We start from the raw sequence: 48,818 nt of genomic DNA on the forward strand, positions 1-48,818 counted from the left end.
GGAAACACAACGTTCTTAATAGGTACAGAGGATGATTTAGTGTCTAATGCACTTGATTTAATTCGTGATAATTGTCGTTCTCGTGAGCAAATGGTAGCTCCTGTATCTCCGATGGGAGGAAATGCCGATTCATATATTCCTTATCCAGTTGAAGTTGAAGTTGGTGGCGCAACGGTATTCGTGCTTCCGATCGAACAGTTCCATCATTTCTAACAGATTTATTTTGAAATAATTTTAGCCATACACGAAAATCCCGTGTCTTCCGGATATCCGGAGCACGGTTTTTTTTGAAAGAAGGGGTGAGCACCGAGATGAATGCAAACCTAAAGGATGTTAGAAAGTTACAACCTGTTGTTATGAAGCAACTACAAACGGTTTTTCAAAAAAACCGAGTTGCTCACGCATATCTATTTGAAGGAGCAAAAGGCACTGGAAAAGTTGCAGTGATGAGATCTTTCGTTAAATTACTATTATGTGAAAAACCGATTCAAAATGTTTCATGTGAAACATGTCGTGGATGTAGGAGATTTGAGTCTGGGAATCATCCGAACTTTATTCAAATTGAACCAGACGGTCAAGATATTAAAAAAGATCAAATGTTACAACTGATTTTTGAGATGAATAAAACGGCCCTAGAAGCGGGTCGTAAAATATATGTACTACATCGGGCAGATAGATTAAATGCTTCTGCTGCAAATACTTTATTGAAGTTTTTAGAAGAACCCGAAGGATTGGTCACTGCTATATTATTAACGGAAAAAGCACACGCGATTTTACCAACTATTCGATCGCGTAGTCAAATTATTTCTTTTCCATCAATTCCTTATGATGAACGAGTAAAAATACTGCTAGATGAAGGTCTTACAGCATCTATGGCTGCAACCGTTTCGATGATAACTAATGACTTGGAAGAGTCATTACGCTTGGCAAAAGATGAGCAATTTGCACAGGTTCGAAAAACAGTGTTAAAATTAATAGAGGCAGTCGAAACTAATGTCCATGAAGCAATGCTATCGGTACATGAGGATTGGTTACCGCTATTAAAAGAAAAAGAAGAAACAGAACAAGCATTGGATTTACTTTTATTCGCATACCGCGATTTAGTGGCAGTTAAGGCTAATAGTAATGCAACATATACGTATCCGGATTTCTTGCCCTTTTATCAACAACGCGCTCTTCATATTTCTTTTGAGCACTTGTCAAATAAAATCGAGGCAATATTAAAATCGAAGCAACAATTGCATCGTAATATGAATCGGACGCTGTTAATGGAGCAGTTAATGCTGAATTTGCAGGGGGGATATTCGTTTGTATAATGTGGTAGGTGTCCGCTTTAAAAAAGCGGGTAAAATATATTATTTTGATCCAACTGATTTTCCTTTGGAAAAAGATCAGTATGTTATTGTAGAGACAGCACGAGGAATAGAGTATGGCAAGGTTGTAGTAGCTATTAAACAAGTTGAGGAACACGATGTAGTTTTACCACTCAAGCAAGTCGTACGTCCCGCTGATGAACGTGATCGTCATCAAGTGAAAGAAAATCAACTAGAATCGCAGCATGCATTTGAGCTTGGAACAGAAAAAATTGTTGAACATACCTTAGAAATGAAGCTGGTGGATGTGGAATATACGTTTGACCGAAATAAAATCATCTTTTATTTTACAGCTGAAGGGCGAGTAGATTTCCGCGATTTAGTAAAAGATTTAGCTTCTGTCTTTAGAACACGAATTGAGCTTCGTCAGATTGGTGTAAGAGATGAAGCGAAAATGCTTGGCGGAATTGGACCTTGTGGACGTATGTTGTGTTGTTCTACATTTTTAGGCGATTTTGAACCAGTTTCAATTAAAATGGCGAAAGACCAAAATTTGTCTCTAAATCCTTCGAAAATCTCAGGTTTATGTGGACGATTAATGTGCTGTCTTAAATACGAAAATGATGAGTATGAAACAGCAAAAGAGTTAATGCCTGATATGGGTGCACGTATATTAACACCTGAAGGTAAAGGTAAAGTAGTAGGAATAAATTTGTTAGAACGCGTCATGCAAGTGGAGTTAGCTGAACAACAACGTGTGCTTGATTATACATTAGAAGAAATTCAACAATTTGCAGAAACCCAAGTGTAATGGACTGAACAATGAGGTGATTTATGTGAAAGATCGTAATTTTTTGGATACAGTTATGGAATTTGAACAGCAACTAGAATCATTGCAAGGACAGTTCCATGCACTTAAAGAATTCGTAGCTTTTATGATGGAGGAACATCAGTCTTTGCAACAAGAGAATTTTCTTCTTCGTCAACGGTTAGATGAAATTCATGCAGCCGAAGAAGAAGTTTTAAAACAGTCCGAACTGAATGCGAAAAAATTAAGCCGTCTTGATATTGGTGAGGGTTATGATAATTTAGCGCGACTATATCAAGAAGGTTTCCATGTTTGTCATGTACATTTTGGAAGCTCACGCAAAGCTGAAGATTGCTTATTTTGCCTTGCCTTTTTAAATAAACAAAACGGGTGATGAAAGACTGATTCCACTGTACGTAAGTGGATGTCAGTCTTTTATTGTGATGATAGAAAGATAAATTTGGATATCAGTATAGGGAAAGTCATCAGCTTACACCATTATGGGTGCAAGCTGTGTTTTTCTAATGTCGGAGGGTATAACAAATGGACTTACACTTACAAGACGATGAGCGATTGGATTACTTGCTTGCAGAAGAGCTTCGTATCATTCAAAGTCCTTCGGTTTTTTCTTTTTCTCTCGATGCAGTATTGCTTGCTAAGTTTACATACGTTCCTATAAAACAAGGGGCTATCGTGGATTTATGTACAGGAAATGGGGTCATCCCGTTATTTTTAAGTGCCAGAACTCAGGCGAAAATAATTGGTGTCGAATTACAACAACGGTTAGCTGATATGGCTATACGAAGTGTGGATTACAATAAATTACACGAACAAATTACTATTCTCGAGGGTGACGTTAGGACAATTCCAAAACAACTCGGGTTTGAAAAATATGATGTGGTGACGTGCAATCCTCCTTATTTTCCTGCGCATGAGGCAAGTAATAAAAACTTAAAAGAACATTTAGCTATCGCTAGGCATGAACTCCATTTAACTTTAGATGAAGCAGTACAGTCAGCGAGTCAGTTGCTGAAGCAAGGTGGAAAAGCGGCATTTGTGCATCGTCCGGGACGGTTGTTAGATATCGTAACGGCGATGAGAGCAAATCGACTGGAGCCAAAACGCATTCGCTTCGTGTACCCAAAGGAAGGGAAAGAAGCGAATACGTTGTTAATAGAAGGAATTAAAGATGGGAAACCTGATTTAAAGATTCTTCCTCCATTATATGTATATGATGAACACGGGGAATACACAGAAGAAGTGCGAGAGATGTTATATGGAAAGAACTAATGATCATACATTTTATGTTTTGGAATGTGTAGATGGTTCTTATTATGCTGGCTACACTAATGATTTGGACAAGCGAGTGAGTGTTCATAATAGTGGCAAAGGGGCGAAGTATACAAGAGCTAAACGCCCGGTTTTTTGTATTTATCAAGAAGTTCATGAAACGAAACAACTTGCGATGAAAGCAGAATATGCATTTAAACAGTTAACAAAGATTAAAAAAACAGAGTATATAGCAAATGGACTGAGAGGTGAACAATGATGAAGACCCAAAAAAGTTTTTCAGGACAATCAACAACCGGGATTTTGTATCTAGTCGCCACGCCAATTGGTAATTTAGAGGATATGACAATCCGTGCAATTCGCATGATGAAAGAAGCCGATTACATAGCCGCAGAAGACACGCGAAATACGAAAAAGCTGTGTAACTACTTTGAAATTGATACACCGCTCATTAGTTACCATGAACATAATCTAGAGTACGGCGGCGATAAACTTCTTGAGCTACTTCGGGCAGGAAAGAACATTGCTCTTGTTAGTGATGCCGGTTTGCCTTGTATTTCAGATCCAGGAGCGGATATTGTAGCTAAAGCTGTAGCAGAAAATTTATCTGTAGTACCAGTTCCCGGTGCAAATGCTGCATTGAGTGCATTGATTTCATCAGGTCTATCAACGTTGTCATTTACTTTTCACGGCTTCTTGCCGAGACAAAAGAAGGACCGAAAAGCTGCGCTCGAAGCCATTCAATATCATAAAGAAACCATGATTTTTTACGAAGCACCTCATCGTCTAAAGGATACATTACGTGATGCACAACAAATACTGGGATCCTCTAGACAAGTAGTGTTAGCACGAGAAGTGACGAAAAAGTTTGAGGAATTTGTCAGATGTACATTGGATGAAGCAGTTATTTGGGTGGAAAATGAAGAAATTCGAGGCGAATTTGTCTTAGTATTTGCAGGATCTACTGAAGAAAACCCAATAGATAGTGAAAAATGGTGGATGAATTTATCTATTACTGATCATGTTAATCAAGTAATTGAAAAACAATCACTGACGTCAAAAGAGGCTATAAAAGTGGTAGCTGTTGAACGCGATTTACCAAAGAGAGATGTTTATCAAGAATATCATATTCAAGAATAAAAAAATCCGGAGTGACAAATAGTCGCTCCGGATTTTGAAGTTATTTATTTTGGTTTGATTGAATTTCTTTTACTAACAAATCTGCGCCTTCTGGGCTTAGGATTAATTTTCCGCCTACTAAACGGAAGTTGTCATCTGATACTTCACCAGTAACAGCACAAGTCATGTTTGGTAAGTATTTTTTCAAGATGATTTTATCTTCATCAACATAGATTTCTAATGCATCTTTTTCTGCAATTCCTAAAGTACGACGAAGCTCTATTGGAATAACAACGCGACCTAATTCATCAACTTTACGTACAATACCTGTAGATTTCATAAAAACACTCCTCTCGAATTATAAAGCTAATTCGTCAAATTTCGACATTTATTGCTTGTCTGTTATTTATCATACCAAGTACTGCCATATACGTCAATAATTATTCTTTCCAATTCAAAGTAATATTTGTTAAAAATATGATATTTAATAGATATTTTTGAACGTTTTTGATTATAAATTCAAATTATGTCTAATGAATGGCAAAAATTGAAAATAAATGGGTATAAATTAACAAGAACTTCATTCGACATTTTTCGTCAATCTTCTATCGTTGAAACAAAAGAAGGACTCGGATAGAATAGAATTACTACTTTACAGGAACGAAAGGGCGAATCTACGTGAACAACGAAAATAACACATTTTATATTACGACTCCTATTTATTACCCAAGTGGAAAATTCCATATTGGAACAGCTTATACAACTGTAGCTTCAGATGCTATGGCCCGTTACAAGCGCTTACGTGGATTTGATGTTCATTTCTTAACGGGAATGGATGAGCATGGTCAAAAGATTCAAGAAAAAGCTCAAGAAGCGGGAAAAGATCCGCAGTCTTATGTGGATGAAATTGCTGAAGCTTCCAAAAAAGTTTGGGAATTAATGGACATTTCATATGATGATTTTATTCAAACTACTGAACAACGTCATAAAGAAGGTGTTGAAAAGATTTTCCAACTGTTTTTAGATAATGGTGATATTTATAAAGGAGAATACGAAGGGTGGTATTGTACACCTTGTGAATCATATTTCACAGAGAACCAATTAGAAGATGGGAACTGTCCAGACTGTGGACGTCCAGTAAATAAAGTTAAGGAAGAATCGTATTTCTTCAATATGAAAAAGTATGCGGACCGATTGGTGAAATATTATGATGAACACTTAGAATTCATAGAACCTGAATCTAGAAAAAATGAAATGATTAATAACTTCATCAAACCTGGGTTAGAAGATTTGTCTGTTTCTCGTACCTCATTTGATTGGGGAATTCGAGTACCAGGGGACGCAAAACACGTTATTTACGTGTGGGTAGATGCATTATCGAATTACATTACAGCACTTGGATATAAATCTGATGACGAATCGTTATTTAATAAGTATTGGCCAGCAGATGTACATGTAGTAGGTAAAGACATTGTGCGCTTCCATACGATTTACTGGCCTATTTTCTTAATGGCCTTGAACTTGCCATTACCGAAGAAAGTGTTTGCACACGGCTTTATTATGATGAAAGACGGTAAAATGTCGAAGTCTAAAGGTAATGTTGTCACACCTGAACTTCTTGTAGATCGTTATGGTCTAGATGCTACACGTTATTTCTTACTACGTGAGCTGCCATTTGGAGCAGATGGAGTCTTTTCACCAGAAGCATTTGTGGAACGCACGAATTTTGACTTAGCAAATGATTTAGGAAATTTATTAAATCGTACTGTTTCAATGATGAATAAGTATTTTGATGGTGTTATTCCAACAGAACATAATGAACCAACTGAATTTGATGCGGTATTACACGCTCATGCAAAAGAAGTTAAAGATAAGTATGAAACAAATATGGAAAAAATGCAGTTTAGTATCGTGTTAAGTGATTTGTGGTCTCTCGTTTCACGCACTAATAAATATATTGACGAAACACAACCTTGGGTTCTAGCAAAAGAACAATCTGACAAGCCAAAGCTCGGTTCAGTTATGTGGAACTTGGCTGAAAGTCTTCGTCAAATTGCCGTTTACTTACAACCGTTTATGACAAATTCGCCGAAACAAATTGCAGAACAACTTGGTTTATCTGCAGATGCATTGACGTGGGAGTCGTTAGAAAATACTTCAAGTATTGCTACTGGAACGAAAGTAATTGAAAAAGGAATTCCGATTTTCCCAAGACTAGAAGTGGAATCTGAAATCAGTTACATTCAAGAACAAATGCGTGGATCCGTAAAAAAAGAAGAGCCCGAAATAGTAAAAGAAAAAACAACTGAAGTGCCAGAAATTACGATTGATCAATTTTTAAATGTAGATTTACGTGTAGCAACCGTTACAGCTTGCGAAGCTATGCCAAAAGCAGATAAATTGTTGAAACTTCAAGTAGATCTAGGATATGAGCAACGTCAAGTAGTCTCTGGTATTGCTAAAAGTTACAAACCTGACGAACTGGTAGGTCAAAAAGTCATTGTAGTGGCTAACCTAAAACCTGTAAAACTTCGAGGAGAATTATCTCAAGGGATGATTCTTGCTGGAGAAAAAGATGGGTACTTAACTCTTGCAACAGTTGATGAAAAGCTTGAAAATGGAGCAAAAGTAAAATAAGTATTTTATAATAAGCCTGTTTAGCCTACGCTAAGCAGGCTTATTTAATAAAGAATTAAACGTTTTTCTTTAGATCGCTTGTATGAAATGGAGTAAAGTTATTTGAAATAACTTGATTATTCTAGGGGAATAAACTGACTAATGTATAAAAAACATGGCTTTGTCATCAAAATGTTACAATGCTGTGATGTCATTACACTGATTAAAATCTAAAATAGAGATTACGTGAGGCGGATTATTATGTATATAGATACACATGTTCACTTAAATGCAGATCAATATGATGAAGATTTAGAAGAAGTAATAAATAGAGCTCTAGAAGCAAAAGTAAAGCATATGGTAGTAGTCGGATTTGATCGTAAAACGATAAAAAGGGCCATTTCATTAGCTGAACAATATGATTTTATTTATGCGGTTGTAGGATGGCATCCTGTTGATGCTATTGATTGCACAGATGAAGATTTACTTTGGATTGAAGAGTTAGCTGCGCATCCGAAGGTTGTAGCAATTGGTGAAACTGGACTGGATTATCACTGGGATAAATCTCCTCGTGATGTGCAACAAGATTTATTTAGAAAACAAATTCGTTTAGCACAAAAAGTTGATCTACCCATTGTCATTCACAATCGAGATGCAACAGAAGATGTCGTGCGAATCTTGCAAGAGGAGCATGCCGAAAAAACCGGTGGTGTCATGCATTGTTATGGAGGTAGTGTTGAAACCGCAAAACTTTGCATAGACTTAAACTTCATGATTTCACTCGGAGGTCCCGTGACATTTAAAAATGCCAAAAAGCCTAAAGAAGTGGCCACTGAAATTCCATTAGAATACTTAATGATCGAAACAGATGCACCATATTTAGCACCACATCCCTTAAGAGGGAAACGCAATGAGCCAGCTTTAGTAGTATTAGTAGCGGAAGAAATTGCTCGATTGAAGAATATTTCTATTGAACAAGTAGCAAAAGTAACTACTGAAAATGCTTTAAAATTTTACAAAATCCCAGTATGAATTATGGATAACAATCCAATACTTGGAAAGGAATCGTCTGTCGACCAGAATATTTAGACTAATTCCGAATGGTTGACAGCATTTTTGAAATCTATATAATCACACGAATGATAAGGAGGCGTTTTTTATGTCAAATAATTTCATGAAAAACCTGTTTACCCAATCATTGAGGACGAAACAAACAGGAATTGCTGTCATTGCAGTTATCTTGTTCATTTCAGTTATATCAGCCGTTCTTTTCGTTGGAACGAAAAATACTGTCGCATTGACGGTTAATGGTAAAAAACAAGAAATTCATACCCATGCAGATACAGTCGGAGATTTATTAATTGAACAAAACGTTCAAGTTTCCGATGCTGATTTAGTATTACCCTCAGTGAACACGTCGATAAAAAATGGTATTTCAGTCGAGTGGGAACAGGCGAAAAAAATTACGATTACAGTTGATGGGAAGCAACAAACCATCGACACGACATCTGATCAAGTAAGTGAAGTTTTAAAAGAAGCAAAAATAAAAGTTTCTGAGCACGATAAGTTATCACCTGAGCTTAATGCAAAGGTCGGATCTGATTCTAACATTGCAATCGAAAAAGCGTTCCAAGTAACGCTGATAGATGGTATTAATGAAAAGAAAATTTGGTCCACTTCGACTACGGTCGCTGACTTTTTAAAACAACAAGAGATCAAAATGAATAAATTTGATCGTGTAGAACACAAAATGGAAGATGTAGTGAATCCAAATGATGTTATACAAGTCGTTCGCGTAGAAAAAGTCACCGATGTAGTGGAAGCAAAAACAAATTTCGCTGTGGAAACACGTAAAGATAAAGGTTTACTAAAAGGTAAAGAAAAAGTTGTACAAGAAGGCAAAAAAGGTTTGACTAAAAGTATCTTTGAAATTACTTCTGAGAACGGTAAAGCTATTTCCCGTGTTTTGAAGAACGAAAAAGTAGTGAGTTCTCCTACTAAGAAAGTCATTGCGGTGGGAACGAAAGTGGTTACAGCTAGTGTTTCACGTGGTACAACAAAGTCTAAATCGTCAACAGATGCTCCATCAGGTGGAAAAGAGTTTTATGTATCTGCTACTGCATATACGGCGAACTGTAATGGATGTTCAGGTATTACTGCCACGGGTATTAATCTGAAAGCAAATCCATCATTAAAAGTAATTGCGGTAGATCCGAGTGTAATCCCCTTAGGTTCTAAGGTTTGGGTAGAAGGCTACGGATACGCGATTGCAGGTGATACAGGTGGAGCTATTAAAGGAAAGAAAATCGACTTGTTTATGGCATCGACTGATAAAGCTTATGGGTTCGGACGCAAACAGGTTAAAATTAAAATCTTGAACTAATATAAATTAAGCTTTCCCTTATGTTTAGGGAAGGCTTTTTGTCTACATAAGAAAATAGTTAAGCTGCGACACAGGATGTTATAACTTCTTCGCTTGGGCCCACACGAAGTGGGTCATGAAGACCTTGCTCCTGCGGTTACTCGTCGCAAAGGAGACCTTGCTTCCACCGTAGGAGTCGAGCTAGATTGGGCTTCTCCGCTTTTCGTGTCAAGCTTCACAGCCCAGCCCGCGGGCGCCAGCATGGGGTCAGAAAGGCGAATGTCGCCTTTCATCCTTCCAGCGCCGGTGTCGGGCTTTCATGGCCTGTTACGCATTTCTGTGTATACATAAAGACATGGCGCAAGTAGAATAGTTAAAGACCCATTGGAAAAGAGGCATGAATCGTGTTTATTGAAGAAGTTATTGTGGTGGAAGGAAAAGATGATACGACAGCTATTAAACGTGCTGTTCGAGCAGATACTATAGAAACAAATGGATCTGCGATATCAGCAGAAACTATCCGTCGTATCCAACATGCTCAGAACAAAAGAGGCGTTATCGTATTTACGGATCCTGACTACCCTGGACGACGGATTCGTGCCATTATTGAGGAACAAGTACAAGGTGTGAAGCACGCATTTTTATCAAAAGAAAAAACCATTGCTAAAAACGGCAAAGGTTTAGGTATTGAGCATGCTGCGGATGAAGATATAAGACAAGCCTTACAAAATGTCTATACACCTAGAAATACACTGAATCAGACTGAAGAAATACCACTTCACATATTGATGAAATCACAATTGATTGGTCATCCTGACGCTAAAATCCGTCGTAATCGACTCGGTGAATTATTACAAATTGGCTATACTAATGGCAAGCAACTTCAAAAAAGATTATCAATGTTCCAAATTGGAATTGAGCAATTTGAAAAAGCCTTAGCACAACTGGACCAGGAGGACTTACATGAGTAAAGATATTGCAACTCCCAAACGCACACAAGAAATTTTAAAAAAATACGGATTTTCATTTAAAAAGAGTTTAGGTCAAAATTTTTTAATTGATCCGAATGTTCTTCATAACATCGTAAGCCATGCAGATTTGACTAACGAATCGGCAGCTATTGAGATTGGGCCAGGTATTGGTGCATTAACGGAGCATTTAGCTCGAAAAGCAGGTCATGTGGTTGCTTTTGAAATAGATCAACGTCTTCTACCTGTTTTAGAAGATACACTTTCTCCATATGACAACGTAGAAATCATCCATTCAGACATATTAAAGGTCAATGTATCAGAGATGATGAAAGAGAAATTGGCTGATTACAAGGATGTTATGGTGGTTGCTAACTTACCTTATTATGTAACTACTCCTATTTTGATTAAATTATTAATGGAGAAACTTCCAATCCGCGGAATGATTGTCATGATGCAGAAAGAAGTTGCAGATCGTATCACGGCAAAACCAAGTACGAAAGCTTATGGTTCATTGTCCATTGCCATTCAATATTATATGAAGGCAGAAATTGCCATGACGGTCCCTAAGTCAGTGTTTATTCCTCAACCAAACGTTGATTCTGCAGTAATCAAATTAACTCGTTATGAGACGGCTCCTGTTTCCGTTTTGGATGAAGATTTTCTATTCTTCGTTTCTCGTTCTTCTTTTGCTCAACGCAGAAAGACAATCATAAATAATTTGCAATCACAACTGCCGCATGGAAAAGAGAAGAAAGAATTAATTTTAGCTGCCCTTGCTGAAGCAAATATCGATCCAACTCGTCGAGGCGAAACTTTATCGATTCAAGAGTTTGGGAATTTATCGAATTTATTGCTTCCGAATTTCAAAGAAACAGCTGATTTGTAACGAATTTATTACATTAAATTATAAAAAAGACAAATTAGTTTTAAAAAATTGATTGACAAGTGGTTTGCTTCATTGTTAAAATGTTTATTTCGGTTGACAAATATTTTCGTATATGGTATGCTTATATTTAAGTGAGGTGTAAGCGAAATGCCAAAAACTTTAGCAGATATTAAAAAGTCTTTAGATTGTCATTTGGGTAAACGTTTGCAATTGAAAGCAAACGGTGGTCGCAAGAAAACGATTGAACGAGCTGGCGTTTTACGTGAAACGTATCATGCAGTGTTCGTAGTGGATCTTGATCAGGACGAGAACGCTTTTGAGCGTGTGTCTTACAGCTACACAGACATTTTAACTGAAGCAGTAGAAATTACAATTGTTGACGGAATGCAAGAACTTGTAGTCGTCAAATAATCTTACGTATTAGTGAACTTATTCTATTTTATTAAAACACTCAAGGATTTTATTATCCTTGAGTGTTTTTTTGTTTTTAGTACATACTACTTTTGTCAGCCTTCATGAGGAGGAAAAACATGGCACGTAATCGTGTAATGTCAAATCATCTTAAAGAGGAAATTGCGAAAGAGCTTGGATTTTACGAAGTCGTTGAGCGTGACGGTTGGGGAGGCATAACATCTCGTGATGCAGGTAATATGGTAAAACGAGCGGTTGAAATGGCACAAACCGGGTTAATGAACGGGCAAAATCACTACAAGAAGTAGTAACGATCTTCTCTGCGACATGCAATCGCAAGTGAAAATTCATATGGAGCTGACAAGGCGGAGAAATCCGCCTTTTATTGCGTTCATTTCTTCTCCCTTTTCATCATCCTAAGCTGTGGTAAAATAGGGAACAGCAATAAAGAGATAAAGGAGGCATTTTTATGCTTTATGTGAAAGCGCCCGCAAAAATCAATCTGACACTGGATGTCCTACACAAAAGACCGGATGGATATCATGAAGTGGAAATGATCATGACTACGGTGGATTTAGCAGATCGCATTGGATTAGAACCACGTTCAGATGGTCTCATACGCATCATTTCAGCGGATCGCTACGTACCAGACGACCACCGTAACTTAGCCTATCAGGCGGCAAAGTTATTAAGAGATACATATGGCATAAAAGAAGGCGTAACGATTGTATTAGAGAAAAAAATTCCTGTCGCTGCTGGATTAGCTGGTGGAAGTAGTGATGCTGCTGCGACCTTAAAAGGATTAAATTATTTATGGGATTTAAAGTTAACGGCAGACCAATTAGCTGAACATGGCGCTAAAATTGGTTCGGATGTGTCGTTTTGTGTTTACGGGGGAACAGCTCTGGCAACAGGAAGAGGAGAACTTATTCAAGAACTACCTGCTCCACCAAACTGTTGGATAATTTTAGCTAAACCCTCAATTGGTGTGTCAACGGCGGATGTTTATGGTGGTTTAAAAATAAACGAAGTCGTTCATCCGAATACCAAAGATATGATTCGTGCTATTCATGAAAAAAATTATGAATTAATGTGTGAAGCGATGGGCAATGCTTTAGAATCAGTAACTTTAAAGTTACATCCTGAAGTTTCGATGATTAAGGAACAAATGATGAAATTTGGAGCAGATGCTGTGTTAATGAGCGGAAGTGGTCCAACTGTATTTGGGATTGTACAACATGAATCGAGAGTAAACCGAATTTATAATGGCTTACGTGGTTTTTGTGACGAAGTTTATGCGGTAAGATTGTTGGGAGAACGGGATTCACTTGCCTAAAACCGTATATTTGTTTAAACTTACGTATAAATCATTCGTGTTTAGGAGTGTGACCGATGAAATGGAAACGCAGTGAGCGTCTCGTTGATATGACCCATTATTTATTAGACCATCCCCAGCAGTTAATACCCTTAACTTTGTTTGCGGATATGTACCAGTCTGCTAAATCCTCAATAAGTGAAGACCTAACCATTGTGAAAGAAACATTTGAAGAAAAAGGTATTGGTTTATTAATGACTGTTCCTGGAGCTGCAGGCGGTGTTAAGTATATGCCTAAAATGCGAGATGAAGCCGTTCGTGAATTGATTCAAGATTTGATGGAAGAGCTTGGTCACTCAGACCGTTTGCTACCTGGTGGATATTTATATATGACAGATTTACTGGGTAACCCTGAAATGATGAATCGTGTAGGAAAAGTGTTTGCTTCTGCGTTTGCGAAAGAACCGATTGATGTCATCATGACAGTGGCGACAAAAGGTATTTCGATTGCACATGCCATCGCGCGTCACCTCAATGTACCGGTAGTTGTGGTAAGACGTGATAGCAAAGTAACTGAAGGATCAACTGTCAGCATTAATTACGTGTCAGGCTCTTCACGTCGAATTCAAACGATGGTGTTGTCAAAACGCAGTATGAAGAGTGGCCAACGCGTACTTATTACGGATGACTTTATGAAAGTCGGAGGTACGATGAATGGCATGAAAAATTTACTTGAGGAATTTAATTGTCAATTAGCAGGCGTTGCGGTATTAGTTGAAACAGAACACGCGGACGAACAGTTAATTGAAAATTATCTGTCACTTGTTAAATTACATGAAGTAAATGAAAAAGAGCGCACTATTGCTTTAACAGAAGGTAATTATTTTTTGAAAGGTGGAAAAGGTCAATGAAATCAGTATCGACAACGAACGCCCCAGCGGCGATAGGACCTTATGTTCAAGGTATGATTGTAAATGGCATGTTTTATAGTTCGGGTCAAATTCCATTAACAGCCGATGGGAATATGGTGGAAGGTTCAATTATAGAACAAACACATCAAGTATTTGCGAACTTGAAAGCTGTATTAGAAGAAGCAGGATCTTCGCTTCAACAAGTTGTGAAGACAACAGTATTTATTAAAGATATGAACGACTTTGCTCTTTTCAATGAAATTTATGGTCAACATTTTGGCGATCATAAACCAGCGCGTTCGACTGTAGAAGTTGCACGACTACCAAAAGATGTGCAAGTTGAAATAGAAGTCATTGCAGTAATTTCATAAATTCAGATGAAACCATAGAGCATATCTCTATGGTTTTTTTATATGTATTTTTAATTTTTAAAATATTCTATTAAAAAAGAAGGAAAATTATGATAAATGTAGAATATAGTTGTCAGAGTCTGTAAATCATCTATGAAGAAAGGTGGGATAAGGAATGGAAGTAACTGATGTTAGATTACGTCGAGTACAAACTGATGGCCGCATGCGTGCCATTGCTTCCATCACACTAGACAGCGAGTTCGTCGTACATGATATTCGTGTCATTGACGGCAACGCAGGGCTATTTGTGGCAATGCCAAGTAAACGAACGCCAGATGGAGAATTTCGAGATATCGCTCATCCGATTAATACTGGAACTCGAACGAAAATTCAAGAAGCGGTATTACACGCATACCATGAGTCTCGCGAAGAAGACGTTATTGCATATGAAGAAGCTGGTGCTTAATAGAGCAATAGAACAAATGAAGAGACTTGTCATGTCCATGATAGGTTTCTTTTTTATTGGAAAAAGGCGATTAGGAAAGAGTTTTGTTCTAATTTTACAACTCGTTCCACTGTAAAAGGTGGTTTAACTATATTTACTTACCAACACTGGCAAGTATTCCTGAAATGATAAAATTTTTTGCTCGCCAAGTAAAACGTGAAAAACAAAAGAATTAACAAGGAAAGGACTTCCACCATTTGGGTGAGAAGTTCTTTTTATTGAAAAATGATTAATCATAATGGTTTTGTCACTATTTTGTCAAGCGGGATTTCCTTGAATTACGAGTGTATTTCGGCTATAGTCAAAAGAGTAAATTGAACATACTGGAGGACTTACAAAATGACACATACATATGCAGTGGTACTAGCTGCAGGTCAAGGTACACGTATGAAGTCCAAATTATATAAAGTTTTGCACCCTGTATGTGGTAAACCTATGGTTGAACACGTGGTTGATCACATCGAGGGAATTGGAGTAGAACGCATTGTGACCATCGTAGGTCATGGTGCTGAAAAAGTACAAGACCAGCTCGGAAGTCGCAGTGAATATGCACTTCAAGAACAACAACTAGGAACGGCACATGCTGTTTTACAAGCAGATGCTGCTTTAGGGAAGTTAGTCGGGACAACACTTGTCATTTGCGGTGACACACCTCTAATTCGTCCTGAAACGATGACAGCATTACTAGCACACCATCAAGAAACTTCGGCTAAGGCGACGATTCTTACTGGAATTCCAGAAAATCCTACAGGTTACGGTCGCATTCTTCGCAATTCTGATGGGCATGTTGAACGTATTGTGGAGCAAAAAGATGCATCGGCTGAAGAACAACTAGTAAAAGAAATTAACTCGGGCACATACTGCTTTGATAATGAAGCTTTATTTGCGGCATTAAAGCTGGTGAAAAATAATAATTCACAAGGTGAATACTATTTACCAGATGTTATTGAGATCTTGAAATCTCAAGGAAACATCGTTTCTGCTTTCGCAACAGATGATTTTGAAGAAACGCTTGGTGTGAACGATCGTGTAGCACTTTCGCAAGCTGAAACGTTGATGCGTAAACGCATTATCGAAAAACATATGCGAAACGGAGTAACGATTATCAATCCAGCAAATACTTACATTAGTGCGGATGCAATTATCGGTTCTGATACCGTGTTGCAACCCGGCGTTATGATTGAAGGAGCTAGTGAAGTAGGCGACGATTGTTTAATCGGACCAAATAGTCAAATTACAAATAGTAAAATTGGACATCGCACAACCGTACATTCATCTGTCGTTACTGAAAGTGTTATTGGAGAAGATACGGCAGTTGGGCCATTTGCTCATATTCGTCCAAATTCAGAAATCGGCAACGAAGCTAAAATCGGTAATTTTGTGGAAATTAAAAAAACAAAATTGGGTAACCAATCGAAAGTATCACATTTAAGTTATATTGGAGATGCTGAAGTTGGAGAACGTGTAAATGTTGGGTGTGGCACAATTACTGTGAATTATGATGGTAAAAATAAATTCCTAACGACGATTGAGGATGACTCCTTTGTAGGATGTAATTCAAACTTAGTAGCTCCTGTAAAAATTGGTCAAGGTGCGTATGTAGCAGCTGGATCAACCATTACAAAAGATGTACCTGCACAAGCTTTGTCAATTGGTCGAGCACGCCAAGAAAACAAAGAAGGATACGCACAAAAACTAAAATTAAAATAACAGGAGGAACATCATGTCTTACCAATACGCAAATACAAAATTAAAAATTTTCTCATTAAACTCAAACGAGTCACTTGCTAGAGAATTAGCGGAAGAAGTGGGTTTACCACTTGGCAAAATTTCAGTGAACCGTTTTAGCGATGGTGAAGTTCAAATTAACATTGAAGAAAGTATTCGTGGGTGTGATGTCTTTATCATCCAGTCAACATCTTCTCCTGTAAACGAAAACTTAATGGAACTTTTAATTATGGTAGACGCTGTGAAACGTGCTTCTGCACGTACAGTAAATGTTGTTCTTCCTTACTACGGTTATGCTCGTCAAGACCGTAAAGCACGCGCACGTGAACCAATTACAGCAAAACTAGTGGCTAACTTACTAGAAACTGCTGGTGCAACTCGTGCCATCGTATTAGATTTACATGCTCCTCAAATTCAAGGGTTCTTTGATATCTTAATCGACCACTTGATCGCAGTACCAATTTTGTCTGATTATTTCTTAGAGAAAAATATTGATCCATCTGAAATTGTTATTGTTTCACCGGATCATGGTGGAGTTACACGAGCTCGTAAAATGGCGGATCGTTTAAAAGCACCTATTGCGATTATTGATAAACGTCGTCCACGTCCTAACGTAGCTGAGGTTATGAACATTGTAGGTAATGTGGATGGTAAAATTTGCATTCTTATTGATGATATTATTGATACTGCAGGTACAATTACGATCGCAGCTAACGCACTTGTAGAAAGCGGAGCGAAAGAAGTATACGCATGTTGTACACATCCAGTATTATCAGGACCTGCAATTGAGCGTATAGACAACTCTGTTATAAAAGAATTAGTCATAACAAACTCAATTGAATTACCTGAAGAAAAGACCTCACCGAAGATCAAAACATTATCAGTTGCTCATTTATTAGCTGAGGCAATCGTACGTGTCTTTGAAGAGAAATCTGTTAGTACTTTATTTGATTGATGTTCTCCATGTTTCATTTTTGCTCTGTTGGGTAAACATAGAAATAGAATGAATCATACAGGAGAGTGAATATAGATGGCTACGACAGTAAAAACACAAACACGTGACATTGCACAACAATCAAACTTAACTAAATTACGAGGTGAAGGTTTCGTACCTGCAGTCGTTTATGGTTATAAAACAGATACATCTTCAATCGCGGTAAGCGAAAAAGATTTATTGAAAACATTACGTGAAGTAGGACGTAACGGTGTCATGAAATTAGACGTTGATGGTAAAAATGTGAATGTTGTATTAAGTGATTATCAAATGGACGTCTTAAAAGGGAATTTTGTTCACGCTGATTTCTTGGCTATTAACATGTCTGATGAATTAGAAGTAAGTGTAACAGTAGTACCGACGGGTGATGCTGTAGGCGTACGCGAAGGCGGCGTCTTGAATCAATCAAACCGTGAAGTAACAATTAAAGTAAAACCTTCTGCAATTCCAGAATCAATCGAAGTAGATGTTTCGGAACTTGTTATTGGTGATACCTTAACAGTTGGCGATATTCGTGAAAAATCCGAATTCCAAATTTTGAACGAAGATGACTTCGCTTTAGTATCAGTTACTGCACCACGTTCAGATGAAGAATTAGAAACAACTGCAGATGAACCGGCTGTAGCTAAAGATGAAGAAGCTGAACAAAAAAACACAGATGAAGCAACTAAACCTAAAGAATAAGCTGTTTTTCAAAAAGGGATTGTCAATTGACAATCCCTTTTTTTATGGATTCCATTCTTTGTGGTAAAATGGAAAGTATTCAGTAAGTAAAGGAAGTATCGTTTATGAAAATGATAATCGGACTCGGCAATCCTGGAAAACCGTATGAACATACAAGGCATAACATCGGATTTGATGTGATCGATGAACTTGCAAAACGTTTCAACACCCCATTAAACCAAATGAAGTTTAAAGGGATGTACACAATTATTCATCGACCAGAAGGCAAGGTTTTGCTCGTGAAACCACTCACTTATATGAATTTGTCTGGTGAATGTATCGTACCAATGATGGATTATTTCGAAGTTGCGGAAGAGGATATTGTGGTCATTTACGATGATTTGGATCTCGCAGTTGGCAAGTTAAGACTTCGTCAAAAAGGGAGCGCAGGTGGTCATAATGGTATTAAGTCCATGATTCAACACCTAGGTACACAAGAATTTAATCGCATTCGTGTTGGTGTGGATCGACCACCAGCTGGCATGAAAGTACCTGATTATGTATTATCTAGGTTTAAACCAGATGAAAAACCTTTGGTGGATGAGGCCATAACGAAGAGTGCTGATGCATGTGAATATTGGTTATCCTCACCATTTCTAGAAGTGATGAACCGTTTTAATGGGGCATAAGGAATAATTTTAGGTCGGCCGGTCTATACTTTGAAAAAGGAGGCCGGTCCGTATTATGGCAATTCGTGTAAAGTGTCGGCATTGCAAGACAGAAATGGGGCATCTATCAGGCCAATCCGCTCTGCAGCATGGTCGAGTAAAGCAAATGAGAGAAGAATTTGCAGAAGAGTTTATCACACAGGATGAAGAGGGAACATTAACAGTAACCAGTATTTGTGAGCATTGTGAAAAATCTTTACGGGATAACCCAAATTACTATGCTATGCAAAAGTGGATACAATAGGAATTAGCTTTGGCGCGGGTTTCGCGCACAAAGCCTTTTTCTGTTTTAATAGCACCTGCTCTTTGCGGTTATTCGTAAGAGAGCAAACATAAGATTTCTATATTTTATGTCTAACTCCGAAGCCCAGCTCGCACCTCTGCTTGGGGCCACAGGATGTGGGTCATGAAGGCGTTGCGACAAGATTTCTTAGGAATGCATTTTGCGACGAATAAACGCAGGAGCAGGACGTCTCGACCTAACCTTAGTCTCATTCGAAAACAGGTTTTTGATTCGTTTCTTCTACCGGCGGAGGTCGAGCTAGAGTAGGCTTTTCCGCTTTTCTAAGTAAGGAGGTTCATATGGAACCATTACATCAATTATTAATGAAAGATCATCATATAAACACGTTGCTTACAGATATTAAAAAAGGTATCGACCAGCAACTTGTAACAGGCCTCGTTGGGGGAGCACGTCCACTTTTCATTCAGTCGATAGCAAAAGAGACGGAGAGACCGATTTTAATAGTTTCGCCGAATTTATTACAGGCTCAGCGGTTATTTGAAGATATGGTAAAGCTGCTAGGAGAAGAAGCAGTGCGTTTATATCCTGCAGATGAGTTGATTGCTGCGGATTTGTCAGTATCAAGTCCTGAACTTAGAGCAGAGCGCATTGAGACGCTTGAATTTATGCATTCACAGAAGCGTGGTGTCGTTATTACGCCAATTGCAGGACTGAGACGTCATATGCCAAACTTAAAGCAATGGCGAGCGAGCCGCCTTGAAACCGCCATTGGACAACAAGTAGTGATGGATGAGTGGCTAGATCAATTGGTTGCGATGGGTTACTCAAGGCAAGCAATGGTTACCGCACCCGGTGATTTTGCATTACGTGGAGGTATTTTAGATATTTACCCCATCTATTTGCAACATCCAGTTCGACTTGAATTTTTCGATACGGAAGTCGATTCAATTCGGACCTTTTCAGCAGAAGATCAACGTTCAATTGAAAAACTAAAAGAGGTCTGTATTCTTCCGGCAACAGAATTTGTTTGGACACGTCAACAACTTCTTATTCTTGCTGAAAAATTAGAAGATTCATTGGCTTCTAGTTTGAAAAAACTGAAGAAGTCTGAAACGAAAGAACTGCTTCTACAACATATCAATCATGACATCGAATTGCTTAGACAGGGTGATGTACCCGAACAAATGACGAAGTATGTCTCCATACTAGAAGACCACCCTACTTTCTTGGGCGATTATTTTGCACAAGATGGTTTGGTGTTATTTGATGAGCTTGGACGGATACAAGAAACGACAGATTCACTAGAACGCGAAGAAAAAGATTGGTATATTTCCTTGCTTGAAGAAGGAAAAACCGTCCATGATGTGAAATTGTCATTCAGTTTTAAAGAGATTCTTGCCATGTTAAATCAGCGGAAAGTGTATCTTTCTTTGTTTGCACGGACATTTTCCGGTATTAAATTACAAAAATCAATTGCGTTTTCTTGTAAACAAATGCAACATTTTCACGGGCAAATGAACCTCTTGAAAAATGAAATGGAACGTTTTGAAGCGGGCAAATTTTTTGTGTTTGTATTAGCTGATGGTGAAGAGCGCCAGAAAAAAGTGAAAGATGTACTTGAAGATTACGGCATGATAGGTCATGTATTAAAGGAACAAAGTGCACCTGAACAACCTGGTATTTATATCGTAGAAGGTGAAATGTCGAGTGGGTTTGAATTGCCCCTTCAGCGCTTAGCGGTTCTAACAGACGAAGAGCTGTTTAAGCAACGTCCGAAAAAGAAAGCACGTCCACAAAAAATGACGAATGCTGAGCGTATCAAAAGTTATTCTGAAATCAAACCTGGCGATCATATTGTTCATATCCATCATGGTATTGGGAAGTATATTGGGATAGAGACACTTGAAATCAATGGAATTCATAAAGACTACTTACACATTCGTTATCGTGCGGAAGATAAATTATTTGTTCCAGTTGATCAAATTGACCAAATTCAAAAATATGTCGCCTCAGAAGAGAAAGAACCAAAGCTACATAAACTAGGTGGCGCTGAGTGGAAGAAAACGAAAATTAAAGTAACGGCTGCGGTGCAAGATATTGCAGATGATTTAATTAAACTGTATGCAAAACGCGAGTCTGAAAAAGGGCATGCTTTTGAGCCTGATCAAGACATGCAACAAGCATTTGAATCGGCATTTCCATATGAAGAAACGGATGATCAATTACGTTCAATTGAAGAAGTTAAGCGGGATATGGAAAAAGAACGACCAATGGATCGATTGATTTGTGGGGACGTTGGATACGGCAAGACGGAAGTGGCGATTCGAGCTGCATTTAAAGCAGTACAAGAGAGTAAACAAGTAGCCTTTCTAGTACCGACGACCATTTTAGCGCAACAACATTACGAAACCATGAAAGAACGATTTGCTGATTTCCCAGTAGAAGTGGGATTATTAAGTCGTTTTCGGTCAAAAAAAGAGCAAACTGAGACGACTAAAGGATTAAAAGAAGGCTCAGTAGATGTAGTTGTTGGGACACATCGTTTATTGTCAAAAGACATTGTCTATCATGATTTAGGATTGCTTATCGTCGATGAAGAACAGCGTTTTGGTGTGACACACAAAGAAAAAATCAAACATTTAAAGACGAATGTCGATGTTTTAACATTAACTGCTACTCCTATTCCGAGAACACTTCATATGTCGATGATTGGCGTTCGTGACTTATCGGTTATCGAAACACCACCAGCCAATCGTTTTCCTGTACAAACATATGTAATGGAACAAAATGGATCACTTGTTCGAGAAGCTATTGAACGTGAAATGGCTCGAGGTGGACAATCATTTTATTTGTATAATCGAGTTGAAGATATGGCACGTAAAGTGGATGAGATACAGATGCTTGTTCCTGAAGCGCGTGTAGGTTTTGCGCACGGGCAAATGGCGGAAAGAGAGCTAGAATCCGTTATTCTGTCATTTTTAGAAGGTGACTTTGATGTGCTCGTAACGACGACCATCATTGAAACAGGGATTGATATTCCTAATGTGAATACGCTTATTGTGCAAGATGCAGACCGTATGGGACTGTCGCAATTGTATCAATTAAGAGGACGTGTAGGCCGTTCAAATCGTGTGGCTTATGCGTACTTCATGTATCAACGTGATAAAGTGTTAACTGACGTGGCTGAAAAACGATTACAAGCCATTAAAGAATTCACAGAACTGGGTTCAGGATTTAAAATTGCCATGCGCGATTTATCTATACGTGGAGCAGGGAATTTATTAGGATCACAACAACATGGCTTTATCGATTCAGTCGGCTTTGACTTATATGCTCAGATGTTACAAGAAGCAATCGAAGAAAAACAAAGTGGCATCAAAAAAGATGAAATCCTTGATGTCGAATTTTCATTACCGTATGATGCTTATTTACCTGATGCTTATATTCCAGATGGATTCCAAAAAATTCAGATGTATAAACAAATTAAAGCAGTGGAAAATGAGAAGGATTACGAAGACTTAGTGGATGAATTGATCGACCGTTTTGGAAATATGCCAATTGAGGTAGAACGCTTAATGAAAATTTCAAGAATGAAAGTTTGGGCAAAACAAGCGAATGTGGAATCAATTAAAGAACAGAATAAACAACTGGTTGTGAAATTTTCGAAAAGTGGCACTCAGACAACGAACGGTGCCATGTTAGTGGAGTCATCAATGGTTTACGGGCGAGCAGTAGGATTCCAGATGAACGCTAACCAACAATTGTTATTATCTATTGATGAAAAGAAAACGGGTACACATCATCCGTTTGATGTTTTAGAAGCGATGATGATGATTTTACCTCAAGCTCAAAAGAATTAGATTCCTTTTTTGGTGAGCACTGACGGACTTGCATATTTTGTCCAATCTTGATGCATACTAAGGTAGAAATCAAAGAAATTTGAATTCTGTTGAAAGTGAGGCAACAAGGATGAAAGCAACAGGTATCGTCAGACGAATTGATGACCTCGGCCGTGTCGTCATTCCAAAAGAAATTAGAAGAACTCTCCGAATTCGTGAAGGAGACCCGCTTGAGATTTTTACGGACCGAGATGGCGAAGTCATATTAAAAAAGTATTCCCCAATTAGTGAACTCGGTAGTTTTGCGCAAGAGTATGCAGAAACGCTGTATGCGACACTTGGCACACCCGCTTTTATTAGCGACCGGGATGAAATGATTGCAGTGGCAGGTGTATCGAAAAAAGATTATTTAAATCGTCGATTATCCTCACAAGCAGAAGAAATTTTGCAATCACGAACGATCGTATCGGAAAAAATGGAAAAAGCGGTAGAATGGATTCCAGGTCAAGTTGAACAAGTGAAATCGTATTGTGTTGCGCCGATTATTGTCGATGGCAACCCAATTGGTGCTGTTTACTTAATATCAAAAGTTCATTTTATTGGAGATTCAGAAACAAAAGCAGTAGAAACAGCAGCACATTTTCTAGCCAAACAAATGGAACACTAAATGTAGAAAAACGTCTTCTTAATCACATAAGAAGACGTTTTTTTCATGTTATAATAGAAGTCATTAAAAGTGGATTCGTCCGCGCTAGCTATTGCTTGATTGGAATGAGGAACAACTATGAACAATGAATGGACGATGCAAAAATTTATGAAAGGTGCAGTTTTGTTGACAATTGCTGCCCTAATCGTCAAGGCTTTAAGTGCAGTGTACCGAATTCCTTTTCAAAATATTGTCGGGGATCAAGGTTTTTACATATATCAGCAAGTTTATCCGTTTATCGGGGTATTAACTGTTTGGACCTCGTCTGGGTTTGCTGTCGCTATTTCTAAACTTTTAGCAGATGCACATGACCAGTCAAACTTGAATCAGCGATCGGCCATCTTACGAATAGCATTTATTTATCTAAGTGTGATATCAATTGTCAGTTTTACGTTGTTATTTACAGGAGCAGATGTATTAGCGCGATGGATGGGTGATGAAGAACTTGCCCAACTTCTTCGTACTGGATCGTTTGTGGTGTTATTAATGCCTATTTTGGCGCTACTAAAAGGTTCGTTTCAAGCTGAAGGAAGAATGGAACCTGTTGCATATGGACAAGTTATTGAACAGATGGTGCGCGTGACAGTTATTTTAGTAGGTACATATGTTGTCGTGAAGACGGGCGCATCTTTATATACCGCAGGGAGTACCGCCTTACTAGGTGCCATCGTGGGCGAAATCGCTGGTATCATATTGCTTCTTTTATTTATACGAAATAAACTATCGTATAGTTTATTTAAGAAAAGGCAGAGCAAAGTTCCGGTTGGTCCAATTATTAAAGATCTGACTATTATTAGTTTAAGTGTCAGTATGAGTTCTCTTATCTTGTTATTTTTCCAATTAGTCGACTCATTTACGATTTTTAGTAGTTTAACTGAAACGGGAATGAATCGTTTAACCGCGATGGAAACGAAAGGGACCTATGACAGAGGCTTACCTCTTGTTCAAATGGGAATTCTAATTGCTTCTACTTTGTCACTCTCCATAGTTCCGTTAATTGCCCATACTACCCAAAAAAAGTCGGGTAGAAATGCTATTCCTTACGCACAATTAACGTTTAGGATTGCCTTATTATTCGGAACGGCAGCGACGCTAGGTCTCATTTTGGTGTTACCACCAGTTAATGAAATGTTGTTTGAAACGAGAGACTTATCAGCAACATTAATGATATTCTGTATTCAAATATTTTGGCTGTCGCTAATCTTAACCATGACGTCTGTTCTACAAGGTTTAGGAAAAGTTGTTCTTCCAGCGTTCTTGTTAATCACTGGACTTATTCTTAAGTGGCTATGCAATGCTTGGTTACTCCCTAAATATGGAATAATGGGGGCGGCGATTGCTAGTAATGTGGGATTTGCCTTTATCACGCTAAGTCTATACGTGTATGTCTATTCAATTTGGAAGATTCGTTTCGCCACAGCCAAATTTTATGGCCATTTAGGTGTAGCTTCGTTATTTATGATTGTCATCGTAATGATGTGGGGAATTATTGCAGATAGTTGGATATTTGATGGGTTTTCAAGTCGCTTAAGCGCCATGTTTACAGCCCTCACCAGTGTAGGTTTAGGGGCAACTGTCTTTTTACTATATATAGCAAAGAGTCGAATTGTTGCGGAAAAAGAATGGTTTTTATTGCCACTTGGGCGAAGAATGGCCATGATTCAATTGTGGCTACATAGTGAAAAGAGGAAGGGGTGACGTTTATGCATACGATTACAGTTCTTGGTTTAGGAGCGGGAGATTTAGAGCAGTTACCGCTAGGTGTGTATAAAAAATTAGTAAAGGCACAAAGACTTTATGTGCGAACAGCTGAACATCCGGTGTTACAGGAACTAGTGAATGAAGGAATTTCGTTTGAAAGTTTTGATGCCATTTACGAAAAACACGATGCTTTTGAAGCTGTGTATAAAGAAATTGTTGAAACCTTAATCACATTATCACAATCAGATTCTTTATTTTACGCAGTTCCAGGTCATCCTTTAGTTGCGGAACAAACCGTTCAGTGGTTAGTGGAAGCAGAAACAGAGGGACGCATTCAACTTGAAATTGTTGGTGGGCAAAGCTTTTTAGACCCTATTTTTAATGCATTACGCATTGACCCAATTGAAGGTTTTCAGTTGCTTGATGGAACGATGTTTAAAAGAGACGACGTTCAAATGTCTCAACATGTCTTAATCGCTCAAGTATATGATGCGTACAGTGCGTCTGACGTGAAGTTAACGTTAATGGAGAAGTATCCAGAAGATTATCCCGTAACCATTGTAACGGCTGCTGGTTCTGCAGATGAGCTATTGAGAGTCGTGCCGCTTTACGAACTCGACCGTGCTGCAGAACTGAACAATTTGACGACGATTTATGTGCCGCCGACAAACAAGCGGGAAGAACGATTAAAAGAATGGTCAACATTTAGAGAGATTATCGCTATGCTTCGCGCACCTGAAGGCTGTCCGTGGGATCGCGAACAAACACATGAGACATTAAAGAAATATTTAATAGAGGAAGTTCATGAATTTTTACAAGCTGTAAATGACCAAGATGATGATGGCATGATAGAAGAATTAGGCGATATTTTGCTTCAAGTGTTCTTACATGCTCAAATTGGTGAAGATGATGGATACTTTAGCTTAGAAGATGTGCTCGAAAGCGTTTCTTCTAAAATGATTCGCAGACATCCACATGTCTTTGGGGACGTAAAAGTTGAAAGTTCAGAAGATGTATTGCGCAACTGGCAACAATTGAAATCAGAAGAAAARGGGAATCAACATAAACTTGTTTTAGATGGACAAGAACGCTCAGAATCGTCACTTTTGACATCTTACAACTTCCAAAAAGCCGCAGCCAAAGTTGGTTTTGACTGGCCAAATGCTGAGGGTGCTTGGTTGAAATTTGAAGAAGAGTGGAAAGAATTTACCCATGAAATTAACGCCGGTACTAAAGCATCACAACTCGATGAACTTGGCGATGTACTCTTCACAATTGTGAATGTAGCTCGTTTTTATGGTCTTTCGCCTGAAGAGGCAATGATACATGCGAATCGCAAATTTAAAACACGTTTTCAATTTGTTGAGGAAAGCGTAGCACGAGGTAAAGGTGAGTTCAGTGAATATACATTAGATGAACTCGAAGCATTTTGGCAGCAAGCCAAACAATCCAAAGGGGATGAATGATATGAGATTAGATAAATTTTTAAAAGTTTCACGTTTAATTAAACGACGTACACTTGCAAAAGAAGTGGCAGATCAAGGACGTATTACAGTCAATGGCAAAGTAAGTAAAGCAAGTTCAGTCATTAAAGTGGGCGACGAATTAGCCATTCGTTTTGGCCAAAAGGTTGTAACAGCACGTATTGAGATGTTGAAAGAAGTTGTTAAAAAGGAAGAGTCAACAATGATGTATACCATCTTAAAAGAAGAAAGATTTGAAAAGGTTGATCCTGAATTTGTCGATGATGAAGATTAATTAATTAATGAGCATGGCCAAAAATGGTCATGCTTTTTTGTTTGTCTGCATATAGTTAATGGACTGGACAAGTAAAGGAGGAATTTTATGCAATATCAAGCCGAACATCCATCTATCACGATTCCATCAGGAGACCACGTTATTAGTTTACGAAATCGTAAGCGTATGGACTTAACATCTGTCAAATCTATTGAGCGTTTTGACGCAGAAGAGTTTGCAGTAAAAACTTCACAAGGACATTTAAGTATTAAAGGTGAAGAGTTACGGATTGTGCATCTAGATGTGGACAAAGGGTTACTGACTCTTGAAGGTCATGTGCGAACTTTCCAATACGATGATGAAGATCGTGAACCTAGCCGTAACTTCCTGCATAAATTGTTTGGATGACGATTTCATATCAATTCTTAAGTCTGTTGGCCATGATGTTAAGTGGCGTGGCCACAGGTTTTTTAGTTGAAAGTTTTCGTGACAGTTGTCAAGCTCTCCGTCCAGGTGCAATTATTAGGCGTTATCAAAGATTTTTTGAAATTTTATTATGGATAGGACTCGGAATTGCGAGTTTCTACTTATTATTTCAGTTAAGAGATGGAACGTGGAGAATATACGATCCTTGTGCTCAAATTGTTGGAATCATTTGTTATGAGTTATGGTTTCGAACACCAATGCTTTTTGTGAGAAGGGTATTTATGAGATTAATTGTACATCCAATATGGTGGGTCATTCATTTAATTGTGACAATCATACGTAATATTATTCGTGTCCTTGTTAAACTATTTATGGTTATACTATGGCCTTTGATAATACTATTTAATAAAATAAATGAAAAAATACCCCGAAGGACCCTTCAAAAAAAATGATTTATCAGTTATAATAGCAACTACTAATAAGTTGACAAATTATGGCTGGGAGTGAACAACTTGGGTGTGAATAAGAAAATTGAAGAAAATCGTAATATTTCATCCATTAATAAAGATTATGTCCGCTCGGTTGAACGCCTAGAGAAGCGTGAAAAAGCACATAAAACCCGTTTGTTTAGACGATTGGGTGCTTTCGCTGTCATTGTAGTTGTGGTAATGGGTTGGCTAACTCTTACAATGTTTGATAAATCACAAGCGCTAGCTGTTAAAGAAAACAAAAAGGTAGAAGTTCTTCAAGCCTTAGAAGAAGTTCAAGACGAACACGACATGTTGAAATCTCAAATTTTAAAGTTAAATGATGATGAATATATTGCAAAGCTTGCAAGAAAAGAATATTTCCTTTCAGAAGACAATGAAATTATTTTTGCTATCCCTGAAAATGAAGAAAATGATGACAAAAACATTGATTCAAAAGAGTAGTCTTATTGACACTCTTTTTTTGTTGGCTATAATTAAGAGTGGAGATCTTTATTTTCGGATCCGATTTTACTATTACAAGGCTTCTAAAGAAGCCGGCTTAATTTTTAAGGAGGAGCATTTTTTTTATGTCAATTGAAGTAGGCAGCAAGGTACAAGGTAAAGTAACAGGAATCACAAATTTCGGCGCATTCGTCGAACTACCAGGTGGCTCAACAGGTCTTGTTCATATCAGTGAAGTCGCTGACAACTATGTGAAAGATATCAACGAGCATTTGAAAGTCGGAGATATGGTTGAAGTAAAAGTGATGAATGTGGAAGCTGACGGCAAAATAGGCTTATCTATTCGTAAAGCCAAGCCACAAGCTGAGCGACCAGAACGTCCTCAACGTCCACGCCCGAATAATCGTCCAAACGATCGAGATCGTCCGTTTAAAGAGAATTTTGAGCAAAAAATGGCGCGTTTCTTAAAAGACAGTGAAGAGCGTTTGACCACTTTAAAACGTGCTACTGAAACTAAACGTGGCGGTCGCGGAGCTAAACGAGGATAATTTGCTGGCTGTTTTGATCGTAGAAAAAGTGTTTTTAACAACATCCCTGCTGATATGCAGGGATGTTTTTTTGCGTATTGGAATAAAGGGATTGTAGCTTATGGTAGAGAAAAATAATAGAAAGGAGTGTGGCTTATGAGCAGCAAACAACAAATATTAAGAACACATAAAAATTATCAAGCATGGTTGGATTCATTAAAAGAACTAACACCTGAACAAGCAATGAGTCCATACCAGCAAGGAAAATGGTCACCAAATGAAATTGTCATGCACTTGGCTGAATGGGATCGGTTCACTTCGGAAGATCGACTTCCTAACATGAAAGAAGGTGCTAAACTTGAAAGATTTCCAGCTTTCGAAGAATTTAATTCAAAAGCTGCAGAACGTGYTGCTGAACAAACATTTGAAGAAACCGTCGTTTATGCGAAAAGTGAGCGTCAGCGCATTACACAAAAACTTGAAGTAGTAGATGAAAGTGAATGGAATAAAGAATTTCAAATTGGTGATCATACTTTGTCGATTATGAGCTATTTCACTGATTTTTGGGAGCATGATGAACATCATAAACGACAAATTGAGCGTGTTAGAAACTCCTAGATAATCAAAAAAAACTCACAAGAGAATATCTCTTGTGAGTTTTTCGGATGACCCCTACGGGATTCGAACCCGTGTTACCGCCGTGAAAGGGCGGTGTCTTAACCGCTTGACCAAGGGGCCTAGGAAAAGCAGAAAGCGCCAAAGTGGCGCTTTCTGCTTTTCTTAATATGGCGGCCGAGGGGATCGAACCCCCGACCTCACGGGTATGAACCGTACGCTCTAGCCAGCTGAGCTAGGCCGCCGTTTTTAAAGAACATTTATAATAATACAAGTGAATATATGCGATTGTCAAGCTATCTTTTAAAAATTTTTACGGTTTCTTCTGATATTTCGTCGAAATGTTTTTTGTTTGTGTTGTCACAAATAGACAAACTTTAAACAATCCTTCTCCTATAATGAGAAACATCGTAGGGGAAGGGAATGGTTTCATGAAGTCGTTAACAACTGATGGTGTGAAGAAAATGCCTGTTTGGAGCCGTTGGATGCTCTTAGTAAAAAAGAAAAAATTAAAAATCACACTATCTACACTTATTTTATTCTTTGCATTCTTCTTATCGAAAGCAGTGTTATTTGAAGCAGCGGTACCTTTCTTTTTACCAATTTGGGCAATCGTGGCGAGGAGGTATCCGCGTTACCTACCGTTTGTTTGGATTGGGGGCCTCAGTGGGAGCTTGACGCTCGGAATAGGTCAGACTATCCTTCATGTGTTGCAAATCGGTGGTTATCAAGGAATCAGCCAAATTCTCAAAAACAAAAAGTTTATACCATTTCAAGTTGCAATGGTAATCTTGCTTGTCCAATTTGGATGGCAGTGGGTATCATATGGCGGCGCCATCCCATTGTCGGTATCGTTACTAGTTTTGTATGAAAGTATTTTATCTGCGATTATGACGGTCTTTTTATTCCAACTGTTTGTTCCTATGCACGCTCTTACGACAGCGAAATGGACGTTTGAACGAATTGGAGCAGCGGTGATGGTGAGTGCTTTGATGTTAACGGGGATGGGGGGATTGTTATTTGGTCTCGTCTCAGTACCTCTAGTACTCGTTCATCTTGTGATATTTGGAGCGGTTAGTGTGGGTGGGGTATTTGTCGGAACGGCAGTAGCCACTATTATGGGTACAATACTTAGCCTGTCCCAACTATCGTTTAGCGGCATGATTGCGGTTTATGCCCTATCTGGATTAAGTGCGGGGTTGTTTCAAAATAAAAATCGATTATGGATTGCAATAGGTTCTTTCGGAGCCGCGCTATTCTTCACTGTATATGACAATACGTTACCACTCGATAAAGTTTATTTTGCTTCTCTCGCTTGTGCGAGCATGATTTTTTTTATATTGCCAACTTCTTGGATAAACTATGCTCAGAATCAGTTTTTCCCAAAACCATCATCAGTTCTTTTTAAAAGGCAACAATGGCTTACTGATAAAGTAAATACTCAACTATTCGATTTCCAACAGTTTGTAGAATTTATTACACAACTTGTCAACGATCGCTTTCCTACACAAAAAGAAACTGCTTCGACTAGCCAAACACCCGATTATTCTGTATGTGGAACTTGCTTTAGACAAGATAAATGTTGGGGTGACTCTGGCCAAGGGATGTACCCGGTGATCGAGGAATGGAAAGAAATGAGGGCTCATACCAAATCAGGTGTTCGTTATCGGTTAAATGATCGGATTCAAGAAAAATGTGTACGTTCAAATGGCTTGGTGGATGCACTTGAAGAAGAGTATGCAAATAACAAACTTGCTGGACACTATGCTCATGGTAAAAAGATGCTAGCCTACCAATTGCGTGACATGAGTCAGCATGTCAGCGATCTAATGGCAGACCTTCAGATGAATGAAGCAAACCACGAATCAGAAGAAGAGAAAATTTCGAAACGCTTAGATGATGCTAAAATTGCACATTTTCAAATTGATATGCTTTCCGAAGAACAAGGAGCAAGAAAGATTGTCTGTTGTTTACCAATCAAACAAGCAGAGTGGGAAACGAATCAAATGATAGGTGAGAGACTTATCATTCCGATTCTTCATGAATTATATGATGAACCTTTTGAAATTAGTCGTACTTCTGAAATTAAGGATCCATTTTCACACATCCAAATTACTTTTCAGTCTGCTGTGAGATTTACGTATGATTACGGAGTATTTACGAGTTCCTATCAAAATACGGTATATTCTGGGGATGCCCATAGTGTCATTCCTTTGCATAGTGGGCTAGTTGCATTCGTATTATCTGATGGAATGGGTCAAAATATGGAAGCTTATCATGAGAGTAGAAAAGTCATTAGGTTATTAAGAGAATGTTTACAACACCAAATGAACCCAGAAACTGCAATGCATACGTTACATTACGTCATGTCACTCAAACACCATTCCGATTTATATGCAACGGTGGATTTAGCATTGCTTGATTTACAGCAAGGTAAATTGTGGTCGTTTAAAGCGGGTAGCATGTCAACGTATTTACTAAGAGGGAAGGATTGTGTGAAAATTGATAGTCAAAGTGTGCCAATTGGGTTCTTACCAACCATGTCGGTAGATGCAGAAGAACGGCTTGTTAAAGCTGGAGATATTTTAGTTATGTTGTCAGATGGAATGTTTTCACCGGATTACTCTTTAGAAGAACAAGAAAACGAACTAATTAGGTTAATGAAAAAGTATGAATCGACGCCTACAGGATCTCTCGCCGATGTATTAGCTGCAGAATTTAATAATAAATATCCAGCTGCTGAAGATGATCGAACACTTATTGTGGTAAAACTAAGACACGCTGTACCAGAATGGTCACTCTTTTCTCCATCTTATCGAAATATTTCCCGGGAAAGAATGATAAAATAGAATAAAAGCAAGGAGGTGACAAGAAGTTGGGTTTTCGTGAAGAGGTTTTAACATATAATCAAAGACATCGATTAATAAGCGAAGGAGATCGACTTCTTGTCGGATGTTCTGGGGGCGCAGATTCAATTGCGCTCCTCACTTTTTTGCACAAACAAAAAGATTTTCTCGCTATCGAACTAGGTTGTATTCATGCAAACCATGGTCTTAGAGGAAAAGAGTCCGACGAAGATGAACGTTTTGTAAGGGATTTATGTGACAGTTGGAACATTCAGTTTCACAGTAAAACATTACCTATAAAAAACATTCTTCTTCGCGAAAATGGGAACTTACAGGATGTTTGTCGTCGTGAACGTTATCGCTTTTTTGAACAAGTGATGGAGGAAAGTCATTACAACAAACTGGCAGTAGCTCATCATGCGGATGATCAAGTGGAGTCTGTATTTATGGGTTTGACAAGAGGAACAAGATCGAATGGTATGTACGCAAAACGCAATTATGGAAAGTGTGAATTAATTCGTCCTTTGCTATCTGTAACACGAAAACAAATAGAACAATATTTGAATGAACAGCACTATACATATCGTGAAGATTCCAGTAATGAAAAGGACACTTATACCCGTAACCGATTCCGTCATCATATCGTCCCGCTCGTCCAAGAAGAAAACCAAAATGTGGCAGCGGCTATTACGAAATGGACACATCAGCAGCAACAAGATGAGCAATTGTTGCACAAACTTGCCATGATGGAATATGAAAAAATCATCCTTTCATCGGACTCTCATGCACTATCTATCGACTTACTTCAATTTCAAGGTATCGAGGTTGCTTTACAAAAAAGAGTAGTTCTACTACTATTAAACTATCTATACCCTAATGAAAGTTTATGGTTAAGCCATTCGCTTATTGAACAAGTCCATAGCCAGTGTCTCGAACGTGATGGTTCAAGTGAGATTCATCTTCCAGACGGGAGAAAAGGGTTCCGCCACTACTCAACAATGCTGTTTTCTTTTGAAGAAGCGAACTCAGCAATACCCGCCACTGAGAGCATAGTTGTCATTGGAGAGTGGGTTTCTGTTGGGATGGACTTACGGATAAAGATGATTAATCGAGAAGACGAGATGAATGTGGACGACGGATGGTATGTAACACTTAATCTAAGTGAACTACCTATTCATGTGCGAGGAAGACAACCGGGAGACCGATTGTTGCTAAAAGGAATGAAAGAACCTAAGCGTTTATCTCGCTTAATGATTGATGAAAAAGTTCCTCGACATACCCGCCAGGCAGTTCAATTGCTCGAAACACATCAACGAGAGATAATTGGTGTACCAGGCGTGCGATTAGGTTCGCGTTTTACTAAACAACCACATGAAGGTTGGACACATCAGTTCATGATTGAAAAAGAGAGCCACTAAGCTCAAGGAGGAACCCATATGTTAGAAAAAGATATTCAAGAAGTGTTAATTTCTGAAGAACAACTACAAACAAAAATTCGCGAATTAGGCGAAGTTTTAACTGCTGATTACAACGATAAATTCCCACTCGCGGTTGGTGTACTAAAAGGCGCGATGCCATTTATGGCTGACCTTATGAAGCGTATGGATATTTACATGGAAATTGATTTCATGGACGTTTCAAGTTACGGGAATGCCACAGTTTCTTCTGGTGAAGTGAAAATTGTAAAAGATTTAAACACAAGTGTTGAAGGTCGTGACGTGTTAATTTTAGAAGATATTATCGATAGTGGGTTAACACTTAGCTATTTAGTTGACCTGTTTAAATACCGTAAAGCAAAATCAATTAAAGTCGTTACATTACTAGACAAACCAACGGGTCGTAAAGTTGATCTACAAGCGGATTATGTTGGCTTTATTGTTCCTGATGCTTTTGTAGTAGGATACGGATTAGACTACATGGAAAAATATCGTAACTTACCGTATGTAGGAGTTTTGAAGAAAGAAGTTTACTCTTTTTAATAGATTGAATTTAATTTACGACATAAATTAAAGAATAACGTGTAAAAGGCAAGGCATATCGTTGTACCCTTTTTTCTTCGTATGATAAGATTATCATTAGTTTTTCTGTATATTTCTTGAGGAGGTTCGGGATGAATCGAATATTTCGATACACCATATTTTATTTATTAATTTTCCTCGTAATTATTGGGATTTTTGGTACGTTTAACAGCGGGAAAGAACCTACCAAAGAAGTCAATTATGGCGAGTTTCTTACTGCGTTAGAAAGTGGCAAGGTTACTGAATTTTCAATGCAACCAGATCAAGGGGTGTATGAAGTTCGAGGGAAAATGGAAGGGTATAAAAAAGACGAGGAATTCGTCACTGCCATTACTATGGATAACCCATCAGTCCTAACTGCCATCGACAAAGCGTCAAAAACGAGCGGTGTCAAAGTTTTACCAGCACCTGAAACAAGCGGATGGGTGCAATTCTTTACCGGCTTAATTCCATTCATCATTATCTTTATCCTGTTCTTCTTCTTGTTGAACCAAGCTCAGGGTGGCGGTAACCGAGTGATGAATTTCGGGAAAAGTAAAGCGAAATTATATGATAATGAAAAGAAAAAAGTTCGTTTTGAAGATGTAGCAGGAGCGGACGAAGAGAAACAAGAACTTGTAGAAGTGGTTGAATTCTTAAAAGACCCTCGCAAATTCGATGCAATTGGTGCTCGTATTCCTAAAGGGATTCTTCTAGTTGGTCCTCCAGGTACTGGTAAAACGTTACTTGCTCGTGCTGTTGCAGGCGAATCAGGTGTTCCTTTCTTCTCAATTAGTGGTTCTGATTTCGTGGAAATGTTTGTTGGGGTTGGTGCATCTCGTGTACGTGACCTTTTCGAAAACGCCAAGAAAAATGCACCATGTATCATCTTCATCGATGAAATTGATGCAGTTGGTCGTCAACGTGGAGCAGGTCTTGGTGGTGGACACGATGAGCGTGAACAAACCTTGAACCAATTACTTGTTGAAATGGATGGTTTCGGAGCGAATGAAGGTATTATTATCATCGCGGCAACAAACCGCCCAGATATTTTAGATCCAGCTCTTCTTCGTCCAGGACGTTTTGACCGTCAAATCACGGTTGGTCGCCCAGATGTTAAAGGTCGTGAAGCTGTCCTAAGAGTACATGCACGTAACAAACCGTTAGAAGAAGAAGTAGATTTTAAAGCAATCGCACAACGTACACCAGGATTTTCTGGTGCGGATTTAGAAAATCTTCTGAACGAAGCAGCTTTAGTTGCTGCACGTCGTAACAAGAAGAAGATTGATATGGAAGATATTGATGAAGCGACTGACCGTGTAATTGCAGGTCCTGCTAAAACGGGTAAAGTCATTTCAGCAAAAGAACGCAATATTGTTGCTTACCACGAAGCGGGACACGTAGTAATTGGATTAACTTTAGATGATGCAGAAATTGTACATAAAGTTACCATCGTTCCACGTGGTCAAGCAGGTGGATATGCAGTTATGTTGCCAAAAGAAGATCGTTACTTCATGACAAAACCAGAATTACTTGATAAAATTTCTGGTTTACTTGGCGGGCGTGTAGCTGAAGATGTAGTCTTCGGTGAAGTCTCAACTGGTGCTCATAATGACTTCCAACGTGCGACGAGTATTGCTCGGAGCATGGTGACAGAATACGGAATGAGCGATAAGCTTGGACCGATGCAATTTGGTCAAGCGCAAGGCGGAAACGTCTTCTTGGGTCGTGACTTTAACTCTGAACAAAATTATTCAGATGCGATTGCTTACGAAATTGACCAAGAAATGCAAACTATGATCAAAGAGCAATACGCCCGTACGAAAGAAATTTTGACGGAAAAACGTGAATTGCTTGAGCTAATTGCAACCACACTTCTTGAAGTGGAAACATTAGATGCTGGTCAAATTATGCACCTGAAAGAACATGGTACCTTACCTGTTCGTCCGGTTAAGGATTCTGTAACTGAAATAGTAGATGTGGAAACGGAAAAGGTTGACGAAGTAACACCAGACGTTACAGGCGCACCAAACGACCCATCAATAGCGGATCTACCGAAGGAAGAAACAACAGTTGAACCTTCACCAGGCATTAAAGAAGATCGTAAATAACGAATAATGCATATAAAGCTGAGCGGCCTCCCTATGTGGAAGTCGCTCAGCTTTTTTATGCATAGATAATTATGGTATGATGACTTACAGAAAAGTATAGGTGAGAAATATGGCCTGATTGTTAGACACGAAAAGCGAAGTGTAGAAGGTCAAAGTAGGCAGACTGCAATACTAAAGCAATCTATTAATGGAATTTGTGAGGTACACTAATGATACTCGTTTTAGATACTGGAAATACGAATATTGTGCTGGGTGTTTATCATTCAGACGAATTAATTCATCACTGGCGCATGGAAACGGATCGTTACAAAACGGAAGACGAATACGGCATGCAAGTAAAGGCGTTATTTAATCATGCCGGTATCGACTTTAGTCAAATTCATGGCATCATCATTTCGTCCGTTGTTCCGTCTATCATGTTTTCGTTGGAACGCATGTGTCAGAAATATTTTGGCCTTAAGCCACTCATAGTAGGTCCAGGTGTGAAAACGGGATTAAATATTAAATACGAAAATCCTCGTGAAGTTGGCGCAGACCGTATTGTCAACGCAGTGGCGGCGATAGAAGAATATGGACCACCACTCATTATTGTTGATTTTGGAACGGCCACAACCTATTGTTATATAAATGAAAAAGGCGATTATATGGGTGGCGCGATTGCTCCTGGTATTGGTATTTCAACCGAAGCTCTATTTACTAAAGCTTCTAAATTACCTCGTATTGAATTAACCAAGCCCGAGAGTGTAGTTGGTAAAAATACAATCTCTGCCATGCAAGCCGGTATTGTTTTCGGATATGTCGGGCAAGTTGAAGGTATTGTATCTCGTATGAAAGCACAAAGTAAATTACAGCCTACTGTCATTGCGACTGGTGGGATGGCTAATTTAATTGCCGCAGAATCGACCGTAATCGATAAAATTGACCCTTATTTAACTTTAAAAGGATTGCATTTAATATACGAACGTAACCATTAAGAAAAGAGGAAACGAAAATGAATGATTATTTAGTAAGAGCTTTAGCATTTGAAGGAAAAGTGAGAGCTTTTTCGGTTCGTACAACCGATACAATAAGAGAAGCACAACAACGTCACGCAACGTGGCCAACTGCATCAGCAGCACTTGGTCGTTCGATGACAGCTGGCGTTATGATGGGGGCTATGCTCAAAGGTGAAGATAAGATAACGGTTAAAGTGGAAGGCAAAGGTCCTATTGGTGCCATTATCGTCGATAGTAACTCAAAAGGTGAAGTACGTGGATATGTTTCACATCCTCAGACCCACTTTGAATTGAATGAGCACGGTAAGCTTGATGTGAAACGCGCAGTTGGAACAGATGGCATGTTGACGATAGTTAAAGACTTAGGAATGAGAGACTTCTTTACGGGTTCAGTGCCACTAGTATCGGGTGAACTAGGTGAAGACTTCACATATTACTTCGCTACATCAGAACAAGTACCTTCTTCTGTTGGGTTAGGTGTGTTAGTAAATCCGGATAATTCAATTTTGGCTTCAGGCGGTTTTATCATTCAGTTAATGCCAGGAATTGAGGATGACACGATTTCTGTTATTGAAGAAAAACTAAGTTCTATGGAGCCTGTATCTACACTGATTGCAAAGGGTTTATCCCCTGAAGAATTATTGCAAGAGGTTTTAGGTGAAGAAAATGTCCATGTACTAGATAAAATGGACGTTTCATTTGAATGTAACTGTTCGAAGGAACGATTTGGAACGGCTATTTTAGCTTTAGGTGTAAATGAAATTCAAGAAATGATTGAAGATGACGGCAAAGCGGAAGCGCAATGTCATTTCTGTATGGAAACGTATGAATATTCACAGCAAGAATTGGAATCTTATATCGATGAAATCAACTCATAATAATGTAGATGGTCGCGACGGGCGACTTACTCAGAAGAAATTGAAAACGAAACCTGTACTTATTGTTTTAGGTCTTTTATTGCTTGGAAACATGTTATGGTTTATCGCTTGGCTAGTTCCAAACGGACCAACTGGCGGCAATGAAGTTGTGGCTACAGTTGGAAAAGAGAAAATTTCCCGTGAAGACTGGATGGTCGCGATGGAAGAGCAGTATGGAAAAGAAACATTACTTGAGCTGGTAAACGCTCGAGTAATGAATACGGCTGCTAAAAAATACAAAATTAAAGTGACTGATAAAGAAATAGATTTGGAACTGTCCTTAATCAGAACTGCTCAAGACAGCACTGGTTCACAAGGTCTGTCTCTGAACAGTGATATGCACCGTCAAAAAATGCGTGCCCAATTAATACTAGATAAAGTGTTAACAAAGGACGTGGTGATTGAAGATGAGCAAATCCAAACATTTTTTGATGAAAACCAGTCCCTTTATAATATCCCTACTACATATCAAGCGAGTTTAATTGTTTTACAGAATATATCAGACGCACAAGAGGCAGTAAATGAACTCGAAAATGGTTCTTCGTTTGATGTGTTAGCTCGTGAACGGTCAGTTGATGCTTCTTCGGCAAGTCTTGGTGGAGATATTGGATATATTACTGAAGGTCAAGAGAATGTAGATTCTTCTGTTGTGGAAGCAGCTAGTAAACTAGAAGTAGACCAATGGAGTAGTCCAGTTGCACTATCTGAAGGTCGATACGGCGTCGTCTACTTACAGGATATTATAGAAGGTCAAGAGTTCTCTTTTGAAGATGTGAAAGATCATATCAAACGTGAATTGGCTTTGGAACAACTACCACAATCCGTTTCCCCAGAAGCGTTTTGGAAAGAATTTGACACCGAATGGTTTTATGGCGAATAAGATCGAAATGCTGAAAGCGCCACTCTAGCTCGACTTCACGGTGGTTTCCTTTGCGACGAGTAACCGTTACGCAATCTTCTGGAATAGACATAAAAGGGCTTAAAGTTACGTATTATAACGATATAACCAAGCAGTTTTCTGATTCGTTCAGGTGGCTGCTTTTTGTTTGCGAAAAGTCAGAAAAATTGGTAGGATTAAGAAGATAATAAAACCAATTGAACTACTAGGTATTAGGAGTGAGAAAATGACAAGAGTAGGTAATTCAGTAGCAGATTTAGTAGGGAAAACCCCGATTGTTAAATTAAACAGACTTACAGGACCTGAAGATGCAGAGGTTTATTTGAAGTTAGAATTCTTCAACCCCAGTAGTAGTGTGAAAGATCGTATTGCTCTTTCAATGGTTGAAGCGGCAGAACGTGATGGAAAGTTAAAACAAGGTGATACGATTATTGAACCAACAAGTGGTAACACAGGAATAGGTCTCGCTATGATTGCTGCAGCTAAAGGGTATAAATCTGTACTTGTTATGCCTGAAACAATGAGCATGGAGCGACGTAATTTATTGCGTGCATACGGTGCTGACTTAGTGTTAACTCCAGGACCTGACGGAATGAAGGGTGCAATTGCAAAAGCAACTGAATTAGCAGAAGAAAACGGCTGGTATATGCCTCAACAATTTAATAACTTAGCAAATCCAGAAGTACATCGTTTAACGACTGGTCCTGAAATTGTAGAAGCGATGGATCAACTAGATGCTTTTATTTCAGGTATTGGTACAGGTGGAACAATCACTGGTGCTGGTGAAGTATTGAAAAAGAACTTCCCGGGAATTGAAATTGTGGCAGTTGAGCCAAAAGATTCAGCAATTTTATCGGGTGGTCAACCAGGACCTCATAAAATCCAAGGAATTGGTGCCGGTTTCGTTCCTGAAGTGTTGGATACTGAAATTTATGACAGCATCATTCAAGTGTCAAATGAAGATGCGTATGAAACAGCGCGAAAAGTAGCGCGAGAAGAAGGAATTCTTGGTGGTGTCTCATCAGGAGCCGCTGTGCATGCGGCGTTAGAAGTAGCACGTAGACTTGGTAAAGGCAAAAAAGTTTTAGCTATTCTTCCTTCGAATGGAGAACGCTACTTAAGTACACCACTGTATCAATTTGAAGACTAATAGTAATAGATAAAGAGGGAGCGGAGACGTTCTCTCTTTTTTGTGGCGTTTAACTAGTGATTCGCGATAAGATGAAAGCGATACTTGTTATTCAGGGGGAGAATGGACATGCAGGATGTTCAATTACATACAGCAACAATTTCACTAAATAAAGATGATTTTTATTATGCTTATAAAGAGCTCACACAAACTGAGTCTCACCATATTTTGATGGAAAGTGGACGCGGAGGGCAATTTAGTGTGGCAGCATGGAATCCATTAGCCGTTATAGAATCAACTGAAAGTGGTTTACTGATAAAGTGGCGTGATGGGAAAGTGGAAGAAAGACACGGAGAAGCTCTGCAATTAGTCGAAAAGCTAGTAGAAGAATATCAATTTGCACATATCGCTGATTTGCCAGATTTTCAAGGTGGTGCAGCAGGGTTCATTACATACGACTATGCTCGACAAATTGAAGCGTTGCCAAATGACACGGAAGATGATTTACATATTCCAGACTTGTACTTCTACTTGCTTGATCAATGGGCGGTTTTAGATATTGAGAAAGAAGAAGTGCATGTTATGCATATTTCGACTGTGGATGTTGATTTGCAAGCTGAAAGTGAAAAATGGAGACAAGCGGCTAAAAAAGGTTTAGCGGCTCGAGTGTTTATTGCGGGTGGAGCGACAGAAGTACTTGACGACCAGACGGAACTTCATGTCTCTATGACTGGAGACGTTTTTGAAGAAGCAGTGCGTAGTATCCAGGCGTATATTAGCCAAGGCGATGTGTTCCAAGTTAACTTGTCTGTCCGTCAATCGAAGGCGCTAAGCGTATCTCCCGTAACATATTACGAGGCGTTACGTTCGTTTAATCCTTCGCCGTACATGGCATTTATTCAATCGCCCGAGTTTGCAGTTGTATCAGGATCGCCAGAGTTATTGGTGAAGAAAAAAGGCGATGAACTATCAACTCGGCCAATCGCAGGAACGCGTCCTCGTGGGAAAAATGAAAATGAAGATGAGCTACTAGCAAAAGAATTAATTGATAACGAAAAAGAACGTGCTGAACATGTCATGTTAGTTGATTTAGAACGCAATGATTTAGGGCGTGTCTCGGCATATGGTTCTGTTGAAGTAAACGAGTTCATGGTTATCGAAAAATATTCGCACGTGATGCATATTGTTTCTAACGTAAGAGGAACACTAGCTGAAAACACATCTAATGCTGAAGTCCTTCGCGCGGTATTCCCTGGAGGAACCATTACGGGAGCACCTAAAATCAGGACAATGGAAATTATTGAAGAACTTGAACCCGTCAGACGCGGTTTATATACAGGTTCTATCGGTTGGCTCGGTTACACAGGTGACTTGGAATTCAATATCGTCATTCGCACAGCGTTTGTGCAAGATGGTATGGCTCATATTCAAGCAGGAGCCGGTATTGTTATTGACTCGAGTCCAGCAAATGAGTATATCGAATCTTTAAACAAAGCAAAAGCACTGTGGCAAGCAAAAGCAATGGCGGAGGGAGTGGGGAAAAAATGATTTTAATGATCGATAACTACGATTCATTTACCTATAACTTAGTTCAATATTTTGGCGAACTTGGAAAAGAGTTAATCGTTAAACGTAATGATGAATTAACGATTGCTGATATTGAATCGTTAAAACCTGAAATGATTGTTGTTTCTCCAGGACCTTGTACGCCAAATGATGCAGGCATCAGCCTAAATGTCATTACGCACTTTTCTGGAAAGATTCCAATTTTTGGAGTGTGTCTAGGGCATCAATCGATTGGACAAGCATTCGGTGGAAATGTCATTCGAGCGGAGCGCTTAATGCATGGCAAAACTTCACCTGTTCATCACGATGGAAAAGGAGTTAATACCGGAATGCCAAATCCATTTCAAGCAACGCGTTATCATTCATTAATTGTTGAAAAAGAATCATTTCCCGATTGTTTAGAAGTGACTTCTTGGACGGCAGAAGGCGAAATTATGGGCCTTCGTCATCGCGAATTTGCCATTGAAGGCGTTCAGTATCATCCTGAATCAATCATGACTGAAGAAGGTAAACAATTGCTGCGGAATTTCATTCACACCTATTGCCAGCCGGCTAAGAAGCAGGAAGTGTAATGTGGGCTTGGATGAATGGGGAGTTTGTTAAGGCAGACGAGTTGCGTATTTCTCCTTTTGACCACGGTTTTTTATATGGTTTAGGTTTTTTCGAAACATTCCGTACGTATGAAGGAGAGCCTTTCTTACTTGAAGACCATATAGAACGATTGCGTAAGGCGCTCGATGAATTTCGAATTGAACTCGATTTAGATTTAGAGATGTTGAAAGCTATCATACTTGAGCTAAATGCAAGAAGTGGCGGGACAGACGGTTATTTTAGACTGAATGTATCTGCTGGCGAGCATGAAATTGGTTTAGCTCCTTCTGTTTATGAAAAACCGACAGTCATTTTGTTTAGAAAAAACTTGCCGCCTTTTATACGTGGCAAAGAAAAATCAGCCGTATGGTTAAAAACTCGACGCAATACACCAGAAAGCGAACATCGATATAAATCTCACCATTATGCAAATAATGTTCTGGCGCGCTTAGAATTACCATCTCTTGCAGAACAAGAAGGCTTTTTTTTAACAGGTGAAGGGCATGTAGCAGAAGGTATTACATCAAATGTTTTTTGGGTGAAAAACAGTGTATTGTATACTCCTGCTCTAGAAACGGGAATTTTAGCTGGAATTACACGTAATTGGGTGATTAAGACAGCGGAATCACTTGGGATTAATGTGGAAGAAGGTTTATTTACTCCTGGCAAGCTTGAAGAGGCTGATGAAGTTTTTGTGACGAATGCTGTACAAGAGTTGGTGCCCATTCATCAACTTGGGACGAATCTGTTTGACGGAAAGAATGGATTAATTTACATGAAGTTACACGATCACTATAAGGATCATGTGGAACAGACAAGCAAGGAGCGATAAAGGTGAATTTAATCCACTATACAAAACCGTTCGAAGTGAATGGAACGGTTTTTGATTTTCATAAAGAAACAATTGTTATGGGGATATTGAATGTAACACCAGACTCATTCTCAGATGGTGGACGATTCGATGCTGTAGAAGCGGCAATTAATCATGCAAAGAAAATGGTTGCTGAAGGTGCGAAAATTATTGATGTCGGTGGAGAATCAACACGACCAGGTCATGCGGCTGTAAGTCTTGAAGAAGAACTCTCTCGTGTCATTCCGGTTATACAGGCATTATCTAGGGAACTTGATGTGGCTATATCAATTGATACATATAAATCAAAAGTGGCGGAAGCTGCCATACGAGCAGGTGCTCATATCATTAATGATGTATGGGGTGCTAAACGTGAACCTGCGATTGCGGAAGTGGCGGCAAGACTCGGTGTGCCTATTTTATTGATGCATAATCGTGATAATACCAACTATACTGATTTCTGGCCGGACGTACGTAAGGATCTAGATGAAAGTGTTCAAATTGCCAAAGCTGCAGGAGTTCCAAGCCATCATATTTGGCTAGATCCAGGCATTGGATTTGCTAAAACTACGCAACAAAATATTTTGATGATGCAACATTTACAGGATCTTGTGGAGATGGGCTACCCAGTGTTACTAGCAACATCTCGCAAAACGATGGTTGGCAAAGTCTTAAATCTGCCAATTGAAGAACGTCTTGAAGGAACAGCAGCAACGGTATCCTTTGGTATCATGAATGGATGTCACATGGTGCGAGTGCATGACGTGAAAGAAATTGTTCGCACTGTACGCATGATGGATGTATTGATTGATAAACAACCATATATAGAAAGTTAAGAGGGGCGAAGTAAATGGATTATATTCATGTGAATGACATGGAATTTTGGGGAAATCATGGTGTGTTGGCTGAAGAAACGAGACTCGGGCAACGCTTCCGTGTAACACTTTCTCTAGCTGTTGATTTACAAGAAGCCGGTCAAACAGATAATTTAGACAAAACGGTAAACTATGCAGAAGCATTTTTCATTTGTCAAAATATTGTTGAAGGTGAACCTGTTAAGTTAGTAGAGACTGTGGCAGAGCGAATTGCAACAGAAATATTAACGACATTCAAAGATCGCGTAAAAGGGTGTAAAGTAATCGTAATTAAACCTGACCCTCCAATTCCTGGTCATTATCGTTCGGTATCCGTTGAAATTACGAGAGGCGAATATGTATGAATACCGCATACCTATCGTTAGGTTCGAATCTTGGAAATCGGTTTGACATGTTACAAGATGCGGTTCTCATGTTGCAAGAACAACCTGAATTAACAGTAACTCAGGTTTCGTCTGTTTATGAAACCGATCCTGTAGGATATACTGAACAAGCAACTTTTTTAAATATAGTTGTCGAAATAAAGAGTGATTTATCTGCAGAAAAAATCCTTTTAATTTGCTTGGAAACTGAGCAGACTCTAGGGCGTATTCGCGAATTTCGCTGGGGACCAAGATGTATAGACCTTGACATTTTGCTCTATAATGATGAAAATATAGTGTCAGAGAAACTGACTGTCCCTCATCCGCGAATGCATGAGCGAGGGTTCGTTCTCGTACCGTTAATGGAATTGGTGCCTGAGGGTGTTCATCCAGTAACGGGTGTGTCTTTGCGCGAGTATGCAAGAGGACTGAAAGAAGGCGTTCACGTATGGAAAACAATCGATGGGGTAGACGCATTCGTGCGTTTAGAAAGCTAAAAGCGATGAAGCAACTCGACTTTGCCCATAAAATCGGCATGTCAACATCGGTATTAGGTCAAATCGAGCGTGGAACTCGAGTACCAACAATAGAACAATTAGATAATATGGCATCCGTGCTGCATATAGAGGTAGAAGAGTTAATGGGTGAAACGAATTCATAAGAAAGGAGGGTGAACAATGACGAAGATGAATGATAAGCCATTTCAAATTGGCAAGCATGTAATGGATAACCGTGTAGTGTTAGCGCCAATGGCTGGTATTTGTAACTCGGCATTCCGTTTAACGGTAAAAGAGTTTGGTGCTGGACTTGTTTATGCAGAAATGATTTCCGATAAAGGTATTGTGCATAAAAACGAAAGAACGATGAACATGCTGTACATTGATGACAGAGAAAACCCGTTGTCATTACAAATTTTTGGTGGGGACAAAGATACACTTGTTGAAGCTGCAAAATATGTAGACCAAAACACTACGGCAGATATTATTGACATCAACATGGGATGCCCAGTTTCGAAAATTATAAAATGTGAAGCGGGCGCGAAGTTATTGCTCGATCCAGAAAAAATTTACGAAATGGTTGCGGCTGTTGTCGACAACGTAAAAAAACCAGTAAGTGTGAAAATGCGTACAGGTTGGGATCTCGATCATTTATATGCAGTTCAAAATGCGCAAGCTGTTGAACGCGCGGGAGGATCAGCGGTTGCTGTTCACGGACGTACACGCGTACAAATGTATGAAGGTCACGCAGACTGGGATATTATTCGCCAAGTGAAAGAAAACGTCAAGATTCCCGTTATTGGTAATGGTGATGTAGAAACGCCTCAAGACGCAAAACGTATGCTAGAGGAAACAGGTGTTGATGGTGTCATGATAGGTCGCGCAGCATTAGGTGATCCATGGATGATTTACCGCACCGTGGAATATTTGGAGTCTGGTGAGTTAAAACCAGAACCATCTGTTCGTGAGAAAATGGATGTTTGCTTACTTCACTTCGAACGATTAGTGGCACTTAAAGGTGAACACGTTGCCGTTCGAGAAATGCGTAAACATGCTTCATGGTACTTAAAAGGCATCCGTGGAAACGGAAAAGCACGTAATTTAATTAACCAAACTGAATCTGCACAAGAACTACGCACATTCATTAACAACTTTGCAGAAGAGCAAATGGCACTTGGCCGTGAACTAGAAGCAAGTGTAATGTAAAACAAAGAGAGCTGTCACTTTTGGTGATAGCTCTTCTTTATATAGAAGAAAATAATCAGAATTATGGAAATACATTCAGATTTAAACGAAAAATGCAATAAGACGTGAAGACGATTGTGAAATTGTGTACAATAGGTTCATTATGAATGGCTAGCGATGACGAACAAATGATATTTTTGAATCGGTTTTCAATCAATCAAATACAGTCTATTGGGTTCTTCTTAGCTTTCCGTTAAATGGTTAAACGGAGCTATCAAAAGAAAAGGGAGTGAAATGAATATGTCACATTTAGATGAAACAGAAACAAATGATCAACTTTTGGTGAGACGCCAAAAGATGTCTTCAATAAGTGAGAGTGGACTGGATCCTTTTGGCGGGCGTTTTGAACGTTCACATTTATCGGCAGGAATTCATGAAGAGTTTGAACAGTTTTCAAAAGAACAATTGGATGAAGAACCACGCGAAGTGACGATCGCTGGTAGAATCATGACAAAGCGTGGAAAAGGGAAAGCTGGATTCGCTCATCTTCAAGACTTCGGTGGTCAAGTTCAAATATACGTACGTAAAGATGCAATTGGCGACGAAGCTTACCATTTATTTACTACGGCAGACTTAGGAGATATCGTCGGCGTTCGTGGGAATGTTTTCCGTACACAAGTAGGAGAACTTTCGGTGAAAGCAACTGAATTCACTCACTTAACAAAAGCACTTCGTCCTATGCCGGAAAAATTCCATGGCTTAAAAGATGTTGAACAACGTTACCGCCAACGTTACTTAGACTTACTTACTAGTGAAGAGAGCAAAAATACATTTATCACCCGTAGCCGTATCATTCAATCGATGCGTCGATATTTAGATGGACAAGGGTTTTTAGAAGTGGAAACACCACTTATGCATGCAATTGCTGGCGGAGCTGCAGCAAGACCATTTATTACACACCACAATGCATTAGACATGACATTATATATGCGTATTGCAATAGAGCTGCATTTGAAACGATTAATCGTGGGTGGCTTAGAAAAAGTTTATGAAATCGGTCGTGTATTCCGAAATGAAGGAATTTCAACAAGACACAACCCTGAATTTACGATGCTCGAGTTGTATGAAGCTTATGCAGATTACAATGACATCATGGCGTTAACTGAAAACGTAATCGCACATGTAGCACAAGATGTTCTCGGTACAACGAAAGTAATGTACGGAGAAGATGAGATTGATTTATCCCCTGGCTGGAAACGTCTACACATGGCTGATGCAGTCAAAGAAATGACGGGCGTTGATTTCTGGGTAGAGATGACGAAAGAACAAGCTCACGCTTTAGCAAAAGAACATGGTGTGGATATTAAACCTTCTATGGAAGTAGGACATGTGCTTAATGAATTCTTTGAGCAAAAAGTCGAAGAGTCATTAGTTCAACCTACATTTATTTTTGGCCACCCGGTGGAAATCTCACCATTAGCTAAGAAAAATCCACAAGACGGCCGTTTCACAGATCGTTTTGAGTTATTCATCGTTCGTCGTGAGCACGCAAATGCTTTCACAGAATTAAACGACCCAATCGATCAACGCGAGCGTTTCGAAGCTCAACTTGTTGAAAAAGAAGCGGGTAATGATGAAGCTCATGAAATGGATGATGATTTTATCGAAGCGCTTGAATACGGAATGCCTCCAACTGGTGGACTAGGTATTGGTATTGATCGTTTAATTATGCTATTAACAAACTCACCATCGATTCGCGATGTTCTATTGTTCCCACAAATGCGTCATCGTGACTAAGTAAGTCAAGAAAGAAGTCGGGTTATCGTCCCGGCTTCTTTTTAATTTGTAAGGAAGAATCTACGGTCTATTATTTTAATAATCTTTTAATTATAAAAAGACTTGTGCGCACTTTTGTATGGTGGTATAGTAATCAAGTCGCCAAAACGAGCGGCAAACAAAAATAACTAAACAAAACTTTTTGTTGACATAACAAACTGAATTTGTTAAGATATAAAAGTTGCTGTCGCGAGAGTGACCAACGAAATGAACCTTGAAAACTGAACAGCAAAACGTCAACTAACAAGCGGAACGCACTTCGGTGCCGGAAGCATAAACGTTTTCTTCCGCCGACACCTGTCGGTATCGAAAACAAACTTGAACTTAATTGTTCATTATAAACGTCAAATTTTTGACGCCAGCAACAAAGTCGAGCTAATCGACTCACCATTATGGAGAGTTTGATCCTGGCTCAGGACGAACGCTGGCGGCGTGCCTAATACATGCAAGTCGAGCGGAATGATGA

Annotated in this window: 51 protein-coding genes, 2 tRNA genes and 1 rRNA gene; 51 read left to right on the forward strand and 3 right to left on the reverse strand. The window is 39.0% G+C overall.

All coding sequences use genetic code 11. From position 1 onward, the window contains the following. The 7 genes from AC1DOS_RS02885 to rsmI all read left to right on the forward strand — a co-directional run. The coding region (locus AC1DOS_RS02885; RefSeq protein ID WP_477536333.1) for a cyclic-di-AMP receptor at positions 1-213 on the forward strand (213 nt) is incomplete at its 5' end. Positions 214-311: 98 nt separating this feature from the next. Then, complete coding sequence (gene holB, locus AC1DOS_RS02890; RefSeq protein WP_108587494.1) at positions 312-1,316, forward strand: DNA polymerase III subunit delta'; 1,005 nt, start codon at positions 312-314, stop codon at positions 1,314-1,316. Continuing rightward, positions 1,309-2,124: a PSP1 domain-containing protein gene (locus AC1DOS_RS02895; protein ID WP_108587495.1), complete on the forward strand. Its 816-nt coding sequence runs from the start codon at positions 1,309-1,311 to the stop codon at positions 2,122-2,124. The genes holB and AC1DOS_RS02895 overlap by 8 nt, the downstream gene beginning before the upstream one ends. Before the next feature lie 25 nt (positions 2,125-2,149). Continuing rightward, positions 2,150-2,515, forward strand: a complete 366-nt coding sequence (yabA, locus tag AC1DOS_RS02900; RefSeq protein ID WP_108587496.1) for a DNA replication initiation control protein YabA — start codon at positions 2,150-2,152, stop codon at positions 2,513-2,515. Between the two features lie 149 nt (positions 2,516-2,664). Then, complete coding sequence (locus AC1DOS_RS02905; RefSeq protein ID WP_108587497.1) at positions 2,665-3,411, forward strand: tRNA1(Val) (adenine(37)-N6)-methyltransferase; 747 nt, start codon at positions 2,665-2,667, stop codon at positions 3,409-3,411. Further along, positions 3,398-3,670: a GIY-YIG nuclease family protein gene (locus AC1DOS_RS02910; protein ID WP_477536334.1), complete on the forward strand. Its 273-nt coding sequence runs from the start codon at positions 3,398-3,400 to the stop codon at positions 3,668-3,670. Before AC1DOS_RS02905 ends, AC1DOS_RS02910 begins: the two co-directional genes overlap by 14 nt. Continuing rightward, on the forward strand, positions 3,670-4,551 hold the full coding sequence (gene rsmI, locus AC1DOS_RS02915; RefSeq protein ID WP_108587499.1) for a 16S rRNA (cytidine(1402)-2'-O)-methyltransferase: 882 nt from the start codon (positions 3,670-3,672) through the stop codon (positions 4,549-4,551). Before AC1DOS_RS02910 ends, rsmI begins: the two co-directional genes overlap by 1 nt. A gap of 40 nt (positions 4,552-4,591) precedes the next feature. On the opposite strand, the gene AC1DOS_RS02920 is transcribed toward rsmI, so the two are convergent. Beyond that, complete coding sequence (locus AC1DOS_RS02920) at positions 4,592-4,870, reverse strand: AbrB/MazE/SpoVT family DNA-binding domain-containing protein (RefSeq protein ID WP_024536327.1); 279 nt, start codon at positions 4,868-4,870, stop codon at positions 4,592-4,594. Between the two features lie 338 nt (positions 4,871-5,208). Here AC1DOS_RS02920 and metG point away from each other — a divergent pair, with 338 nt between their 5' ends. The 26 genes from metG (at position 5,209) to AC1DOS_RS03050 (ending at position 29,700) form a co-directional block, all read left to right on the forward strand. Beyond that, entirely contained in the window at positions 5,209-7,167 is a 1,959-nt protein-coding gene (gene metG / locus AC1DOS_RS02925) for a methionine--tRNA ligase (protein WP_477536335.1), read from the forward strand. 240 nt (positions 7,168-7,407) lie between these two features. Continuing rightward, on the forward strand, positions 7,408-8,178 hold the full coding sequence (locus tag AC1DOS_RS02930; RefSeq protein WP_108587501.1) for a TatD family hydrolase: 771 nt from the start codon (positions 7,408-7,410) through the stop codon (positions 8,176-8,178). A gap of 127 nt (positions 8,179-8,305) precedes the next feature. Further along, entirely contained in the window at positions 8,306-9,529 is a 1,224-nt protein-coding gene (locus AC1DOS_RS02935; protein ID WP_477536336.1) for a ubiquitin-like domain-containing protein, read from the forward strand. A gap of 383 nt (positions 9,530-9,912) precedes the next feature. Next, positions 9,913-10,479, forward strand: a complete 567-nt coding sequence (gene rnmV, locus AC1DOS_RS02940) for a ribonuclease M5 (protein WP_108587504.1) — start codon at positions 9,913-9,915, stop codon at positions 10,477-10,479. After that, entirely contained in the window at positions 10,472-11,365 is an 894-nt protein-coding gene (gene rsmA / locus AC1DOS_RS02945) for a 16S rRNA (adenine(1518)-N(6)/adenine(1519)-N(6))-dimethyltransferase RsmA (protein WP_477536337.1), read from the forward strand. Before rnmV ends, rsmA begins: the two co-directional genes overlap by 8 nt. Positions 11,366-11,512: 147 nt before the next feature. Further along, positions 11,513-11,776: a biofilm formation stimulator Veg gene (gene veg, locus AC1DOS_RS02950; protein ID WP_016429962.1), complete on the forward strand. Its 264-nt coding sequence runs from the start codon at positions 11,513-11,515 to the stop codon at positions 11,774-11,776. Positions 11,777-11,895: 119 nt separating this feature from the next. Further along, positions 11,896-12,084 (forward strand): small, acid-soluble spore protein, alpha/beta type, encoded by a 189-nt coding sequence (locus tag AC1DOS_RS02955; RefSeq protein ID WP_108587506.1) that lies wholly within the window; start codon positions 11,896-11,898, stop codon positions 12,082-12,084. Between the two features lie 161 nt (positions 12,085-12,245). Further along, a complete protein-coding gene (gene ispE / locus AC1DOS_RS02960; protein ID WP_108587507.1) occupies positions 12,246-13,112 on the forward strand; it encodes a 4-(cytidine 5'-diphospho)-2-C-methyl-D-erythritol kinase in 867 nt (288 codons plus the stop codon). A gap of 56 nt (positions 13,113-13,168) precedes the next feature. Further along, entirely contained in the window at positions 13,169-14,002 is an 834-nt protein-coding gene (gene purR / locus AC1DOS_RS02965) for a pur operon repressor (protein ID WP_108587508.1), read from the forward strand. Continuing rightward, the gene (locus tag AC1DOS_RS02970; RefSeq protein ID WP_477536338.1) at positions 13,999-14,373 is read left to right on the forward strand and encodes a RidA family protein; all 375 of its coding nucleotides are present in this window, start codon (positions 13,999-14,001) and stop codon (positions 14,371-14,373) included. The genes purR and AC1DOS_RS02970 overlap by 4 nt, the downstream gene beginning before the upstream one ends. A 154-nt stretch (positions 14,374-14,527) precedes the next feature. Then, entirely contained in the window at positions 14,528-14,818 is a 291-nt protein-coding gene (gene spoVG, locus AC1DOS_RS02975) for a septation regulator SpoVG (protein WP_108587510.1), read from the forward strand. A gap of 378 nt (positions 14,819-15,196) precedes the next feature. Beyond that, positions 15,197-16,567: a bifunctional UDP-N-acetylglucosamine diphosphorylase/glucosamine-1-phosphate N-acetyltransferase GlmU gene (glmU, locus tag AC1DOS_RS02980; protein ID WP_477536339.1), complete on the forward strand. Its 1,371-nt coding sequence runs from the start codon at positions 15,197-15,199 to the stop codon at positions 16,565-16,567. Positions 16,568-16,580: 13 nt separating this feature from the next. Next, complete coding sequence (locus tag AC1DOS_RS02985; protein WP_108587512.1) at positions 16,581-17,540, forward strand: ribose-phosphate diphosphokinase; 960 nt, start codon at positions 16,581-16,583, stop codon at positions 17,538-17,540. A 75-nt stretch (positions 17,541-17,615) separates the two neighbouring features. After that, positions 17,616-18,263 carry a 50S ribosomal protein L25/general stress protein Ctc gene (locus AC1DOS_RS02990; RefSeq protein WP_477536340.1) on the forward strand — a complete coding sequence of 216 codons (648 nt, stop codon included), beginning with the start codon at positions 17,616-17,618 and terminating at the stop codon, positions 18,261-18,263. 104 nt (positions 18,264-18,367) lie between these two features. Then, on the forward strand, positions 18,368-18,931 hold the full coding sequence (gene pth, locus AC1DOS_RS02995) for an aminoacyl-tRNA hydrolase (protein ID WP_477536341.1): 564 nt from the start codon (positions 18,368-18,370) through the stop codon (positions 18,929-18,931). A gap of 55 nt (positions 18,932-18,986) precedes the next feature. Continuing rightward, entirely contained in the window at positions 18,987-19,214 is a 228-nt protein-coding gene (locus AC1DOS_RS03000) for an anti-sigma-F factor Fin (protein WP_108587518.1), read from the forward strand. 338 nt (positions 19,215-19,552) lie between these two features. Then, positions 19,553-23,074, forward strand: a complete 3,522-nt coding sequence (gene mfd / locus AC1DOS_RS03005; RefSeq protein ID WP_477536342.1) for a transcription-repair coupling factor — start codon at positions 19,553-19,555, stop codon at positions 23,072-23,074. Between the two features lie 109 nt (positions 23,075-23,183). After that, positions 23,184-23,720, forward strand: a complete 537-nt coding sequence (gene spoVT, locus AC1DOS_RS03010) for a stage V sporulation protein T (RefSeq protein WP_108587521.1) — start codon at positions 23,184-23,186, stop codon at positions 23,718-23,720. 117 nt (positions 23,721-23,837) lie between these two features. Then, positions 23,838-25,457, forward strand: a complete 1,620-nt coding sequence (locus AC1DOS_RS03015; RefSeq protein ID WP_477536343.1) for a putative polysaccharide biosynthesis protein — start codon at positions 23,838-23,840, stop codon at positions 25,455-25,457. 5 nt (positions 25,458-25,462) lie between these two features. Further along, positions 25,463-26,926 carry a bifunctional methyltransferase/pyrophosphohydrolase YabN gene (gene yabN / locus AC1DOS_RS03020; protein WP_477536344.1) on the forward strand — a complete coding sequence of 488 codons (1,464 nt, stop codon included), beginning with the start codon at positions 25,463-25,465 and terminating at the stop codon, positions 26,924-26,926. 1 nt (position 26,927) lies between these two features. Further along, entirely contained in the window at positions 26,928-27,218 is a 291-nt protein-coding gene (locus tag AC1DOS_RS03025) for an RNA-binding S4 domain-containing protein (RefSeq protein WP_477536345.1), read from the forward strand. 87 nt (positions 27,219-27,305) lie between these two features. Continuing rightward, entirely contained in the window at positions 27,306-27,605 is a 300-nt protein-coding gene (gene yabP / locus AC1DOS_RS03030) for a sporulation protein YabP (RefSeq protein WP_477536346.1), read from the forward strand. Further along, positions 27,602-28,075 carry a spore cortex biosynthesis protein YabQ gene (yabQ, locus tag AC1DOS_RS03035; protein ID WP_369973778.1) on the forward strand — a complete coding sequence of 158 codons (474 nt, stop codon included), beginning with the start codon at positions 27,602-27,604 and terminating at the stop codon, positions 28,073-28,075. The genes yabP and yabQ overlap by 4 nt, the downstream gene beginning before the upstream one ends. 66 nt (positions 28,076-28,141) lie before the next feature. Then, the gene (locus AC1DOS_RS03040; RefSeq protein ID WP_477536347.1) at positions 28,142-28,555 is read left to right on the forward strand and encodes an FtsB family cell division protein; all 414 of its coding nucleotides are present in this window, start codon (positions 28,142-28,144) and stop codon (positions 28,553-28,555) included. Positions 28,556-28,680: 125 nt separating this feature from the next. Further along, positions 28,681-29,103: a S1 domain-containing RNA-binding protein gene (locus AC1DOS_RS03045; RefSeq protein WP_024536352.1), complete on the forward strand. Its 423-nt coding sequence runs from the start codon at positions 28,681-28,683 to the stop codon at positions 29,101-29,103. A gap of 135 nt (positions 29,104-29,238) precedes the next feature. Next, positions 29,239-29,700 carry a DinB family protein gene (locus AC1DOS_RS03050; RefSeq protein WP_477536348.1) on the forward strand — a complete coding sequence of 154 codons (462 nt, stop codon included), beginning with the start codon at positions 29,239-29,241 and terminating at the stop codon, positions 29,698-29,700. 48 nt (positions 29,701-29,748) lie between these two features. Here AC1DOS_RS03050 and AC1DOS_RS03055 read toward each other — a convergent pair. Both AC1DOS_RS03055 and AC1DOS_RS03060 read right to left on the reverse strand, forming a co-directional pair. Further along, a tRNA-Glu gene (locus AC1DOS_RS03055) sits at positions 29,749-29,820 on the reverse strand. Positions 29,821-29,868: 48 nt separating this feature from the next. Continuing rightward, positions 29,869-29,942, reverse strand: a tRNA-Met gene (locus AC1DOS_RS03060). Positions 29,943-30,128: 186 nt separating this feature from the next. On the opposite strand from AC1DOS_RS03060, the gene AC1DOS_RS03065 reads away from it, so the two are divergent. The 18 genes from AC1DOS_RS03065 to AC1DOS_RS03150 all read left to right on the forward strand — a co-directional run. Next, the gene (locus AC1DOS_RS03065; protein WP_477536349.1) at positions 30,129-32,546 is read left to right on the forward strand and encodes a SpoIIE family protein phosphatase; all 2,418 of its coding nucleotides are present in this window, start codon (positions 30,129-30,131) and stop codon (positions 32,544-32,546) included. Between the two features lie 26 nt (positions 32,547-32,572). Continuing rightward, positions 32,573-33,961: a tRNA lysidine(34) synthetase TilS gene (tilS, locus tag AC1DOS_RS03070; protein ID WP_477536350.1), complete on the forward strand. Its 1,389-nt coding sequence runs from the start codon at positions 32,573-32,575 to the stop codon at positions 33,959-33,961. An 18-nt stretch (positions 33,962-33,979) separates the two neighbouring features. Then, complete coding sequence (hpt, locus tag AC1DOS_RS03075) at positions 33,980-34,522, forward strand: hypoxanthine phosphoribosyltransferase (RefSeq protein WP_108587540.1); 543 nt, start codon at positions 33,980-33,982, stop codon at positions 34,520-34,522. Between the two features lie 131 nt (positions 34,523-34,653). Beyond that, entirely contained in the window at positions 34,654-36,651 is a 1,998-nt protein-coding gene (ftsH, locus tag AC1DOS_RS03080; protein ID WP_108587542.1) for an ATP-dependent zinc metalloprotease FtsH, read from the forward strand. 209 nt (positions 36,652-36,860) lie between these two features. Continuing rightward, positions 36,861-37,625, forward strand: a complete 765-nt coding sequence (locus AC1DOS_RS03085) for a type III pantothenate kinase (protein WP_108587545.1) — start codon at positions 36,861-36,863, stop codon at positions 37,623-37,625. Between the two features lie 17 nt (positions 37,626-37,642). Beyond that, entirely contained in the window at positions 37,643-38,524 is an 882-nt protein-coding gene (gene hslO, locus AC1DOS_RS03090; RefSeq protein ID WP_108587546.1) for an Hsp33 family molecular chaperone HslO, read from the forward strand. After that, complete coding sequence (locus tag AC1DOS_RS03095; protein WP_477536351.1) at positions 38,508-39,443, forward strand: peptidyl-prolyl cis-trans isomerase; 936 nt, start codon at positions 38,508-38,510, stop codon at positions 39,441-39,443. Before hslO ends, AC1DOS_RS03095 begins: the two co-directional genes overlap by 17 nt. A 244-nt stretch (positions 39,444-39,687) precedes the next feature. Then, positions 39,688-40,611 carry a cysteine synthase A gene (gene cysK, locus AC1DOS_RS03100; RefSeq protein ID WP_477536352.1) on the forward strand — a complete coding sequence of 308 codons (924 nt, stop codon included), beginning with the start codon at positions 39,688-39,690 and terminating at the stop codon, positions 40,609-40,611. Positions 40,612-40,719: 108 nt separating this feature from the next. After that, positions 40,720-42,138 (forward strand): anthranilate synthase component I family protein, encoded by a 1,419-nt coding sequence (locus tag AC1DOS_RS03105; RefSeq protein WP_477536353.1) that lies wholly within the window; start codon positions 40,720-40,722, stop codon positions 42,136-42,138. Beyond that, positions 42,135-42,728, forward strand: a complete 594-nt coding sequence (pabA, locus tag AC1DOS_RS03110) for an aminodeoxychorismate/anthranilate synthase component II (RefSeq protein WP_477536354.1) — start codon at positions 42,135-42,137, stop codon at positions 42,726-42,728. Before AC1DOS_RS03105 ends, pabA begins: the two co-directional genes overlap by 4 nt. Then, on the forward strand, positions 42,728-43,579 hold the full coding sequence (pabC, locus tag AC1DOS_RS03115) for an aminodeoxychorismate lyase (RefSeq protein WP_477536355.1): 852 nt from the start codon (positions 42,728-42,730) through the stop codon (positions 43,577-43,579). Before pabA ends, pabC begins: the two co-directional genes overlap by 1 nt. A gap of 2 nt (positions 43,580-43,581) precedes the next feature. Further along, a complete protein-coding gene (folP, locus tag AC1DOS_RS03120; RefSeq protein ID WP_477536356.1) occupies positions 43,582-44,433 on the forward strand; it encodes a dihydropteroate synthase in 852 nt (283 codons plus the stop codon). Between the two features lie 14 nt (positions 44,434-44,447). Then, positions 44,448-44,816: a dihydroneopterin aldolase gene (gene folB, locus AC1DOS_RS03125; RefSeq protein WP_108587559.1), complete on the forward strand. Its 369-nt coding sequence runs from the start codon at positions 44,448-44,450 to the stop codon at positions 44,814-44,816. Next, a complete protein-coding gene (folK, locus tag AC1DOS_RS03130) occupies positions 44,813-45,331 on the forward strand; it encodes a 2-amino-4-hydroxy-6-hydroxymethyldihydropteridine diphosphokinase (protein ID WP_477536357.1) in 519 nt (172 codons plus the stop codon). The genes folB and folK overlap by 4 nt, the downstream gene beginning before the upstream one ends. Further along, positions 45,283-45,495 (forward strand): helix-turn-helix domain-containing protein, encoded by a 213-nt coding sequence (locus AC1DOS_RS03135; protein ID WP_108587562.1) that lies wholly within the window; start codon positions 45,283-45,285, stop codon positions 45,493-45,495. Before folK ends, AC1DOS_RS03135 begins: the two co-directional genes overlap by 49 nt. Positions 45,496-45,511: 16 nt before the next feature. Next, positions 45,512-46,537: a tRNA dihydrouridine synthase DusB gene (gene dusB, locus AC1DOS_RS03140; RefSeq protein WP_108587564.1), complete on the forward strand. Its 1,026-nt coding sequence runs from the start codon at positions 45,512-45,514 to the stop codon at positions 46,535-46,537. Positions 46,538-46,816: 279 nt separating this feature from the next. After that, positions 46,817-48,313 (forward strand): lysine--tRNA ligase, encoded by a 1,497-nt coding sequence (gene lysS, locus AC1DOS_RS03145; RefSeq protein ID WP_108587566.1) that lies wholly within the window; start codon positions 46,817-46,819, stop codon positions 48,311-48,313. A gap of 428 nt (positions 48,314-48,741) precedes the next feature. Continuing rightward, positions 48,742-48,818 (forward strand): 16S ribosomal RNA (locus tag AC1DOS_RS03150); the annotation flags it as partial.

Source organism: Paenisporosarcina sp. P5_A11 (assembly GCF_056400705.1).

What these genes read in the sequence shown, in the direction of transcription:
- AC1DOS_RS02935 (WP_477536336.1), top strand. Translation starts at nt 8,306, where the DNA reads ATGTCAAATAATTTCATGAAAAACCTGTTTACCCAATCATTGAGGACG.
- AC1DOS_RS03000 (WP_108587518.1), top strand. Translation starts at nt 18,987, where the DNA reads ATGGCAATTCGTGTAAAGTGTCGGCATTGCAAGACAGAAATGGGGCAT.
- pabA (WP_477536354.1), top strand. Translation starts at nt 42,135, where the DNA reads ATGATTTTAATGATCGATAACTACGATTCATTTACCTATAACTTAGTT.
- holB (WP_108587494.1), top strand. Translation starts at nt 312, where the DNA reads ATGAATGCAAACCTAAAGGATGTTAGAAAGTTACAACCTGTTGTTATG.
- AC1DOS_RS03135 (WP_108587562.1), top strand. Translation starts at nt 45,283, where the DNA reads ATGGAAAACAATCGATGGGGTAGACGCATTCGTGCGTTTAGAAAGCTA.
- pabC (WP_477536355.1), top strand. Translation starts at nt 42,728, where the DNA reads ATGTGGGCTTGGATGAATGGGGAGTTTGTTAAGGCAGACGAGTTGCGT.
- AC1DOS_RS02955 (WP_108587506.1), top strand. Translation starts at nt 11,896, where the DNA reads ATGGCACGTAATCGTGTAATGTCAAATCATCTTAAAGAGGAAATTGCG.
- rsmA (WP_477536337.1), top strand. Translation starts at nt 10,472, where the DNA reads ATGAGTAAAGATATTGCAACTCCCAAACGCACACAAGAAATTTTAAAA.
- folK (WP_477536357.1), top strand. Translation starts at nt 44,813, where the DNA reads ATGAATACCGCATACCTATCGTTAGGTTCGAATCTTGGAAATCGGTTT.
- cysK (WP_477536352.1), top strand. Translation starts at nt 39,688, where the DNA reads ATGACAAGAGTAGGTAATTCAGTAGCAGATTTAGTAGGGAAAACCCCG.
- AC1DOS_RS02905 (WP_108587497.1), top strand. Translation starts at nt 2,665, where the DNA reads ATGGACTTACACTTACAAGACGATGAGCGATTGGATTACTTGCTTGCA.
- AC1DOS_RS02985 (WP_108587512.1), top strand. Translation starts at nt 16,581, where the DNA reads ATGTCTTACCAATACGCAAATACAAAATTAAAAATTTTCTCATTAAAC.
- veg (WP_016429962.1), top strand. Translation starts at nt 11,513, where the DNA reads ATGCCAAAAACTTTAGCAGATATTAAAAAGTCTTTAGATTGTCATTTG.
- lysS (WP_108587566.1), top strand. Translation starts at nt 46,817, where the DNA reads ATGTCACATTTAGATGAAACAGAAACAAATGATCAACTTTTGGTGAGA.
- purR (WP_108587508.1), top strand. Translation starts at nt 13,169, where the DNA reads ATGAAATGGAAACGCAGTGAGCGTCTCGTTGATATGACCCATTATTTA.
- hslO (WP_108587546.1), top strand. Translation starts at nt 37,643, where the DNA reads ATGAATGATTATTTAGTAAGAGCTTTAGCATTTGAAGGAAAAGTGAGA.
- yabP (WP_477536346.1), top strand. Translation starts at nt 27,306, where the DNA reads ATGCAATATCAAGCCGAACATCCATCTATCACGATTCCATCAGGAGAC.
- ftsH (WP_108587542.1), top strand. Translation starts at nt 34,654, where the DNA reads ATGAATCGAATATTTCGATACACCATATTTTATTTATTAATTTTCCTC.
- dusB (WP_108587564.1), top strand. Translation starts at nt 45,512, where the DNA reads ATGACGAAGATGAATGATAAGCCATTTCAAATTGGCAAGCATGTAATG.
- pth (WP_477536341.1), top strand. Translation starts at nt 18,368, where the DNA reads ATGAAAATGATAATCGGACTCGGCAATCCTGGAAAACCGTATGAACAT.
- AC1DOS_RS02920 (WP_024536327.1), bottom strand. Translation starts at nt 4,870, where the DNA reads ATGAAATCTACAGGTATTGTACGTAAAGTTGATGAATTAGGTCGCGTT.
- hpt (WP_108587540.1), top strand. Translation starts at nt 33,980, where the DNA reads ATGTTAGAAAAAGATATTCAAGAAGTGTTAATTTCTGAAGAACAACTA.
- AC1DOS_RS02970 (WP_477536338.1), top strand. Translation starts at nt 13,999, where the DNA reads ATGAAATCAGTATCGACAACGAACGCCCCAGCGGCGATAGGACCTTAT.
- yabQ (WP_369973778.1), top strand. Translation starts at nt 27,602, where the DNA reads ATGACGATTTCATATCAATTCTTAAGTCTGTTGGCCATGATGTTAAGT.
- spoVG (WP_108587510.1), top strand. Translation starts at nt 14,528, where the DNA reads ATGGAAGTAACTGATGTTAGATTACGTCGAGTACAAACTGATGGCCGC.
- AC1DOS_RS02930 (WP_108587501.1), top strand. Translation starts at nt 7,408, where the DNA reads ATGTATATAGATACACATGTTCACTTAAATGCAGATCAATATGATGAA.
- AC1DOS_RS03105 (WP_477536353.1), top strand. Translation starts at nt 40,720, where the DNA reads ATGCAGGATGTTCAATTACATACAGCAACAATTTCACTAAATAAAGAT.
- rsmI (WP_108587499.1), top strand. Translation starts at nt 3,670, where the DNA reads ATGAAGACCCAAAAAAGTTTTTCAGGACAATCAACAACCGGGATTTTG.
- AC1DOS_RS03095 (WP_477536351.1), top strand. Translation starts at nt 38,508, where the DNA reads ATGAAATCAACTCATAATAATGTAGATGGTCGCGACGGGCGACTTACT.
- ispE (WP_108587507.1), top strand. Translation starts at nt 12,246, where the DNA reads ATGCTTTATGTGAAAGCGCCCGCAAAAATCAATCTGACACTGGATGTC.
- glmU (WP_477536339.1), top strand. Translation starts at nt 15,197, where the DNA reads ATGACACATACATATGCAGTGGTACTAGCTGCAGGTCAAGGTACACGT.
- AC1DOS_RS03085 (WP_108587545.1), top strand. Translation starts at nt 36,861, where the DNA reads ATGATACTCGTTTTAGATACTGGAAATACGAATATTGTGCTGGGTGTT.
- mfd (WP_477536342.1), top strand. Translation starts at nt 19,553, where the DNA reads ATGGAACCATTACATCAATTATTAATGAAAGATCATCATATAAACACG.
- AC1DOS_RS03065 (WP_477536349.1), top strand. Translation starts at nt 30,129, where the DNA reads ATGAAGTCGTTAACAACTGATGGTGTGAAGAAAATGCCTGTTTGGAGC.
- folB (WP_108587559.1), top strand. Translation starts at nt 44,448, where the DNA reads ATGGATTATATTCATGTGAATGACATGGAATTTTGGGGAAATCATGGT.
- AC1DOS_RS03045 (WP_024536352.1), top strand. Translation starts at nt 28,681, where the DNA reads ATGTCAATTGAAGTAGGCAGCAAGGTACAAGGTAAAGTAACAGGAATC.
- AC1DOS_RS02910 (WP_477536334.1), top strand. Translation starts at nt 3,398, where the DNA reads ATGGAAAGAACTAATGATCATACATTTTATGTTTTGGAATGTGTAGAT.
- AC1DOS_RS03025 (WP_477536345.1), top strand. Translation starts at nt 26,928, where the DNA reads ATGAGATTAGATAAATTTTTAAAAGTTTCACGTTTAATTAAACGACGT.
- AC1DOS_RS02990 (WP_477536340.1), top strand. Translation starts at nt 17,616, where the DNA reads ATGGCTACGACAGTAAAAACACAAACACGTGACATTGCACAACAATCA.
- spoVT (WP_108587521.1), top strand. Translation starts at nt 23,184, where the DNA reads ATGAAAGCAACAGGTATCGTCAGACGAATTGATGACCTCGGCCGTGTC.
- AC1DOS_RS03015 (WP_477536343.1), top strand. Translation starts at nt 23,838, where the DNA reads ATGAACAATGAATGGACGATGCAAAAATTTATGAAAGGTGCAGTTTTG.